Below are 57,165 nucleotides of genomic sequence, written 5' to 3' on the forward strand. Positions count from 1 at the left end.
GCGTCGGCCGGGCTCGTCGCCTCGACATGGCCCTGGTGCAGGGCGGCGCCGAGGTCGGCGAAGCCCTGTTCCGCGACGGCCGCCACGATGGCCGACTTGCCCGCGAAGTGGCTGTAGAGCACCGGCTGGCTGTATTCGATGCGCTCGGCCAACCGGCGCACGGTGACCGCCTCCCAGCCCTGTGACTCCGCCAGTTCGCGGGCGGTGTCGATGATCCGCTGCTGCCGTTCGGCTCGTTCCCGTTCCTTACGCGTCTGGGTGCCCATGGGCCAAATACTAGCAGCGCTAGACAATCTACCGGGGCTCAGTTAATGTCGCTCTAGAACCTAGCAATGCTAGGAATAAGAGCACTATCGAGGAGCAGCACCATGACCGTCTCGCGCATCGCCACCGCCCTGTCCCTGGTCGGCGCGGCCTTCATCCTCTACATCGGCATCAGCTACCTGGTCAGCCCGGAAACCATCGCCCCCGGTTTCGGCCTGCCCGCTTGGCCGGACGGCGACGCGGCCGCGTTCCTGCACCTCAAGGGCGTCCGCGACACCGTGTCCGGGCTGCTCATCCTGGCTCTGCTGGCCGCGAAGCAGCGCTCCGCCCTCGGCATCGCCACCCTGGTCATCGCGCTGGTCCCGGTCGGCGACATGCTGACGGTGCTCAGCTGGAACGGCTCGTCCGCCGCGGCTTTCGGCATCCATGGGCTGACCGCCGCACTGGTTTTCCTCACCGGCGGGCTGCTGCTGCGCGAGCAGCGGCTGACAAACCGGTCGAACCCGCGACGGGTCGTCGCGAACGCCTGATCCCGGACAGCGCGAAGGGCCCGCAGATCCTGCGGGCCCTTCGTGTTTCACAGAGCAGCTAGGCCGGAACCAGGTCCTTGGTTTCAGGCGTCTGCTGCGGCTGCTCGCCGTGGTCGTTGTCGACCATGGTTTGTTCGTCGAACGGCAGTTTGCGGTCGAGGACTTCCTTGACCCGCTCGTTGTCGATGGTCTTGGTCCAGGTACCGATGAGGACCGTGGCGATGGCGTTGCCGGAGAAGTTGGTGAGCGCGCGGGCCTCGGACATGAAGCGGTCGATGCCGACGATCAAGCCGACGCCGTCGAGCAGTTCGGGGCGGTGGCTCTGTAGCCCGCCGGCCAAGGTGGCCAAGCCCGCGCCGGTGACACCGGCCGCGCCCTTGGACGCCACGATCATGAACAGCAGCAAGCCGATCTGCTCGCCGATATTGAGCGGCTTGCCCATCGCCTCCGCGATGAACAACGACGCCATTGTCAGGTAAATTGCAGTGCCATCCAGATTGAATGAATACCCGGTCGGCACAACGACACCCACGGTCGTCCGCTGGACGCCCATGTGCTCCATCTTCGCGATCAGCCGAGGCAGCGCGGACTCGGAGGACGACGTCGCGACGATCAGCAGGTACTCGCGGGCCAGGTAGCGGACCAGTTTCAGGACCGACACCCGCGACACCGACCACAGCACCACCCCGAGCACGCCGAACACGAACACCAAGCAGGTCAGGTAGAACGCGATCATCAACGTGCCAAGCTTTACGACGGCGTCCAGCCCGGTCTTGCCGACCACATTCGCGATCGCGCCGAACGCGCCGATCGGCGCCAGCCACAGAATCATCACCAGCACCCGGAACACGAGCTTCTGCAGCAACGCGACGCCACGCAGGATCGGCTCGCCGGTCGTGCCCATGGCCTGCAGGGCGAAACCGACCAGCACCGCGACGAACAGCGCCTGCAACACACTGCCCGCGGTCAGCGAGGAGAACAGTGTCGTCGGCACGATGTCGGTGATGAATTTCCAAGTGTCGCCCGCTTTTTCCGCCGTATTCGCGAGATCGTGTCCGGCCTTGGCGGAACTGGTGACGTTCAACCCGGTACCCGGCGCGAGCAGGTTGCCGACGACGAGCCCGATCGCGAGCGCGAACGTCGACATGACCAGGAAGTATCCGATGGCCAGCCCGCCGACCCGGCCGACGGTGGCGGCCGTCCGGATCGACCCGATACCGAGCACGATGGTGCAGAAGATGACCGGCGCGATCATCATCTTGATCAGGTTGACGAAGATGGTGCCCAGCGGAGCAACGGACTGCCCGAACTCGGGCGTGAGCCAGCCGACGAGAACGCCCGCGATCACCGCCACGATGACGGCCAGATACAGCCAATGGGTGCGATCCCGCTTCTTGGGTGTGGCTTCAGGTGTTGCTTCGCTCATGCGAGTGATGTCCTCCGAGGTGGTGCCGGCGTGAGGTGCCTCACGACCCCCAGGCAGAATGATGGCGGTCCGGGTGACGCCGGTCACGGTTTGGTGCATTACGTTCAGCGGAGGAAAGCAGCTAGTGAGACGCGGTCGGCTATCCCTGGCCGGTCAGGCCTTCGCACTCCAGCTGATCGTGCTGATCCTGATCGTGGGTGTCGGCGCGGTGCTCGCGGTGATCGACGCCCGACGGCACAGCGACGTGACGACCACCCGCGAAGTCAGGGATGTCGCGGTGAGCGTCGCTGAGGCACCGTCCACCCTGGCCGCCGTCTACAGCACCGACCCGACGGCCGTGCTGCAACCGGTGACCGAGCGCACCCGCCACGCGACCGGCATGGACTTCATCGTCGTGATGGCGCCGGACCGCACCCGCTACACGCACACCAACCCGGCCATGATCGGCAAGCCGTTCAGCGGCAACATCGACCGTGCGCTGGCCGGGGAAACCTTCACCGAGACCTTCACCGGCACCCTCGGCCCGTCCATTCGGGCGGTGACCCCGGTCTACGACGGCGGACGAGTGGTCGCGCTGGTATCCGCCGGGGTGACCCGCGCCAAGATCGGCGACCAGGTCGCGGCGCAGCTGCCGTTGATCCTCGGCGTCGCCACGGCGGGCTTGGTGGTCGCGGGCAGCGGATCGTTCCTGCTGAGCCGTCGGCTGCGCAGACAGACGCACGGCCTCGCACCCGATGAACTGCGCGCGATGTACGAGCAGCACGACGCCGTACTGCATTCGATTCACGAGGGACTCGTGGTTTTCGGCATCACCGGCGAGCTCGCCGAGGTGGTCAACGACGAAGCGCGCAGGCTGCTCGAACTGCCCGAGGGCGAGGTGCACCGCAGCGACCTGCCGGTCTCCATGCAGCAGATGAGTTGGGGCGTGGTCCGGGACGAGATGCACGTGACCGGCGACCGGATCCTGCTCGTCAACCAGGACATCGTTACCTGGGAAGGACGGCCGATCGGCACCGTCATGACGATCCGCGACCACACCGAATTGCGGGCGGTGATGGGCGAACTCGACTCGGTGCGCAGTTTCGCCGAATCGCTGCACGCGCAGGCGCACGAATCGGCCAACCGGTTGCACACCGTGGTCACCATGGTGGAACTGGGCCGGTACCGGGAGGCGGTGGAGTTCGCCACCTCGGAACTCGAACTGTCCCAAGCACTCATCGATCGACTGCTGGCGGCCGTCGGGTCGCCCGCGCTGGCCGCGCTGCTGCTCGGCAAGGTGAACCAGGCCGCCGAGCGCAGCATCGAATTGACCATTACCGACGACACCGCGCTCGACTCGATCGAGCCGCTGTCGGCACAGGAGACGGTCACGCTGGTCGGCAATTTGATCGACAACGCCATCGACGCCGCCGCCGACAGCCCATCGGGCTGGGTCGAAGTCACCGTGCAACACCGCGACGAGCCGACCGCAGAACACGCCGAAAATGTTTCGGCAGAACAACATTCGACGTTGTATGTTCGCGTCGCCGACAGTGGGCCCGGGATGTCCGAGGAGACGTTCGCGCGGGCTTCGCAGCGCGGTTATTCGACCAAGGCCGACCATCACGGGCTCGGCCTCGCGCTGGTCCACCGGCTGGTGGCCCGGCACGGCGGCACCATTCGTACCGAACTAGATCCGGAAAGCGCGGTAACCGTGACGATTCCGCGAAAGGACGCACAGTGATCCGAGTGCTGATCGTCGAGGACGAACCACTCATCGCCGAGGCACACCGCGCCTATGTCGACCGCATCGAGGGTTTCACCCCGGTGGGGGTGACACACACCGGTCGCGACGCGATGCGTGCGGCCGCCGAAGCGGCGGCCGAGGGCACCCCGATCGACCTGGTGCTCATGGACATCGGGTTACCGGACGCGAGCGGTCTCGACGTCGCGGCGGCGCTGACCGGCCTCGCACCCCGGCCCGACGTCATCGCCATCACCTCGGCTCGTGACCTCGCCATGGTGCGCACCGCCGTCTCGCACGGCGTGGTGCTGTATCTGTTGAAGCCGTTCACCTTCGCGGCTTTTCGCGACAAGCTCGACCGCTACCGCGAATTCCGCAGCGCCCTCCCGGCAGGGGAAACCGCGGTCTCCCAGCACGACATCGACCGGGCCCTCAGCGCCCTGCGCACCCCCGACCAACGTGCCACCACCCCCAAAGGTGTCGCGCCGCAAACCCTCGACGAAATCTCCCGCACCGTCCGCGCCGCACCGGAGGGCATCACCGCCGCCGACACCGCGAGCACCATCGGCGTCTCCCGCATCACCGCGTGGCGCTACCTGGAAAAGCTGGCCGACGACGGATTGGTCACCCGCCGTTCGGATTACGGCCGCGCAGGCAGGCCGAAGACCCGCTACGTCTGGAAGACCAGAGCGTGACTGTCCCGCCGCTCCGCGTATTCAAGCCGGACTCAGGTGCGTGCGGGATGGCGTTGGCGGACCGGTATACGCACTCAGACGTCGGTGGAGAAGCGGATGCCGCCGTCGGGGATTTCGACGCCGGGCCAGACTCGGGCGCCCCGTAGTAGCTCGCAGCGGGCGCCGACCTGGGCGCCGTCGCCGATGACACCGTCGCGCACGAGGGCGCGGGGACCGATGCGGGCGCCGAAGCCGATGATGGAGCGTTCGACGGTGGCGCCGGCTTCGATGATGGCGCCGTCGAAGATGACCGCGCCGTCCAGGCGGGCACCCGCGCCGACCTCGGCCCCACGCCCGACGACCGTGCCGCCGATGAGGAGCGCGCCGGGCGCGACACCCGCGCCGGGGTGGACGAGGGATTCACCGCGCTGACCGGGCAGTGCGGGTGAGGGGGCGATGCCGCGGACCAGGTCCGCGGAACCACGGACGAAGTCCTCGGGGGTGCCCATGTCTCGCCAGTACGAAGTATCGACGTGCCCTTGGACGCGGGCGCCCTCGGCGAGCAACTGGGGGAACACCTCACGTTCGACCGAGACCGGCCGCCCGGCCGGGATCTTCTCGATGTATTCGCGACGGAAGACGTAGCAGCCCGCGTTGATCTGGTCGGTCGGCGGATCCTGGGTCTTCTCCAGGAACGCGGTGACCCGGCCGTTCTCGTCGGTGGGCACGCAGCCGAAGGCGCGCGGGTCGCTCACCCGCACCAGATGCAGCGTGACGTCGGCATTCGTCGACTCATGGGTGTCGAGCACCGCGCCGAGTTCGGTGCCGCCGAGCACGTCACCGTTGAACACCATCACGGTGTCGGCGCGCAGCTTGGGCAGCACATTGCGGATGCCGCCGCCGGTGCCGAGCGGCTCGGTTTCGGTGACGTACTCGAGCTCAAGGCCGAGGTCGGACCCGTCGCCGAAGTGCTCCTCGAAAACCTCCGCCTTGAAGGAGGTGCCCAGCACGACGTGGGTGATCCCGGCATCGGCGATGCGGGCGAGCAGATGCGTCAGGAACGGCAGCCCGGCCGTCGGCAGCATCGGCTTGGGGGCCGATAGCGTCAGCGGGCGTAGCCGCGTCCCTTGTCCGCCCACCAGGATCACGGCGTCGGTGCCTGCATTTCCTGCCATTCAAGGTCCCCTGTTCACAGTGGATCGGTTATTGCTCGCCCGGATCGGTATCCGGCCATGGCTCACCCACGCCGAAACGAACCGGTCGTGATTCGATTGTCTCTTACGCCGCATGCTTGTTCGCCCGCCGTTATCGACCCGCATCCTGGGTCGACGACTGGCTTACCGCGCCTGTTGACCCGATTCCCGCGCCTGTTGACGCAGCGCAGATCGAACCGCAATCCGGGAGCGCACCGCAAGTCCGGCCCGCAACGCGAGCCGTAACGGCAGCTGCCACCAGTGCGGATGCCGGTCGGCCTGGAAGCGGTACGCGCTCGCGTGGTGCGCGGGCAGCATCACCTCGGGGTGCCGTCCCGCGGCGTGTCCCTTGGCGTGGGTGACCTTTGCCGACGGTACGAACACGTTGTGCCAGCCCGCCTTGCCCATCCGGTCGCCGAAGTCGACGTCCTCCATGTACATGAAGTAGCGCGAGTCGAAGCCGTCGATCGAGTCGAAGGCCGCGCGCCGCACCAGCAGGCAGGAGCCGGACAGCCAGCCGACGGTCCGCTCGGCGATCTCCTCGTTCTCCTGGCGGTAGCGCCGGGTCCACGGGTTCGCCTTCCACACCGTGCCGAGAATCGCGTGGCCCGCGCCGTCGAGCAGTCCCGGCACGCTACGGGCCGAGGGGTAGACGCTGCCGTCCGGTTCCAGCACCAGCGGGCCGAGTGCGCCCGCCCGGGGCCAGCGCTTCGCGGCGGCGAGCAGCTGGTCGATGGAATCGGTGCCCCAGCGAATGTCCGGGTTGGCGATCAGCACGAACTCGATGTCCGGATCGATCTCGGCGACGGCGCGGTTGATCGCCCCGCCGTAGCCGATGTTGCCGCCGGTACGCAGCAGCCGCACGTGCGAGTTGGCCTCGGCGATCAGCTCCGGTACCCCGTCGGTCGACCCGTTGTCGGCGAGAATCACCTGTGGTTTCTCGGTGGTGGCGTCGGCCAGTGTGGTGATGAAGTGCTCGAGGTGCTCGCCCGGTGAATAGGTCACCGTGACGACGGCCAGCCCTTGAGAGGCGGAATCGGAATCTCTCACGGCCGCACAGCCTAGTCGGCCAACCGCGACAGCGCGTCCCCCAGCGCCACCCGCCACGGGCGCAGCGGCGTCAGCCCGGCATCGTCCCAGGCACGGTGGGACAACACCGAATACGCCGGGCGCCGTGCGGGTCTCGGAAACGCGGCAGAGTCACACGGCCGGACGCGCTGTGGATCGGCGCCGACGCCCTCGAACACCGCCCGTGCGAGGTCGAACCAGGTGCCTTGTCCGGCGTTGGTGGCGTGCAGCAGGCGCGGGGCGTCCGGGCGGTCCGCCAGTTCCAGCAGCGCGGCGGCGAGGTCGGCGGCGTAGGTGGGTGACCCGAGTTGGTCGTCGACCACGTCGATGGTGTCGCGTTCCCGTTCCAGGCGCAGCATGGTGGCGACGAAATCGCTTCCGCGCCCGGCATATACCCAGGCGGTGCGCACCACGTGCGCCTGCGGGGCGAGCTTCAGGACCGCCTGCTCCCCCGCCAGTTTGGATTGCCCGTAGACGCTGACCGGGGCGGTCGGGTCGGTGGTGTCGTAGGGGCGGTCGCCAGCACCCGCGAACACGTAATCGGTGGACAGGTGAATCAGCCGTGCACCGATCCGGGCGCACGCGGCGGCCAGGACGGCGGGCCCGGTCTCGTTCCCGGCGAAGGCCGCTTCGGGTTCGGACTCGGCGCGGTCGACCGCGGTGTAGGCGGCACAGTTGATCACCACGTCGCCCGGTTCGAGGACGGCGGCGACCGCGGCCTCGTCGGTGATATCGAGGTCGCGGCGTCCGAGGGCACGGGCCCCGGGGGCGAGCCGGACCAGTTCTCGGCCGAGCTGCCCGCCCGCCCCGGTCACGACGAGGCGGCCGGATCGGGGGCCGCCGGACGGTGTGGAAGCTGTCACGGGAGTCAAGTCTGGCACGCCGTCGCACCTGCGGATTGCCGGTCGCCGCGACGCCATTCGTTAGCCTTCAGTCAGTTGCCCTCGGCAGGTACCCGCCGCGAACCAGGGTTTGCCAAAAGGGTGCGGGGGCTACGGAAAGGTGGGGTGGTCGGTCAGACCGTGCTGTCGAATGTGGCCCCGAGCTTGTCGAAAGGATGTCGAGTTGTCGAAAGGACGCAGAGTAGCCACGGTAGAGGGGGTGTCCGGTGACCCGGCCGCGCGGCGCTGAATCGCTGTTGCCCGCAGGCGGTCCGCTGCGCGTCTCCGCCGCGGTCCTGGCCGCCGTGGTGCTCGTCATCACCGGCTTCGCCTGGCACAGCGTCGACAGCCTGATCTCCAATATCGAACGCATCGGCGGGCTCGGTCTCGGCGGTGGCCGTGACGGCGCCGTCGACATCTTGCTCGTCGGCGTCGACAGCCGCACCGACGCGCACGGCAACCCGCTGTCCGACCGGGAACGCGCGCTGCTGCACGCGGGCGACGAGGTCGGCACCAATACCGACACCATCGTGCTGGTCCGGGTGCCGAACGACGGGCGGTCCGCGACGGCCATCTCCATCCCCCGCGACTCCTACGTCGACATTCCCGACCTGGGCAAGGGCAAGATCAACTCGGCGTACGGCGCCACCAAGGAGACCCAACGCCTGAAGCTGATCAACCAGGGCGTCTCGGAGGCCGACGCGGACAAGCAGTCCACCCAGGCCGGACGCCAGGCGTTGATCAAGTCTGTCGGCAACCTGACCGGGATCAGTGTCGATCACTACGCCGAGGTGAGCCTGCTCGGTTTCGTGCTGCTCACCGACGCGGTCGGCGGGGTCGAGGTGTGCCTGAACAACCCGGTCGACGAGTGGATGTCCGGCGCCGACTTTCCGGCGGGCCGCCAACGCCTCGACGGCCCATCGGCTTTGAGCTTCGTGCGCCAGCGGCACAATCTGCCGCGCGGCGATCTCGATCGCATCGTGCGCCAGCAGGTGTTCATGGCGCAGCTGGTCGGGCAGGTGCTCAGTGCGAAGACGCTCAGCAATCCCGGGCGGATGAAGCAGCTCAGCGATGCGGTCGGGCGCACCGTCGTGCTCGACGAGGACTGGGACGTGCTCGCGTTTCTGCAACAGCTACAGGATCTTTCGGGCGGGCAGGTGAAGTTCGAAACCATCCCGGTCACCGACCTGAACTACATGACCAGCAGCGGCGAATCGGTGGTGCGGGTCGACCCGAAGGCGGTCAAGTCGTATGTGTCCGCGCTGGTCGACGGCAAGGAACCGGCGCAGGACGAGCCCGCTGTCGATCCGGCCACCGTGTCGGTCAGCGTGTACAACGCGAGCGGCATCAGTGGCCTGGCCGGTCAGGTCGCACAGGCGTTGAACGGTAAGGGTTTCCATGAGGGCTTGATCGGCAACTACCCGGGTTCCAGTGTGTCGAGCAGCCGGGTGCTGGCCGCGAACACCGCCGACGCCAAGGCCAAGGCGGTCGCCAAAGCGCTCGGTGGGCTGCCGGTACTCGCGGATACGACGCTGTCACCCGATTCGGTGAGCGTCGTGCTGGCGAGCGACTATTCTGGTCCGGGCTCGGCTGCAGGGGGGATGTTCGACTTCTCCGGTACGTCGAGCGGCACCGCGACACCAGTCCCGCCAGCCCCACCGATCGACGCAGGCCAGAACGGACCGAAATGCGTGAATTAGCTAATGCGTGACTTAGACAAGGCACTCACTCTCACCGAGAAAGTCCTCGATCCGATTCTCGCGCGCGAACCAGCGAGTCCGCGCGTCACCTACTACGACGACGCCACCGGCGCCCGGATCGAGCTGTCCGGACTGACCCTGGCGAACTGGGCGGCCAAGACCGCCAACCTGATTCGCGACGAGTTCGGCCTCAGCCCCGGTGCCCGGATCGCGGTGCTGCTGCCCGCGCACTGGCAGACCGCCGCGGTGCTGCTCGGCTGCTGGTGGGCGGGCACCGAGGTGGTGCTGCGCCCGGACGAGAACGCCGAACTGGCTCTGGTGACGCCCGACCGGTTGGCCGAAACACACGACGTCGCCGAGGTCGCGGCCCTGTCCCTGGATCCGATGGGCGCACCGGTACCCGACCTGCCGGTCGGTGTGACCGACTTCGCGACCTCCGTACGGGTGCACGGTGACCAATTCCTGCCGGCTGGCGCGGGCGCCGCGCTGGACGGGATGCCGGTCGCGGAGGTACTGGCCGAAGCGAAGAAATCGGCCATGCGGCAGGGCTTTTCCGAGGGCGATCGGGTGCTGTCGAGCACCCCGTGGGACACCCCCGCCGAACTGATCGACGGCTTCGTCGCGGTCCTCGCCGCGGGTGCCTCCCTGGTCCAGGTGGTCAACCCCGATCCCGAGCTGCGGGCGCGGCGCATCGAAACCGAAAGGGTCACTGCCCAGCGGATATGAACGTGCCTACCGCCAGTGGGTACTCCTACCACGGTATAGGCGGAAGTCCGACTAGAGGACGTTCCACAATCTGGCCGGGTTCCGTACGGTGGACATATCGCACAACGACGGAGTTGGTGAATGATGAAGCCGCAGTATTGGTTCCGCTGGTTGTCCGTCCAAGGCGCACCCCGTCTCGTGCTGCGTATGCAAGCACGGCGCGGTGACGCGTTCGCCGAGCTGATGGGCGGGCCCGCCGGGTTCGCCGATCCGTATCCGCTCATCGAACGGCTGCGCGGCGAGGGCCGGATGATTCGCACCTCGCTCTCCTGGGCGACCTTCGATCACGAGTTGTGCCGAACCATCCTGCGCGACAGCCGCTTCGGCGTGCGCACCACCGAAAGCTTCGACATCCCGGGTCCGATCCAGAAGCTGGCCAAATACTTTCCGCTGCCGCCGAACCCGGTGGAACCGCCGTCGATGCTGGTGATCGACCCGCCGGAGCACACCCAGATGCGCAAGCCGGTCGCCTCCGCGTTCACCCCGCGCGCCATCCGCAGGCTGAGCGACCGCGTCGAGACGGTTACCGCGGAACTGCTCGACGGGCTGCCCGCCGGTGGATCCGCCGATCTGGTCACCGCGTTCGCCGCCCAGGTGCCGATCGCGATCATCTCCGAAATGCTCGGCTTCCCCGACGCGGACAAGGAACTGTTCCTGCACTGGGGCGACCAGATGACGCCACTGCTCGACGTCGGTATCTCCTGGCGGGCTCACCGGCGCGCCCTGAACTCCATGGAGGTGATGAACGACTATCTCGACGAGCACATCGCGCGGCTGCGCCGCACCCCGGGCGACGACATTCTGAGCACCCTGGTGACCGCGGGCGAGCTGGATACGTTCGCGCTCAAGGCAACCGCGAGCCTGCTGATGGGCGCGGGCTTCGAGACCACGGTCAATCTGATCGGCAATGGTGTGGTCCAACTACTCACGCACCCGGAGCAGCTGGAGCGGTTGCGTGCCGAACCCGAACTCTGGCCGAATGCGATCGAAGAGGTGCTACGCATCGATTCCCCCGTGCAGACGACCGCCCGAACCGCGTTGTCCGACGTGGAAATCGACGGCGTGCCACTGCGCGCGGGCCAGACCGTCGTGCTGTCGCTGGCCGGGGCCAACCGCGATCCCGCGGTGTTCGCCGAGCCGGACCGGTTCGATGTCGGCCGGGCAAATGCCAAGGAGCACTTGTCGTTCAGCAGCGGCATCCACGTGTGCCTCGGCGCCAGTCTGGCCCGAATGGAAGGCGTCTACGCCTTGCAGGCCCTGTTCGATCGCTTCCCCGACCTGCAACTGGACGGCCAACCGCGGCGCCGAAAGTTGTTCACCTTGCACGGTTACGAGCAGCTGCCGGTTCGCCTGGGCCGTCGCGCACCGGCCCCCGAACCCACCACCGTCTGACCGGGCGCCGTCAGCCGAAGCCGACGGCTTGCGCGCCCCAGGCGGTGTGCAGGTCGCGGTCGGGGTTGTCGACCACCCGGTCGACGGTGTCGATCAGCAGCGTGGTGCGCGTCGACGGACGGTACGGCGGCCAGTGTTTCGAGCCGTCGAGCGCGGCGGGCACCCCGTGCGTGGCGAAGGCGAGCCAGCGCCGCATCATCCGCCCCGACACCTCCATGGCCACCTTGCGGCCGCCGAGCCAAAATGTCGGATCGTGGTTGAACGAGCCGAAATTGCCGAACACATAAGGCAATTCGGTGGCGTGCCCCGCGCCGACCCGGGCCGCGCGCAGCATCGGCGTGGCATGGTCGAAGCGGTACATCCAGGTCGGTGAGTGCTGCGCGTGCCCGTCTGCCACCCAGTGCGCGGGCATCCGGAACGCCGCGTCGCCGGACATGGCCAGCGCACCACGCGGCTTGTCCAGATCCGGGTACGCCGAGGTGATTTCGGCGATGCGCTCATGCGACAGCTCCGGGTGGCTGGCCGCTACATCGCGGAGCATCGCGTTCACCGCGTCCGGGGTCACCGGCATGATGGGCGAGCGGAACACCCGGAACAGCGACGCCTCGTCCTTGTTCGCGCCGATCATCAACGGCACCCGGTGCGACCGGCCGTGCTGGAACCGTTCGATCGGATAGGTCGGCAGCAGGTCGCCGTCCACCACCGGTGCCGCCGCCAACCGGCCCGGCTCCTTCAGTGGGATCTCGTCCAGCAGGATGCCCGCGACCTCGACGATCTTCTCGACCGGCCAGTCGAGCAGTTCGATGGCCCTGGCGGCGGGCAGTTCCAGCAGTTCCAGGAAGCGCCGAGCCACACTGGCGGCCCGCTCCTGGCCGAACACGGTGGTTGCGGGCGGGCTCTGTGCGATGGCTTTGTGGAAGAGTCCGGCCGCGCGCGGGGCGGTGAGCAGCGCGGTGACACAACCCGCGCCGGAGGATTCACCGAACAGCGTGACATTGCCCGGGTCGCCGCCGAACCCGGCGATGTTGTCGCGTACCCATTCCAGCGCGGCGATCTGATCGTGCAGCCCCAGATTCGGGGTGAACGGACCCGGCAGCGAGGACAGATCGAGGAAGCCGAGCGCACCGAGCCGGTAGTTCACCGTGACCACCACGACGTCACCGGTTTCCGCCAGCTTGCGCCCGTCGTAGATCCCCTGCGCCGCGGTACCGAGGCAGTAGGCGCCGCCGTGCAACCAGACCAGCACCGGGCGCGGTTCGCCCGAGTCGAACGGGTGCGCCGCCTCGTCCTGGTCGCGGCGCGGTGACCAGATGTTCAACCACAGGCAGTCCTCGCCCATCCGCAGGTCGGAATCGACGGGAACCATGTTGCCCATGGTCTGCGGGGCGATCTCGCCGAAGGTGGCGCAGTCGCGGATTCCGTCCCACTCGGGCGCAGGCCGCGGCGGCAGGAAACGATGGGGCCCGCTCGGAGCCGCTGCATAGGGAATGCTCCGCCAGACCGCCACCGGCCCGTCCCAGCGGCCGCGTACATCGCCCGAAATCGTGGTCGCGACTGGCTCGGCGCCACGCACTTCCCACCCCGGTTCCGTCTCGAACCCAGTGCTCATGGTTCGCACCTCCTGCCAATGACCCGTCGGTGTGCTGCCGGTTTGCTCCAGCGGGCCTCGCACCTCATGATCTCCTATTCGAGGGTACTTACCCGCTGGCGAGCCGGGTATGCGACGCACCAAGTCGGAGACCGCGACGGTACGCTTGACCGATGCCGAGTTACAGCTATCGGTGCCGCAGCTGCGGGGACACTTTCGAGGTGAACCGCCCGATGGCGGAGTCGTCGGATCCGGCGTCCTGCCCCAGCGGCCATGCCGACACAGTGAAGCTGCTGACCACGTTCGCGACGGTCAGCCGTGGTGGCACGCCCGCAGCACCGAGCAATGCGCCGGGTCCCGCCGCGGGCGGCTGCTGTGGTGGGGGCTGCTGCGGCTGAGTCTCGCCGACGTCACGTCCGGTCGGCGGGACGGTCGTTCAGTCGCGGCGGTCGGCGTGGCCGAGATCACGGTCCGGCGCGACCCGGTCGCGCACCCGCTGCTTCAACACCGCGATATCGGGAAAACCGCCGTCCGCCTTGCGTTCCCACACCTGCTCACCGTCCACGGTGATCCGGAAAACGCCGCCCGTGCCCGGAATCAGCGCCACCTCACCGAGTTCGGTGGCGAAGGTGCTCAACAGCTCCTGCGCCATCCAGCTCGCGCGCAACAGCCAGCGGCACTGGGTGCAGTACTCGATCGCGACACGGGGCATGGTGGCCAACGCTACTCAAGCTTCGATCTCGCCGTCGAGGTAGACCCAGGCGCCGTCGGCCCGCCGGAACCTGCTGACCTCGTGCAGGGAGCCGCGGGCGCCGTCCGCGCGGTAGTGCGCGACGAACTCGACCAGGCCGGTCTCGTCGAACAACCCACCGTCGGCGGTGCGCAGTATTTCCAGGAAAACCCACCGCTGGCCGGGATCGAGCTCCAATTGCTCGGGCCTGGTACGCGGATGCCACGATCGGCGCAGGTAGTCGGTGTCGCCCACCGCGAATGCGGTGTAGCGAGAACGCATCAGCGCCTCGGCGGTCGCCGCCGCCCGTTTCCCGCTCAGCACCGGTCCGCAGCAGTCGTCGAAGGCCTCGCCCCGGCCACACGGACACCTCCGCGTCCCACTCATGCCCCGATTCTTACGCGCCGTTCCGGTCGGAGGTCAGGCCGGGGTGGCCGGGATCCGCGGGGCGGGCCGGACACGATAACCCAGCGAGGGTGCGAAATCGGCTGAATTACGTTCGCTCACAGCAGAATTCGCTGACAGCGAATTCCGGTTCCGGTACGCTCGGCCCCCTCATACCCTCGGACTCATGGCAACCAGCGGACTCACCCTCGACGATTCGGTCCACGAACGGCTCCTGCGCGAGCGCGTCATCTTCCTCGGCCAGCAGGTCGACGACGACATCGCCAACCGGTTGTGCTCCCAGTTGCTGCTGCTGGCTGCCGAAGATCCCGAACGGGACATCCACTTCTACATCAACTCCCCCGGCGGCTCGGTCGACGCGGGCATGGCGATCTACGACACGATGAACTACGTCGCCTGCGATATCGCCACCTTCGGCATGGGCATGGCGGGATCGATGGGACAGTTCCTGCTGACCTGCGGCACTAAAGGCAAACGCCACGCACTGGCGCACACCCGGATCATCATGCACCAGCCCTCCGCCGGTCTCGGTGGCTCCGCGGCGGACATCGCGATCCTGGCCGAGCAGCACGCACACATGAAGCGACAGCTCGGCGAACTGATGGCACAGCACACCGGGCAGAGCTACGAGCAGATCCTCACCGACTGGGATCGCGACCGCTGGTTCACCGCCACCGAGGCCCGCGACTACGGGATGATCGACCACATCATCAGCGGCCCTCGGCAGCCGATTCCGGTGCCGCACTGAACATTCAACGCACCTCGACCGACGCCAGCGCGGCGGCGATCGCCACCGTCTGCTCGCGCCAGCGACGCAGATCGGTGACGCTCGGCGCGAGCTCGTAATCGTGGTGGTGCGCGGCCCGGGACAGCGCCGCCCACAGCGCGGCAACCTGGGCCGCCACCTCGGGGCCCGCGAAGGTGCGCAGCGCGATCAGTTGCGCGCGCATCGGGCAGCGCATCAGCGCGGGCGCCAGCCGCACCCACAGCTCGTCCACCGACTGTTCCAATGCGATGCGCAGAATCCACGCGGTAGCGCGCGACCACAGCCCGCCCGCGTCGGTCACCGATCCCGCCAGCAGCAGATCCACGGTATCGAGCCGCTCGGCCACCGACGGCCGTGGCCGCTTCGGTCCTTTCGCGGGGCCCCGCTTGGTCCCGCGCCCGCCACCGGACGGTCCGCGCCGCGGTCCACGCTGCCCGCTCATCGGCGGCCCCTGGTGCCCACCGGCACCCGCGCGGTCACTGCGCCAGCCATGCGACGAATCTTTCGGTCTCCGTTATCAATTCGCGCATGCTGCGACCGATCGGCACGTGCGCGCCCGCGGTGGCGTCGCGCAATGCCTCGACCACCCATTTCCCTTCGCGCGCGGCGAGATGCTTGTTCAGGTCGTCGACCTTGCCGCCGACTCCCATCACCGCGAGGGCCACCTTGGCCCTGGTGGATTGGGCGGCATCGATGCGGCGCTCGACCTCGCGGTGGTTCATGCCGTCGGCGAGCAGGGTGCGTCTGGCGCGGGCCAGGCTCGCGGCTTCGACGGCCGAACGGCAGCAGGTGGCGACGAGTTCGTCGGCGATGGCCTGCGGCAGCTGCGGCGTGCGCACCAGCGCGCGGGCGTCGTCGAGGTAGCGGCGGACCGGGTCGCTGGACACCCGGACCTCGACCACCGAGCGGTCGCGGCGCTGCACCTCGAGCACGGTGGCATCGAGTTGCATCCGGCGCACCGCCTCGGCGAGCCGCTCGTCGTGGGTGAAGACGATCACCTGCCGCGTCCAGGCCACCGCGGCGAGCACCCTGGCCAGGCCGTCCACCTTCGCCGGGTCCATCGCCTGCACCGGGTCGTCGATCATGACGAAGCGGAACGGGCTCTCCTCGACCGTGGCCCGCGGCAGGAACAGCGACAGCCCGAGTGCGTGCAGCTCGCCCTGGCTCATCACGCCGAGTGCGGCGCCGTCCACGTCGTCCACGGTGACGTCCAGCAGCACCCGGCGGGCGGTTCCGGCGTTGCCCTGCAAGCGAATCGCGCCGAGTTCGACGTTGCTCTGCTGGCGCAGCGTCTGCCACACCCAGCGCGCGGTGGTCTCCAGCGGCGTCATCCGTTCGCCGCGCAGGCCCGCGGTGGCGGACTTGAGCCAGTCTTCGGCCTTCTTGACGGTGCGTAGTTCGGCCGCGTGCGCGGCGACCTCGCGGGCGCCCTCCAGCCAGCGCACGATGCGCGGAACCAGCGGTGTCCACACCTCGTCGAGGCGGTCGAGTTCCTTGCGGGTGCCCTGCTGCACCAGATCGAGTTCGTCGACCAGCCGCGCGTGCGCGCCGCGCAACCGGTCCGGCAGGTCCGGGGTGTAGTCGGCGGAGGTGAGCGCGGCCCAGTCGGCCCAGGCCCGACGGACGGCGGAGGTGTCCACCGAGGGCGGGTTGCGCGGGTCGAACTCCAGTTCCGGCGGCACCAGGTCCGGCAGTGACCGCGCGGCCCGCAGGGCTTGGCCGAGTTCGGCGCGTGCGGTGGTGAGTGCGTCCACCCGGGCCGCGAGGGTCGCGATCGAGGCGTCCGCCGCGCGGGCCCAGGTGTCGTCCAGCTCGCCGCGGCCGCACACCGGGCACGGGCAGGTGCCGCTCGCCGCGTGGTGATCGCGGGCCCGGCGCAACAGCTCCAGCACGCGCAGGTCCGCCTCGGCATCCGCGGTGGTGCCGCGGGTCAGCGCGGTGCCGCATTCGGCCAGCCGCGCGGCCACCTCCGCCACCTCCGCGGCGGTGGGCAGCGTCAGCCGCACGATCGCCCGCAAACCCGCCGGGCCGCCTGGGTCGTCGAAGGTGCCGATCACCTCGCGTCCCACGGCGGCGAGGTCGGGTTGGGCCGGGCGCAGCAGACCGTGCACCCGGACGGCGCGGTCGTCGGCCACCGATTCGAGTGCGTCGAGCAGTTCGAGGCGTTCCTGACGGGAATCGCGCACGGCGCGTTCCAGTTCCAGGCGGCGCATCCGAATTCGTTCCTGCGCCACGGTCAATTCGTCGAGGCCGAGCAGTTGGTGCAGCGCGTCGAACAGGTCGCTCGGTTTGCCGTCGACCAGCGCGCCGAGCTCGCTGTAGGACAGGAACGGGCGGTAGAGCTCCAGTCTGCCCGCCCAGCGGTCCACGTCGAATTCCGTTGGCGCGGCGGGGGGATGCTGTTCGGTCCACTGCGCGTCCGGTAGGTCCGCGTCGGCGGCCCACTCCTTGGCGATGGTGAGCTGCGGCTTGCTGCCCGTGGTGAGCAACTCCACCTCGATGCGGGCGGTGCTGCCGTCGTGCAGGTTCCGCCAGCCCTCGCGCCAGGCCGCGGAGCGCCCATCCCAGCGGCGGTTTCCGCCGGTGAACACCAGTTCGGCGGCCTCGGCGAAGCTGGACTTGCCGCTGCCGTTGCGGCCGACGACCAGGGTGAGGCCGGGTCCGGGTGGGAGCTGTAGTTCGGCTTCGGGACCGATGCCACGGAAACCACGAACCCGGATGGCGCGCAGGAAGATGCCCGCGTCATCGAATTCGGCTGCCCGGTCGTCGTTCTCGCTGCCACCGAGGGCGCGCAGGACGGTGCGGGCAACCGAGGGCGTCACCGAGGGGTCCGCGGCGAGCCGACGGGTCACCACCTCGGTCAACCGCGGCACCGGGTCGGCGTCGGGACGCATTGGTCGGACCCCCTCCACCACCGAGCCGCTACACGCCTCCGATCCCGTGCGCGGCCTCGCGCCTACACGGCTCGCAAGCGCTTCCAGCGGCGCCACTGTCGAAGCTGTGCGAAACGCTACCCGATCGCGTCGGATTCGCCCACTGGAGGCAGACCTGGGTCCGCATGCGAATCTGCCCGCGCGGGGATGGATATGGCCATCGAAACGGCTGGGGCCGCGCTTCGATGTCCACCCCTCGCCAGCCCCGGCGGGCAGCTCGATGGTGTATCACCCGATTTGGATGGTTCGGTCGAGCCGAACAGGACAGAATGCCAGACAACACCACTGGGCGCAAGATGTTTTTGATTTCGAATCCATCGGGGGCGCAGTGATTTCCGTGCGAGACACACCGGCCGACGCGGCACTTGTCGGTGCTCCGGTGTAGAAATCCGGTCAACCGAGGAACGGGGGAAGAGATGACGCGCTGGAGCGAGGACCAGGTCACGGCGCTCGCGCCGGACGCGAGCTCGCTGTCGGCCGCGCGGAAACTCGCCGGCCGCTGGCGTGGCACCGGGCAGCACGACACCGCGCTGTGGGGGCTGTGCCAGGGGAGCGGCGCGAAGCCGTATCAGACGATCATCGATCTCTCCGGACCCGCGTACAAATGCTCCTGCCCGAGCCGCAAGTTTCCCTGCAAGCACGCGCTGTCGCTGTTGCTCGAGTGGGCGGCGTGCCGGGTCGAGGACGCACCGGCGACCGCCGATTTCGCGGCGACCTGGATCGGCGGCCGGGCCGCACGGGCCGCCGAGCCCGCGACGAAGACCACCACCCGCACCTCGAATCCGGCCACCGCGGAACAGCGGCGGGTGCGGGTCACCGCGGGCTTGGAGGAACTCGACGTCTGGCTCGGCGACCAGGTGCGCACCGGTCTGGCGCAGACCGACCGATCGTTTCGGGCGTTCGAGGCGATCGCCGCCAGGATGGTCGACGCGCAGGCCCCCGGCGTCGCCTCGGCGCTACGTCAGCTGCCGGTCACCGTGGTGACCAGGGCCGACTGGCCCCAGGTCGTACTGGGCGAATACGCGCGGCTGCACCTGCTGATCGCCGCGCATCGCCGGATAGACGAGTTGACTCCGGCGCTGCGCGCCAGCATCCGCACCCACGTCGGCTACCCGAATCCGGCCGAGGCGGTGCGCACCGAACCCGCGGTTCGGGATCGGTGGATGGTCCTCGGTGTCCGCATCACCGAGGACGAACGCCTCTATACCCGCCGAACGTGGTTGTACGGCCGGGCGACTCGGCGCTGGGCACTGGTGGTCGACCACTCGTTCGGGTCGCCGGGCTTCCCCGCGGACGTGCCGACCCTGGGTCTGCTCGCCGACGCGGAGTTGCACTACTACCCCGGCGCCGCGCCGCTGCGCGCGCTCTGGGGTGAACGTCACGGAACCGCAGAGCCTTTCACCTCGCTGCCGACCGATCCGGACCGGCCGGGCACGGTGGCCGCCGCACTCGCCGACCACGCCGCGGCGCTCGGCGCCGATCCGTGGCTGCGTAGCTGGCCGGTGCTGCTCGTCGACGTCGTGCCGGTACGTACCGAGAACGGCTGGTACATCGCCGAATCCGACGGGACCGCGCTACCGGTGGCGGCCACCGAGCAGCCGTGGCGGCTACTCGGTGTGTCCGGCGGCCACCCGGTGACGGTGACCGCCGAATGGACCAGCGAAGGCCTGACCCCGATCTCGGTGTTCACCGCCGGAGAAGTGATCGATCTGGCCAGGCTCGATCCGGCGGGCCGAGGCGTGCCCGAACCCCGGACGGCGCGGGTGAATGCCGCCGAGCTGACCTCCGTGGCGCTACTCGGCACCGCCCGGCGGGCACCGGAGCTGACCCACCTGGCTCCGCCGGTGGTGAACGCCGCCGAGCGCCTATCCGCCGATCCGGCGCTGCGCCTGCTCGAATCCGCCGCGCTGCACGATGTTTTCGCGCGCGGTGGGGTACGCGCGGCCGCCGCGACCGCACCGGAACCCGCCGAGGACGACGCCCGACCGCTGCTGCCGCGCCCCGCCGCCGCCCGCCTCGCGCGAATGCTGCAGGAGCGGTCCCCCTTCTTGACCGAATGGTTCGACGCGGCAGCGCCGTACGACTACCGCGCGCCGGACGCGCTCTGCGGACAACTGCTCGATCAGGCCAAGAGCAACGCCGAACTGCGGGAACCGCTGCTACGCCTGGCGGGCACGCGTGGGCGCTGGCTGGCCGGCCAACATCCGGAGTGGCGAAAGCTGGTGCGGCAGCAACCCGCCGCGGTACCTACCGAGGACGTATGGCACTTCGGGCAGCCACCCGAGCGCCGTGCCTGGCTGGCCGATTTGCGTGGGCGCGACGCCGACGCCGCGCGCGAAACGCTCGCCGCGGCGTGGCCGAAGGAGTCGGGACCCGGGAAAGCTGACTTACTCGCCGTACTCGCCGAGGGGATTTCGCGAGCCGACGAACCGCTGCTGGAAGCCGGGCTGGACGATCGGCGCGCCGATGTCCGACGGACGGCCGCCGGACTGCTGACCCTGCTGCGCGATTCGGCGTTCGCCCAGCGGATGACCCGGCGCGCGAGCCACTGGGTACGCATCGAACATCGACTTCGGCACACCGAACTCGTTGTCGCCCTGCCCGATGCGCTCGATCCGGCCGCTCAGCGCGACGGCATCACCGACCGCGGCGTCGAGTTCACCTACCGGTGGGGCGGCGCACCCGACCTCGCCGCGGGCCGCCTTCGCCAGCTGGTCGCCGCCACCCCGCTCAGCCACTGGGCGACCGTGCTCGGCGCGCCGGACAAGGCGGTCAAGACGACGATCGACGACCGCTTCCGCCAGCCGGTCTTCGACGGCTGGGTGGATGCCGCACTGGCGCAGCATGATTCGGCATGGGCACGGGCGCTGTTCGATGCGGGGGTGCCGACCGACCTCGCCATGCTGCGCAGACGCGAACTGTTCGCGCTGCTGCCGCTGGCCGACCGGACCCGCCACCTGCTCGAACTGGACGGCTCCTGGCTCTCCGAGATCGAGGCGCTGCTGCCCGCCATGGGGCACCCGTGGCCGGAACCGCTGGCGCAGCACCTGATCCTGCTGCTGCTCGAGCGGGCCCGCGCGGCGGCACGCCGTCCGGAGGCCCACGGCAACACCCCGAACGCGCACCGGTCGCTGTTGTCCGCGGCGTCGGTGCACCTACCCGTGGTCGCCGCGGGCGCCGTCACCGTGGTGGCGCGCCGCTGCGGCGATCCCACCTGGGAGCGAGCCTTCGATCAGCTCGCACACGACCTCAACCACCGCTCGATGATGCTCGAGGAGTTGCAGTGACCACTACCGACGTGACGCCCGACCTGCTGCGTCCGCACGCCGAACAGGCCTACGCCGATGAACTGCGCGCCCTCGCGGCCGCCGACGAACGCCCCCGTCCGCCGTCTTGGCGGCTCTCCCCATGGGCGGTGGTCACCTACCTGCTCGGCGGCACCCTCGACGACGGCACCGTGATCAGCCCGAAGTACGTGGGGCCGCGCAGGCTGATGGAGGTGGCGGTCGCGACACTGGCCACCGACCGGGCGTTACTGCTGCTCGGCGTGCCGGGTACCGCCAAAACCTGGGTTTCGGAACATCTCTCGGCCGCCATCAGCGGGGCATCGACGCTGCTCGTGCAGGGCACGTCCGGAACGGCGGAGGAGGCGATCCGATACGGCTGGAACTACGCGCGGCTGCTGGCCGAAGGCCCGAGCGAGGGCGCGCTGGTGCCGTCGCCGGTGTTGACCGCCATGCGCGCGGGCTCGATCGCCAGGATCGAGGAACTCACCCGCATTCCGTCCGATGTGCAGGACGCGCTCATCACCGTGCTGTCCGAGAAGACCCTGCCGGTGCCGGAGCTCGGCATGGAGGTGCAGGCCGCCAAGGGTTTCAACGTCATCGCCACCGCCAATGACCGCGACCGCGGCGTGAACGAGCTGTCCTCCGCGCTGCGCCGCAGGTTCAACACCGTCGTGTTGCCGCTGCCCGCCAGCGAGGACGAAGAGGTCGCCATCGTCAGCCGCCGCGTCGAACAACTCGGCACCGCACTGGAACTGCCCAAGGTGCCCGCCGCGGCCGAGGAGGTGCGCCGGGTGGTGCGCGTCTTCCGTGAACTGCGCTCCGGGATCACCGCGGACGGCCGCACCAAGCTCAAATCGCCCTCCGGCACCCTGTCCACCGCCGAGGCGATCTCGGTGATCACCAATGGGATCGCTCTGTCGGTCCACTTCGGCGACGGCATCCTGCGCGCCTCCGACATCGCGGGCGCCGTCCTCGGATCGGTGATCAAGGACCCGGTCGCCGACGCTGTGGTGTGGACCGAATACCTGGAAGCCGTTGTCCGCGAACGCCCGGAATGGTCGGACTTCTACCGGGCCTGCCGGGAGGTCTCCGGGTGAGCGGCATCGTCCAAGGGGTGAGACCATGACGCACAACGGCTGGACGACCTCGGTGTCGGGTGCGGCGACGACCCGGGTATTCGGCATCCGCCATCACGGGCCGGGTTCCGCCCGGTCGCTGCGGTTGGCGCTGGAAGCGTTTCGTCCCGACACCATTTTGATCGAGGGGCCCGCGGACGCCGATCCGCTGGTCGGATATGTCGCGGCCGAAGGAATGGCTCCGCCGGTCGCGCTGCTGGCCTATCTGCCGGCCGCGCCGGCGAAGGCGGCGTTCTGGCCGTACGCGGTGTTCTCGCCGGAATGGCAGGCGTTGCGATACGCCGCGGAACACGATGTGCCCGTGCGGTTCTGCGATCTGCCCGCCACCATGGTGCTGGCCGCCGACGACGAGCCGGGCGACCGATTCGACCCACTGACCGAGCTCGCGGCGGCGGGCGGCTACGACGACGCGGAACGCTGGTGGGACGCGGTAGTCGAATCCGCCCCCGACGCAGCCGCTTTCGACGCGATCACCGAGGCGATGGCCGCACTGCGCGAATCGGCCGAGCAGGTGTCGGCCGAAAGCAATGCGGTCGGCGCCGCACCGGGCGACCACCCCGCCGCGGCAGAACAGGCCACTGACGCGACGATCGACCTCCGACCGCCCGATGACGTGCGTGCCGACGGCACCGACTCGGTCGTCGAAGCCACCTCCGATGTCCTCGACCTGGAACCGATCCGGCTGGAAACCGTCAGCATCGATGCGCACACGCTGCGGCGCGAGGCGTACATGCGGCTGACGATGCGCAAGGCGTTGAAAGACGGGGCGACACGACTGGCGGTGGTGTGCGGGGCATGGCATGCGCCCGCCCTCACCGGCAAGCTCGGGCCCGCGGCGGCGGATACCCGGCTGCTGAACGGACTTCCGAAGACGAAAGCCACGCTCACCTGGGTGCCGTGGACGCATTCGCGGCTGTCCACGATGTCCGGATACGGCGCGGGAATCACCTCGCCCGGCTGGTATCACCATCTGTTCACCGAGACCGAACGGCCGATCGTCCGCTGGCTCACCAAAGTGGCCGGGGTGTTGCGTGCCCACGATCTACCGGTGTCGAGCGCGCACATCATCGAAGCCGTCCGCCTCGCCGATACGCTCGCCGCCTTGCGTGGCCGCCCGTTGGCCGGATTGTCCGAGGTCACCGAGGCCACCCGGGCGGTGATGTGCGCGGGCGACGAGACGATGCTGCGATTGGTCGTCAATGAGCTCGTCGTGGGCGAAGCGTTGGGCACCGTGCCCGAGGGCACGCCGACCGTCCCCCTCGATGCCGACCTGCGCGCCAGGATCCGATCGCTGCGGATGAAGCAGGAGGCGCTGTCGCGGACCGTCGATCTCGACCTGCGCAAGGAACGCGAGGTCGAACGTTCCCGCCTGCTGCACCGGCTGCGGGTGCTCGACATCCCCTGGGGCACGCTGACCACCAGCGAGGTACGCAGTACCGGCACCTTCCAGGAGACCTGGACGCTGGAATGGCGGCCGGAGTACGCCATCTCGATCATCGAGGCGTCCCGCTGGGGCACCACCATCCGCACCGCCGCCGAGGCGAAGATCCTCGACACCGCGAGCCGTGCGGACAGCACCGTCGGCGACCTCACCGCCGCGCTGGAGGTCGCCTTGCTCGCCGACCTCGGTGGCGCCACCGACGGATTGATCATTCGGCTGGAATCCGCCGCCGCGCTCGACCACGACATCACCCACCTGCTCGCCGCGCTGCCGGGCCTGATCAGGACGTTGCGCTACGGCGATGTGCGGGGCACCGACACCAAGGCCCTCGCGCACGTCGCCGACGGTCTGCTCGTGCGCATCTGCGCGGGCCTGCCCGGTGCCGTCACCGGCCTCGACACCGACGCGGCCACCGAGTTCCGCACCCTGCTCGACGCGGCGCATACCGCCATCCACACCCGCGACGACGGCTGGGCCACCGGCGAATGGCTCGGCGCGTTGCGCAAGCTCGCCGACCGTGACGACGTGCACGGCGCCCTCGTCGGCCGGGCGGTCCGGCTGCTCTGCGATGCGGGCATCATCGACGACAGCGACGCTGCCCGCAGGCTTTCCGCCGCCCTGTCCGTCGGCCACACCGCCGCGGTGAAGGCGGCCTGGGTCGACGGCTTCCTCGGCGGCCGCGGCCTCCTGCTGGTGCACGACCGGGAGTTGTTGCGGCTCATCGACGATTGGCTGCGCGCACTGCGCGAAGACCAGTTCGTCGAGACACTGCCCTTGCTGCGCCGAACATTCGGCGCCTTCGAATCGGGCGAGCGGCGCGCGATCGGCCGCGCGGTACGCGACGGTGCCGCCATCGCCACCAGTGTCGGCGATGCCGCCGGCTTCGACATGGAACGGGGCAGCATCGCAATGCGCACCGCGGCAGACATTTTGGGGGTTCCGGTATGAGTGCGATGAACGCTGGCGACGAAACTCAGGCGCGGCGTTGGCGTTTGGTGCTCGGCACCGCCGCCGAAGAAGGGCTCGGTGGGCTCGGCTCCGCGGATGATGTCGCGATGGATCGGGCACTGTCCGCGCTGTACAACGATGATGAGCAGGCTTCGGGCAAGCGCTCGGGTGGACTTCAGGGCTCCGCGCCGCGGGTGGCCCGCTGGCTCGGCGACATTCGCAACTACTTTCCCGCCACCGTGGTCGAGGTGATGCAGCGCGACGCGGTGCAACGACTGAACCTCACCCAGTTGCTGCTGGAGCCGGAGTTGCTGGAGGCGGTGGAGCCCGACGTGCATCTGGTCGGGACTCTGCTGAGCCTGAACCGGGTAATGCCCGAAACCACCAAGGCCACCGCGCGGCTGGTGGTCGAGAAGGTGGTGCGCGAGATCGAACAGCGCATCGCCGCGCACACCGTCGCCGCCGTCTCCGGTGCGTTGAACCGGGCCGCTCGCGTCGCTCGCCCGCGCCTGCGCGATATCGACTGGGACCGCACGATCCGCAAGAACCTGGCCAACTACTTGCCCGAGCATCGCACGGTCGTACCGGAACGGCTGGTCGGTTACGGCCGCAAAGCCCAAGCGATACAACGCGATGTCGTGCTCGCCATCGACCAATCCGGTTCGATGGCCGCCAGCGTTGTCTACGCTTCTGTTTTCGGCGCCGTCCTCGCGTCGATGCGCTCCCTGAAGACGTCCCTCGTCGTCTTCGACACCGAAGTCGTCGATCTCACCGACAAACTCGACGACCCCGTCGACGTCCTGTTCGGCACCCAACTCGGTGGCGGCACCGACATCAACCGCGCCATCGCGTACTCGCAGACCCTCATCACCCGCCCCACCGATACCCTCTTCGTCCTCATCTCCGACCTCTACGAGGGCGGCATCCGCGATGAAATGCTGCGCCGGGTCAACTCGATGAAGGAATCCGGCGTCCAGGTGGTCGTCCTGCTAGCTCTCTCCGACGAAGGCGCTCCCGCCTTCGACCACGACAACGCCGCGGCCCTCGCCGCCCTCGGCATCCCCGCCTTCGCCTGCACCCCGGACAAATTTCCCGCCCTGCTCGCGGTGGCCCTGGACCGCGGCGACCTCCAAGCCTGGGCCAACGCCAACACAAGCCACAGCTGAGGTATCGGCTCAGCCCGAGAGGCTGGATATGGCCCGCGCCAGACGCGCGCAACAGACCGCCCCTGCCATGCCAGGCGCGACTGAAGCGGGGGGTGTCTCATCACCACAAGCGTTGTGCGGCAGAGAGAAACCGGCGGATGCGGTCTCTGGAGGCGTGCGGAAGGAGCGGACAGGGTGGCGTGCACCGGGTTCGGGGCCCGGCGGGGTCAGAGGTCCGCGATTGCGGCCAGGGGTGGGGTGCGGGCGGCGCGGACCGCGGGCCAGAGGGCGGCCAGGACGCCGACTACGGCCGAGCTCACCAGGACGAGTATCAGTTGGTTCCAGGGGATTGCGATCTGGTCCAAGCCCAGGTCGCGCAGTGTTCGGAGGAACCCGACGCCCAATCCGAGGCCGAGGAGCATGCCGATGATGGCGCCGAACACGGCTATCAGCATGGATTCCAGATAGATGGTTCGGCGGACTTGGGCGCGCTGCATGCCGACCGCGCGCAGCATGCCGATCTCGCGGCGGCGCTCCACCACCGACAGCGCCAGTGTGTTGACGATGCCGAGGATGGCGATCACCACCGCAAGGGCGAGCAGGCCGTACAGGATGGCGAGCAGGGTGTTGATCTGTTTGCCTTGCGCGCCTTTGAATTCCTCCCGGTCCTGCACTTGGACCACGGGAAACGGCTCGACCGCCTTTTCCAGATCCCCGCGCATCTCGGTCAGGTTCGCGCCGGGCTGGGCGGTGACCAGCACAACGACATTGCTCTGGAAGTTCACCGGCACGACCTGCTTGTACACGACCGGCGACACCACCAGCGCGCCGAGCAGCGGGGTCTTGCGATAGATGCCCGCGACGGTGAGCGGAACCTTCTTGCCGTCGAAGCTGGTCGGCGAAACCTCCTGGCCGACCCGCCAGCCCCGTTTGTCGGCTTCGTCTTCGGAGACCAGCACGTCGCGATCGCCGAGAGTGGCGGTGCCGCGCAGTATTTCGTAGTTGAGGGCGCGATCGAGTTGCCCGTCCGGCGAGGTGCCGCCGACCTGATCGTCGCCGATCCTGAACCCGACGGCCCGAATCCCGACCGTATCGGCCACGCCGGGCACCGACTTGCGGACCGCGTCGGCGGCGCCGAACGGCACGCCGACGAACTGCTGCCCGGCCAGCACGTACTCGGACTTCACTCCCTTGTCGACCAGAACGCCGACACTCGCCTTCGCCGATGCGCCGAGCATGCCGATCGCGGTCACCAGCATCAGCCCGAGGGTGAGGGCGAAAGCCGTTGCGGCAGTGCGGCGCGGGTTGCGCGCGGCATTGTTGCGCGCCATCCGGCCGATCGGCCCGAACGGGCGGGTCAGCACGCCGAGCCCGCCCACCACCGGCCGGGACAGGGCGGGCGCGGCCAGCAGGACCGCCAGAATCAGGGCCAGCGCACCGATGCCGACGGTCAACGCGGCATCGCCGCCGGTGGACTGCGCACCCACGGCGACAAGCACGGCACCCGCCACCGCGAGCACCACCCCGACCACCGTCCGCACCCGCAAAGACTCACCGGCCGAAGCGAATTCCTCGCGCATCGCCTGGACGGGTGGAATCCGCGCGGCCCGGCGAGCGGGCGCGTAGGCGCTGAGCATCGTCACGGCGAGGCCGACGACCAAGCCGACCACGATGGTGCGCGGCAACACCGCCATCGAACCGGTGGGCAACCCCAGATCGAACGCGTTGAGCACCGCCGACAACCCGAATGCCAGACCCACACCACCGGCCAAACCCAGTGCGCTGCCGACCAATCCGATGACGAACGCCTCCGCGACCACGGACCGGCCGACCTGCTGTCTGCTCGCGCCGACGGCTCGGAGCAACGCGAGTTCGCGCAACCGCTGCGCCACGATCATCGAGAAGGTGTTGTAGATGATGAACGTCCCGACGATCAGTGCGATCGCGCCGAACGCGAGCAGGAAGTAATTGATGAAGTTGAGCGCGTTGGAGACTTCCTTCTTCAGGTCCGCGCGCACCTGATCGCCGTTCTGCACCTTGTAGTTCGGCAGCGCCTTGGCGAGTTCGTCGCGCAACTGGTCGCCGGGGACGCCGGTCGCCGCGATGTCGACATAGGCCACGTACAAGCCATCGGTGAACAGCTTGCGCGCTTGGGCGTCGTCGAACAGCACGGCGATCAAACCGCCGGTGTCCGAGGGCATCTGGTAGATGCCGGTCAGCGTCACGTCGACGGGATTGGGCTGCGACGGGATCATCACCTTGGTGCGATCACCGACCTTCAACCCGGCCCGTTCGGCGCCACCGGTATTCAGCGCGATCTCACCCGGTTTGGTGGGCGGCCCGCCCTCGATGAACTTGTTCGGCTCGGCGACCGCCTTCTCCGGCGGCAGATACGACTGCCCGAAGGTGGGCGCGCCACCGGTCTGGATCGCCTTCTTGCCGTCCGGCGTCAGCAACACCACGACGCCGTTCACGCTCGGCGCGACCGTCCGCACCCCGGGATACTTCCGCAGTTCGTCGACGATATTGTTCGGAACCCCTTGCCCCTGGCGCTCTTTGGGGCCGACCCTGACGTCGACACCCTTCGCCTGATCGGCGAAGATGCCATCGAACGTGCGTTGCAGCGTGTCGGTGAAGACGAACGAGCCCGCGATGAACGCGGTACCCAGTACAACGGACAACAGCGTGAGCGCGAGACGCACCTTATGGGCGGCAAGGTTGCGCAGCGCAACCTTGCGCATCGGACTGGCGTTCACGCTTGCTCCAGCGCCTTCATCCGATCGAGGACGGTATCCGAGGTCGGATCACGCATCTCGTCGACGATCCGGCCGTCGGCGAGGAACACCACCCGGTCGGCGAACCCGGCGGCGTGCGGTTCGTGTGTGACGATTACCACGGTCTGCCGGAACTCGTCCACTGCGGCGCGCAGGATGGACAACACCTCCTCGGAGGCTTTCGAGTCCAGGTTGCCGGTCGGCTCGTCGCCGAAGATGATCTCCGGCTTGCCCGCGAGCGCCCGCGCGCAGGCCACCCGCTGCTGCTGGCCGCCGGACAACTCGCTGGGCCGATGGGTGAGCCGGTCGGTCAGCCCGAGCCGCCCGAGCACGGTGTCCAGCCACGCCTGGTCCGGCTTACGTCCGGCAATGTCGAGCGGCAGCGTGATGTTCTCCAGCGCCGTCAGCGTCGGTACCAGGTTGAACGCCTGGAAGACGAAGCCGATCCGGTCCCGGCGCAGCCGCGTCATCTGCTTGTCCGAGAGCCCGGCCAGGTCGGTGTCGCCGATCCGGACGGTGCCGGTGCTGGCGCTGTCGAGCCCGGCCAGGCAGTGCATCAAGGTCGACTTGCCGGACCCGGAGGGACCCATGATCGCCGTGAACTCCCCCTTCGCGAACTCGGTCGACACCCCATCCAGCGCCCGGACCTGCGTATCTCCCGACCCGTAAGTCTTCACCAGGTCGATAGCGCGGGCCGCGACGTCGGTCCGAACCGCCACATCAGCGGTGTCGGCGCCCAAAGCTTGCGAAGTCATGCACACCAGTCTTACCGCGTTCGCGCCCGCGCGCCATCAGGGAATTCCCCGACTGTCCCGGTATCGATGCGATATTGCTGCGCGGAAGCCGATCAAGTGGTAGCGGGTTCGGCGTGCAATTGGTCGACCATGGTGGCGAGCGCTCTGGCCAATCGCCCGTTACTTGTGCCGAGCTCATCGAGACCGCTCTCGCTGATGGCCCGATTCATCCCCTGGTAGGCGAGCAAGCCGCGGCGGGTCGGGAAAACCAGCACCCGGCGGCGATCGGTGTCGTCGACTTTGCGGTGCACCAGGTTGTCGGAAATCATCCCGTCGATCAACCGGGTGAGATTGGCACCGGTGAGCAGAGTCGCCTCGGCGAGGTGCGACATCGGGTGGCCGACGCCGTCGACCACCGCCGCGAGGACGTGCCAGCGCGCGACGGAGCTTTCGCCGAGGCAGGTCGCGATGGCCCGGTCGAGTTCCTGTGACGCCCTGCGCACAAGGCGCGCCAACTCCTCCAGCGCGCCGGGGGCGGTGCTATCGTCCACAGCAGCACTATATCCAACCCCGTATGGTAAATATTCAACTGGAAATATACGGTGGTGATTCCGTTGTCGCTCTCCGGTTTTCGTCGCTCCACGGTTGACATCGCCTTGGTGGTGCCGATGAGCGGGCCCGCGGGCATGTTCGGCCCCTCCTGCGAGGCCTGCGCCTCCTTTGCCGTGGGAGATATCAACGCCACGGGCGGCATCCTCGATCGGCCGGTACGACTGCACCCGGTCGACGCGGGCGCGCCACTGCCCGTCCTCGCCGCGACGATCGACCGGATGGTCGGCGCGGGCATGGTCGACGGGGTCGTGGGTTGGCATTTGTCCAACGCGCGCAAGGTGATCACGCCGCAGACCGCGGGCCGGGTGCCCTACGTGTACACGACGTTCTACGAGGGCGGCGAGGACTCCGACGGCGTCTACATGGTGGGCGAGACACCGGAGCAGCAATTGTTTCCGGCGCTGCGCTGGCTGCGCGCCGAACACGGCATCCGCCGCTGGTGCGTTGTCGGTAACGATTATGTGTGGCCCCGGGAAACCGCAAGGGTCACCAGGGAATTCGCGGATACCGCGGCCGATATCGACATTGTCGGGCAAACCTTCGTCCCGCTCGGCGGGCGCGATTTCCGGCAGGCACTCGAGCTGGTCCGCCGCTCACCGGCGCAGGGCGTGCTGTTGTTCATGGTCGGCGCGGACTGCGCCGCGTTCAACCGGGCTTTCGCCGAGGCCGGGCTCGACGACGGGCGGCTGCGCCTGAGCATGATGATCGGTGAGGATGTGCTGTACGCGGGCGGTGCCGACAGCACCCGCGGATTGTTCACCGCCAGCGGTTATTTCGAGAGCGTCGTATCGTCGGCGGGAATGGATTTCGGCGCGCGCTATCTGCGGGAGTTCGGCCCGGCCGCGCCCGCACTGAACAATATCGGCGAATCCTGTTACGAGGGATTGCTGTTGTTCGCCTCGTTGGCCGAGTCCGCCCGCAGCCTCGACCTGCGCGCTATCGAACGCAACGCGTCGCGGGTCAGCTACGGCGGGCCGCGCGGGGAGGTGCGGGTGCGTGGCGCGCACACGACCCAGCCGGTCTATCTGGCCGATGCCGACGCCCTCGAATTCAGTGTGCTCGCCGAACTGAGCTCCTGAATCTCGTAACCCGAACTTCACCTGCCGGTTTCGCTGCGGCGACCGGGAGGGCTTTGTATCGTCTCCAGACGAAACATATTCATATGAAAATAATGAGGTCCCGTGCCCCTCTACTGGTTCCACTGCCGCGCCTGCGGCGGCTTCGATCTCGCCTTCGCGATGGCCGACGTGCCTGCCGTCGCGCCGTGCCCGGAATGCGCGTCGAGCAGCAAACGGCAGTTCGGCGTCGCCGCGTTGATCCGGCCGGGGTCGGCCGCCACTCGACTGATCGACGCGACGAAGCGCACGGCGAGCGAGCCCGCGGTCGTTTCCGCGCCGCCGCCGCGCCGATCTGTACCGGTGACCCGAAATCCATTGCACCGCAAGCTTCCCCGCCCCTGATACCAAAGGAAGTCATCATGCCCGAGTTGCTGTTTCCGCTCGATTCCAGCAAGCGGTTCACCGAGCAGAAGTTCGTCGGCCACAACCGCTGGCATCCCGACATTCCCGCGGCGGTGACCGTCAAGCCGGGCGACGAGTTCCGGGTGCACGTGCGCGAGTGGTTCGACGGCGCCATCCACAACGACGATTCCGCCGAGGATGTGCTGAACGCGCCGCTCAGCACCGTGCACTGCCTGTCGGGTCCGTTCGCGATCGAGGGCGCGCGGCCCGGCGACCTGCTCATCGTCGACATTCTCGACATCGGCCCCATCCCGGAGGAGGATTCCGGCCCGCTGGCCGGTCAGGGCTGGGGCTACACCGGCATCTTCGCCACCGACAACGGCGGCGGCTTCCTGACCGAGCACTTTCCCGACGCCTACAAGGCAATCTGGGACTTCAGCGGACAAACCACCACCTCGCGGCACATTCCCGGGGTGAAGTTCACCGGGATGACGCACCCCGGCCTGATGGGTACCGCGCCCTCCGCGGCACTGCTGTCCAAGTGGAACGCCCGCGAGGCGGCGCTGATCGCGACCGACCCGCACCGGGTTCCGCCGCTCGCCCTGCCACCCGAACCGCGCGACGCCATCCTCGGCGGCCTCTCCGGTGCCGAGTTCGACCGGGTCGCCGCCGATGCCGCACGCACCGCGCCGCCGCGCGAGAACGGTGGTAATCAGGACATCAAGAACTTCACCCGCGGCAGCCGGGTCTTCTATCCGGTCTTCGTCGACGGCGCGCACCTCTCGGTCGGCGATCTGCACTTCTCCCAGGGCGACGGCGAGATCACCTTCTGCGGCGCCATCGAGATGGGCGGATTCATCGACTTGCGGGTGGATCTCATCGAGAACGGCATGGAGCTGTACGGCGTCAGCGAGAACGCCATCTTCGTGCCCGGCAACTCCGGCCCCAATTACGCTGAGTACCTCGCCTTTTCCGGCACCTCGGTCACCCTGGACGGCGAACAGCGCTACCTCGACTCGCAACTGTCCTTCGAACGCGCCTGTTTGCACGCCATCGACTACCTCACCAAGTTCGGCTACACCCCCGAGCAGGCTTACCTCCTGCTCGGCGCCGCGCCCATCGAGGGCCGCTTCTCCGGCGTGGTAGACATCCCCAATTCCTGTGCCACGGTGTACATCCCCACCGCGATCTTCGACTTCCCGGTCCTGCCGACCGCATCCGGTCCCGTCCAGATCGACCCCGATCCAGGCGCACCCCGCGCCACCCGCTGACTGTCGCCGGGCCGGTTGGGCCGGTATATCTCGCGCAACCGGCCCGCGCGTAGCACCCTGGGTTCGGCAATTGCTGAAACATTGCGGTCACTCGCTACCGAACGGCAGCAATACGCGAAGCGAGATCCTCGACCTGAGAAATAGTGGTCATCCGTCAAGTTGTCCATTATGACCCCGACCCGATCCGGCAGTGGTTCAATCGTCCCGTGTGTGCTCTGAAGTAGCTATCGTTAGCGAAAGGAGTTCCATGGGCCCGACTGTCGCCGAACGGATCCGCCTGCGCGTCGAGAGATTTCATTCGGACAGACTTGCCGGGCAATGGGGCGGGCGGCACATCCTGCACGGCCGCACGCCCGGCTACGGCGACATCGTTCTCAACGGTAGCGACTACTTGGCACTGGCCGCGGACCCGCGGATCACCCATGCGATCAAGACCGCGCTGCGGTCGACACAAGTCGGCCGGTTCGCGTCGTGCGCGTTTCTCCCCGACGACCATCCGCAGGTCGTGCTGGAACGAGCCCTCGCCGAGCACCTGCGGGTGCCCGCCGGAGTGCTCTGCCAATCGGGGTGGGAAGCGAAGGTCGGTCTGCTCCAGTCGATCGCGGACCCCGAAATCCCGGTCTATATCGATCAATTCGCGCATATGTCGCTCTGGCACGGCGCGAAGGTCAGCCGAGCGCCGATATATTCGTTCCGACACAACTTTCCCGGCCACCTCCGCGAGCAGATTCGGGCACACGGGCCGGGAATCATCGCGGTGGACGCCATCTATGGCACCAATGGCAGCCGGTGCCCGCTGACCCAGATCTGCGATATCGCCGACGAAACCGACAGCGTGCTCGTCGTGGACGAATCACACGCGCTCGGCACCGACGGGCCCGCCGGCGCCGGGATGGTGGCGGCGCTCGGCCTCACCGAACGGGTGCCGTACCGAATTGCCAGCCTGTCCAAGGCCTTCGGCGGCCGGGCCGGGTTCGTCGGCGCGAACACCACCGATTTCGTCGACTACTTCAAAATGGAGTCGCACCCCGCGGTCTTCTCCTCGACACTGCTGCCGTACGAAATCGCGGGCCTGGCCGCGACACTCGAGGTGATCCGGCTCGACAACTGGCGGCGGCAACGTCTCCGGGAGTTGTCGACCATGGTGCGACGGGCACTGACCGCGCTCGAATTCGACCTCGAAGGCTCGGCCAGCCACATCGTCGCGCTACAGGCCGGACCCGACCTGCGCGCCATGGCCATCCGGGATTTCCTGGAAGCGCGCGGCATCTTCGGTTCGCTCCTGTGCCCGCCCACCACCGCGCGCAACCACACCCTTATTCGCTTCGGCCTGCATGCCGCCCTCACCGATCACAACATCGACCGAATCATCGGCGCGTGCACCGAGATCCGCGCGCGCTTCGGTGCCACCCCACCCCTCGAGCCCCTGCCCAGGGCGCCCGCCGACCGACCCGGCAAACACCACGCCACCGCCGGTGGCTTGTCGAGTGGCACCTGATGGCGGCGAACGCCGAGACGACACCACCGTGTGCTGTCACTCGTCAGTCGACACCTCCCGGAGTCGGGGCCGCGGAAGTTTCCGCGGCCCCGACTGCTAGGCGGTGGCGAGCACCGTTCCGGCGCCGACGGTGCGGCCGCCTTCGCGGATGGCGAAGCCGAGGCCCGGTTCCACCGGGACCGGGCGGCCGAGGACGACGGTCAGTTCGACCGTGTCGCCGGGCATCGCCATGGCGGCGTCGCCGGGGAGCGTCACATCGCCGACGACGTCGCCGGTGCGGATGTAGAACTGCGGGCGGTAACCGGTGGTGATGGGCGTCCGGCGGCCGCCCTCCGCGGTGCCGAGCAGGTAGACGCGGGCGGTGAACCTGGTGTGCACGGCCACGCTGCCGGGTTCGGCGACGACCTGGCCGCGGCGGACCTGGCCGCGTTGGATGCCGCGCAGGAGCAGCGCGACATTGTCGCCTGCCTCCGCGAATTCCATGGTGCGGCCGAAGGTTTCGACACCGGTGACGACCGAGCCGAGTTCGTCGCCGAGGCCGAGCAGGGCCACCCGGTCGCCGACCCGGACCCGGCCGCGCTCCACCGCTCCGGTGACTACGGTGCCTCGACCCGTGATGGTGAGGACGTTCTCCACCGGCAGCAGGAACGGCGCGTCGGTGTAGCGCACCGGTATCGGCACGTGGGTGTCGATGGCGTCGAGCAAATCGATCAAGGCCGCGGTCCAGTGCTCGTCGCCCTCCAGCGCCCGCAAGCCCGAGACCCGGACAACCGGGAGTTCGGACCCAGGGTAGCCCTGGTCGGTGAGCAGCTCGCGCACCTCCAGCTCGATCAGGTCGAGCAGTTCGGGGTCACCCGCGTCGGCCTTGTTGAGGGCGACCACGATGTGCTCTACGCCGACCTGGCGGGCCAGCAGCACGTGCTCGGCGGTCTGCGGCATCACCCCATCCTGCGCGGAGACCACCAGGATGGCGCCGTCCAGCTGAGACGCACCGGTGATCATGTTCTTCACGAAGTCGGCGTGACCCGGCATGTCGATGTGCGCGTAGTGCCTTGTCGCCGTCTCGTATTCGACGTGCGCGATATTGATGGTGATGCCGCGCTGCGCCTCTTCGGGCGCCCGGTCGATCCGATCGAACGGCACGAAACTACCGCCGCCACGCTCGGCGAGCACCTTGGTGATCGCCGCGGTGAGGGTGGTCTTGCCGTGGTCGACGTGGCCCATGGTGCCGATGTTCAGGTGCGGCTTGGTGCGGACATAGGTCTTCTTGGACATGGTTTTTCCTGGCTTGCCGGGCGGGCACGAGCGACGTGCCCGACGGTGTCGAGCGGGACCTCAGCGACGGGGCGACCTTCCCCGTCCGAGGTCCCGGGACATCCCGGGGAAGGTCAGCTTCGGGCTCCGTCGAGCTGCCCGGCAACTGCTGCCGAGGCGGCCAGGACAGCGGCCATCGCGCCCGCGACTGCGGACGATGCGGCGATGGCGTAGCTGAACATGCTGGGAATGGTAAGGGTCGAGACTCGGTGGGCGCGACGGATTTTTCGTGCGTCGTCGCCTGCGCTCGGACCTCGGTGGTGGTCCGGCAGTCCCCAGAAACGGCGAATCCGACCCCGCGGCTGATCGGGATCGGACAATGTATCGGCGGTTCGGCCGAGGCGCTCGGGGTCCGCGGACCCCGAGCGCCTCGATTCTCGGACTACTTCCCGGCGCTGCTACCGGTGAGCAGGCCCTTGAGGAGGGCATCGATCGCCGCACCGGAACCTTCCGCGGAACCGGTGCCGGAACCGGTCAGCGGGGGCTTGTCGGCGGCCATCGCGAGGCCCGAGCCGGCCACCACGATGGAGGCCGCGGTGACGAACACGAAACCGAACGTACGAATCTTCTTCAAAGACTTTCCCTTCAGAGAACAGCAGCCGACACTCCCTCGGTGTCGGCTCGATAGAGATATCACGGAGGAGCAACGCCCGAGTGCATTTCCTGGACGCATGACCACCAATGGGGTAGCTGAGTATTTGCACTGGTAGCGACTGCCACGCAGGGCAAAGGGCCCGAACCTTTACCCTGCAACCCCTTCCGTTCAACGCCTGTTTCTCGGAAGGCCACTCACTTTCGCCCATGGCGAATCGATGGCTACTACGAGATATAGATCACATATTCATCCCACCACTGGCTCAATGCCTGGTAATCGCGGTCCAGTACACCGGCGCGCTCGATGGTGCTGCCGCACAACGGCATCCCGGATACTCGAGGTACGCCGCGCATTTGCCAGCCCACCGAATTGTTCCATCTCCCCCTCGACGGACCGCTGCTGATTATTTACCCAGCAGCCCGCGCGTTAACCCATTCGAACGCATCGGCTTTGGAGCGCGTGCCCTCCGCCGTGCGAGATCGATTCGGTTCGCCGAGTTCCGCGAGTAAGCCCTCGGACAGATCGACCAAGCCCGCGAGGGTGGCCGGGGTGAACCACTCGGGACGGGTCGCGAACAGAATGTCCTCGGTGGAGGTGTTACCGCTGGCGCCGGGCGCGAACGGGCAACCACCGAGACCACCGAGGGAACCGTCGACCATCGCGGCACCCGACTGGATGGCGGCCAACGTGTTGGCGACACCCATCCCCCAGGTGTCGTGGCCGTGGAAGACTATGCGGCGCTGCGGGGTTCGCGCCCGAACGGCGGCGACCAACGAACCGACCTCGGCGGGGTTGGCTTGGCCGAGGGTGTCGGCGAGGACGATGTCGGCGGCACCTTCGGTGCGCGGGTCGCCGGCGATGGCGAGGACCCGCTCCGGATCGACCGGGCCGTCGAACGGGCAGGTGAAGCTGGTGGCCAGGCACAGCTGGATCGATCCGCCCGCCGCCTCGGCGAGCCGCACCGCATCGGGCATGGCGGCGACGCTGTCCTCGGTGCTGCGGCCGATATTGGCCTTGTTGTGCGCATCCGAGACCGAGAAGCAGTACTGGAAGTTGCGCACCCCTGCCGCGGCTGCCTTCTCGACGTGCCGCGGCGTGGCGACCCACACCCAACAACGTTGCAGTTCTTCGGGACTCAGCGCGGCGACGAGTTCCATGGTGTTCGCCATCGGCGGCACCAGATCCGGCCGCGCCATGGAACCGATCTCCAACGCGGGCACACCGAGCGCGAGCAGCCGCCGGACGATGTCGACCTTGCGCTCTACCGGCAGCACCTTTCCGGTGAGCTGCAACCCATCTCGCAAGGTCACGTCGCGCAGGACCGGCGCGGTCATCGCTCGTCTCGTTCCTGCCTCGGCGCGCACATCACGCCGCCCCACGGCTTTTCGTGCACGCCCGCCGGGTTCGGATGCACCGTCGGGCGGGTGAAGCCCGGCGAACGCAGATCACGTGGACCGCGTCCCGGAGGTCGCCGCCGGTCTTGCCTCATGATGTCTCCTGAATTCGGCGGTCGCTCCCGGTTCCCGGCAGCGGCATGAGTGCTGCGCGGTTTTCGCTCATGTCGCCGCCAAGGCGTCGATCTCGGTATCGCTCATGCCGAGTAGTCCGGACAGCACCTCGCGGGTGTGCTCGCCCAGGTCGGGGCCGATGTTGCGAATGGGCAGGGACTGCTCGCCGATCACCGGGACGATGCCGGGAAAGCCGACCGTCTTCGGTTCCGCCGCACCGACATCCACCGAGAAGGGCTGAATCATGTTGCGCGCCTTGTATTGTTCGTCGGCGACGATGTCGGCCGCGGTGTAGATCGGTCCGCACGGTATCCCGGCGGCCTCGAGAATCTTCAGGGCCTCGGCGCGGGTGTGCTGGATAGTCCATTCGGTGATCGCCTGGTCGAGACGCTCGTGGTGGCGCCAGCGGCCCGCGTTGTCGTGCAGCTCCGGGTCGGCGGCCAGGTCGGGGCGGCCGATCACCTGCATGTAGCGCTGAAAGATGGCGTCGCCGTTACCGCCGATGATGATGCTGAAGCCGTCGCTGCACGGGTAGGCGTTGCTCGGGGCGATGCCCTCGACGAGGCCGCCGACCCGCCCCCGATTGATACCGTAGGCGAGATAGTCGGGGACGAGGGATTCCATCACCGAGAGGATCGTCTCGTTGAGGGCGACGTCGATGATGCGCTCGCGCAACGGAATCGGCGTTTCGTCCGGTTTGCGTTCGCGCTGGAACAGCGCCATCACCGTGCCGAAGGCGGCGTAGACGCCCGCTATCGAATCACCGATGGACACGCCGGTTCGCACCGGCGGCCGGTCCGGCTCGCCCATCAGTTCGCGCAGACCGCCGACCGCCTCGGCGACGGCGGCGAAACCGGGCCGCGAGGCGTGCGGGCCGGTTTGGCCGTAGCCGGAGATCCTGGTGATCACCAGGTCGGGGTTCGCCTCGTTGAGCACCTCCGGGCCGAGCCCCCATTTCTCCAGCATGCCGGGGCGGAAGTTCTCCAGCAGCACGTCACATCGGCGGATCAGGTCGAGCACGACGGCGCGGCCCGCTTCGGTGCGTAGGTCCAGGGTGATCGACTTCTTGTTCCGGTTGACGGTGCGGTACAGCATGGAGGTGTCGCCGCCGTAGAGCCGCCAGTTGCGCAACTCGTCGCCGGCCTTCGGCCGCTCCACCTTGATCACCTCGGCGCCGAAGTCGCCGAGGATCCGCCCCGCGGTCGGCGCGGCAATGTAATTGCCCAGCTCCAGGACGCGTACACCGTCCAACGGCCGAATACTCATCGCAACAGTGTCTCAGGGTCGTCAGGAGCGGTGTACGACGACACCTCGCTGCGACCGAACAAGATCACGCGCCCCCGCCGCCGCGCATGATCGGTGCCGGTAACCCGGACCCAGCCGTCGGACGGGGCGTCGGCGCTGTACCGGCAGGTCGGGCAGGCCCGCGGCGACACTTCCTAGCCGACGTGTTCGCGGAGGTAGGCCAGGTCGTCGGCGACGCCTTCGGCGGGGGTTTCCAGGATGACCGGGGCGTCGGCGGTCTTGCAGACCTCGGCGAGGAGTTGGGGGTCGATGGTGCCGTCGGAGAAATTGGCGTGCCGGTCGGCGCCGGAGTTGAAATCGTCGCGCGAGGAGTTCAGGTGCACCAGGTCGATGCGGCCGGTGATCGCCTTGATGCGGTCGACGACGCCGACCAGTTCCTCACCGCCCGCCCAGGCGTGGCAGGTGTCGAGGCAGAAGCCCGCGCCGAAATCGCCGACGGCGTCCCACAGCCGGGCGATCGAGTCGAAATGCCGGGCCATCGCGTGGTTGCCACCCGCGGTGTTCTCGATCAGGATCGGCACGGCGAAGCCGCCCTTGTCCTGCTGACGCTCGAACAGTTTGCGCCAGTTGTCGATCCCGGTCGCCAACTCGGCGTCGGAGCGCACGTGCCCGCCGTGCACGACCAAGCCGAACGCGCCGAGATCGGCGGCGGCCTTCGCCTGCTGGGCGACCGCGTTGCGCGAGGGCATCCGCAGCCGGTTGTTCAGGCTGGCCACATTGATCTGATAGGACGAGTGCACCACCACCTCGATCGGGCTCGCCACGATCTCCTCGGTCCGCGGGTGCGGGGTGGGCTTGTCCCAGCTCTGCGGGTCGACGACGAACATCTGGATGACATCGGCGCCGAGTTTCTCGCCGAAGCCGATCGGATCGCCGTCGAGCCGAACGTGTGCTCCTATGCGCATAGGGGCCAGCTTAACGACCACCACCGACAGCGTTCGAAGGATGCCGAGGGGTCGTGTTGCATCCCCTGGGCGGCGCGAGATACATCGGTAGTGTCCGCGCGCTCGACCCGACGACGGGGGTGAATACGGTGCATGTCAATAGCTGTCCGCTATCGAATGTCACTGGCGTTACCCGGATTTCGATGGCGGCTGCCGGTCCTGCGACTACTGCTATGGTTTCGATGTTTTCCGTGGTCCGGCCCGTGCCTGATCGCGCGTTCTTATGCTGTGCGCCTGTTCGTCGGTGGGTCCCGACGGGCGGCGGGAAGTGGAGCAGACATGCTGGCCAGCGGTGACGTTTTCGCCGGTTATGTCATCGAGCGGCAACTGGGTCGCGGTGGCATGGGTTCGGTCTACCTGGCGAAACACCCTCGGCTGCCGCGGCTGACCGCGTTGAAGCTGCTGAACCGGGAGATGTTCTTCGACAAGGAGGTGCGGGCGCGGTTCGAGCGGGAGGCGGATCTGGTCGCCCAACTCGATCACCCGAACATCGTCACGGTCTACGACCGCGGCCTCGAGGACGACCAGCTGTGGATCTCGATGCAGTACATCGACGGCATCGACGCCGCATCGGTGCAACCGCAGGCGCTGCCGCCCGAGCGCGCCGTGCAGATCATCGCCGAAACCGCGGACGCCCTCGACTACGCGCACGGCATCGGCGTGCTGCACCGCGACGTGAAACCCGCGAACATCATGCTGGCCCGCTCCGGCAGCGGCCGCGGCGAGCGGGTGTACCTCACCGACTTCGGCATCGCCCGGTTCCGCGACGACACCGGCCACCTGACGCAGACCGGAACCTTCACCGCCACCCTGGCCTACGCCTCACCCGAACAGCTGAGCGGCTCATCCCTCGATCACCGCTCGGATCAGTACTCGCTGGCGTGCTCGCTGTTCTGGCTGTTCACCGGAACCGGTCCGTTCTCCGCGACCAATCCCGCGGCGGTGATCCAGGGCCATCTACAGGGTGCCCCACCCGCGCTGAGCAGCCACCGTCCCGGGCTGCCCTACGCGCTGGACAGCGTGCTGGCCAGGGCGATGGCGAAGCGACCGGACGACAGATATCCGAGCTGCGCCGATTTCGCCGCGGCCGCCAAGCACGCGCTCACCAACCCCAGCGTGCCCTCGATGCCGGTGGTCGGTGGACCGCGTCCGTTCACCGCGCCGCCGGTGAACGGCCCGCGGCCGACCACCGGTCCACGACCGACCACCGGACCGCGGCCGACCACCGGCGCGCCCTACCCGATGACGCACGGCCATGGACCGCCGGCCAGCGGGCCGAATCACCTTGCGGCATCGGGATTCTCGATGACGCCACCGGCCACGACGGTGGCCCCGCCGCACGGGACCGGCCCGACACACCAGCCGACCTCCCCCTACCCGGGGCAGCAGTCCGGGTACAACTTCGCGTCGCCGCCCATGTCACCGGGCGGCGCCCATGGACGCCCGCCGAAAAAGTCGAACGTCGGCCTCATCATCGGCATCTGTGTGGCGGTGCTGGTGCTCATCGTGGTGACCCTCGGCATCATCGGCGCGATCAGCGATTCCGGCTCGGCCGCGGGCAGCACGACCACCAGCTCGCCCGCGACCGGCGCCGTCGTGGACGCGACGGCGGACTCGATCAGTGCCGAGTTCCCGCGCATGGTGCCCGCGACCAAGTCCGAGCAGATCGGCTACAACGGCGCCAAATGCTGGGAGACCGACCCCGGCTATCAGCCGTCACCGAGCGACGGTGATCCGGACTTCGGCGACTGGGCCTGGCAGTGGCGCTGCTACGGCGGCGGCGACAGCTCGGATCCGCTCTATCGCATCTACGTCTACAAGTCCGCGGCCGACGCGCAGGCGGTACTGCGGCAGTTGCCCGCCAACACCAAGTCGACGGACTCCAACGGCGGAAAGTCCTATACCAACTACAAATTCGATACCGGCGGACCCAAAATCGTCACGGCCTTCACCGGCGATCCGGACCGCGCCCAGTACCTGATGTTCACCGACGGCTCCGGCTCCATCGATGAGACCTTGCGCTGGTGGCGCTCGGCGCCGTTGAACTGACCCACGCGCACCGCCGTCGGCCCGAGCGGCAGCGGATCAGCTAGGTCCAGATCTGGCGCTGGCGCACGAAGGGGTCGGATTCGATATGGCCGTGGTCAGACCAGATCATGGTTTGCCGTTTCTCCAGCGTGTAGCGGGGCCAGTGCGCGCCGGGGTCGTTGTCCGCGACGAAGGCGACCCACGACGCGTGCACGGCGTCGGCCAGCGCTTGCGGCGGTTCACCCTCGACCTCGGTGACACCTGGCGCGCGCAACAGGTCGAAGGCGAACGGTAGGTCCAGGCAGTGCGCCGCCAGCCCGCGATACCCGGGAGCCGTCGAGGTCCAGTCGAATTCGTAGAGCCAAGTGGGCAGGCCCCGACCGGCACGGGCCTCGGCGATCCGGTAGGACGGTCCGCGAATGATCGTGTCGCTGATGGCTTGTCCGGCGAGTTCGGTCGGGTCGGCGCCGGGATAGGCGACGCGGTAGGCGGCCATATCGGCGCCCCGAGCGGCGGACGCGAGTGGGCTGGCGGCCGCCGCATCGGGGTGCTGCGCCGACATCGTGGCCGCCATGTTGAACTCGTGTCCGGTGAAACCGAGCAACAGCGGAATATTGCCGCCCGCACCGTTTTTCAGCAGCGCGGGCGTCGCTTCGGGGATCAGCTCGCCGTCGGCGAAGGGAGCCAGACCCAGCGTCGGCACGGTCTCGCTACCCGGCCCGGGTGCTTGCAGCGCGTCTTGCAGATCGAGCACCGTGTCCTCGGGGAGAGCGCGTAGCGCGGCGGCGGTCGCGGGCACCCCGGTGCGCCTGGTGAACAGGTCGGCCACGGCACGTCCCGCGGCGAGCTCGTTCGGTTGCGTCACCGCACCGGAAGCACAGATTCCGGCGCGGAACAGCCCACGCGCGGACGGTGCGGCCATCAGCGCCCAGACCGCCCCGCCACCCACGGACTGACCGGCGACGGTGACCTTGGCCGGATCGCCACCGAACGACTCGATATTGTCGCGGACCCATCGCAGGGCCGCGATCCAGTCCAGGACGCCCCGGTTATCAGGGGCGCCGTCCAAGTGCAGGAACCCGTCGATGCCGAGCCGGTAGCCGACCGATACCAGCACCACTCCGTCACGATTGAACGCGGCACCGTCGTACCAGGGGCTGGCCGGACTACCTGCCACGAAGCCGCCGCCGTGAATCCACACCAGCACCGGTAGTCCGCGCGCGGATGGGGCGGGGGTGAAGACGTTCAGGCTGAGGATGGCCTCGCCGGGGATGCTCGGCTCGGGGATGGTGGTCACCTCGCCCATCGACCTGCGCTGGGCGGTCGGCCCGTACGCGGTGCAGGCCAGCGTTTCGGTCCACGGCGCGGGCGGCACCGGGGCGGCGAACCGCAGCTCACCGACCGGCGGCCGGGCGAACGGTACGCCGAGGAAGGCGAGGCCGGTGTCGCGGCGCACGCCACGGACCGGACCGTAGGTCGTCTGGACGGTGTCCGAGGCGGCTCGCTCGGTCGAGCACGCGGCGGCCAACGCCACTGCGCCCGCGCCGAGCAGGGCCGTCCGACGGGTGATGTGCGCAGCGGGCATCGCGACCTCGATTCGATTCGTGCAGGGACCATCGGTATGTTCGCGATTCGGCATTAAATAAGTCAATGGTTGAAAAAATTCATGACCTGCATAGTCTCGGGTGTGTGGCGAAGAACCAGGCACACGATTCGGTGGCGGTTCGGCGCGGCAACCTGGGTCTGGTGCTGCGCCACATCGCCGCGCACGGCCCGTGCGCGCGCACCGAAGTCGCCGCGGCCACCGGGTTATCGCACGCCTCGGTCACCACCCTGGTGGCCGACCTCACGGTCCGCGGGCTGGTATGCGAGGACGGAGTGCTGAATCGCGGCGGCCGGGGTAGGCCCCGACGGCTGCTCCGGATGGTCCCCCGGCGCGCGTCGACCATCGCGGTGCAGATCAGTGCCGACGAACTGCGCGTCGCGGTAGCCGATCTCGCGGGCACGATCGGGTGGCGCGATGCCGTACCGCACGACAGCACCGCGGGCGTGCCCGCGTCGATGGCGGACGCGGTCGCAGCCGCGGTGCGACGGGCCGAAACCGCGGTGCCCGCAGACGCGGAATTGGTGCACGTCGCGGTCGCGATGGCGGGACCGGTAGGTGACGACGATGCCCACACCGTGCTCGTCGCACCGGATTTCGGCTGGCTGCGGCCGGTCCGGTTGCGCGCGTTGATCGCCGCCCGGCTCCCGGGGGTGACCTGTCCGATCGCCGTGATCAACGACGCGAACGCCGCCGCGCTGGCCGAATACCATGCTCATCCGCGGCGTCCACGCGGCGTGGTCTACATCGCGGCGGGCACCGGGATCGGCGGCGGCGTGGTGCTGGACGGACGCATCCACACCGGCAGCCACGGCATCGCGGGCGAGCCGGGCCACATGCCCATCGCCATCGACGGGCCGACCTGCAGGTGCGGGGCCCGCGGCTGCCTGGTGTGCTACACCGGGCCCGAGGCGGTACTCACCGCTGCGGGATTCGGCGACCTGCTGCGGCGCGACGGACTCGGCCCCGCCGCCGACCGACTGGTCCGGGCACTCGACCGCCGCGACGAGCGAGCGCTCGCCGCAATGGATGTCGCCGGGCAGGCATTGGGCACCGCGATACTGTCGATCACCTCTCTGCTCGACGTCGACGAAGTGATCCTGGGTGGCGTTCTGGCGCCATGGTTCCCCTGGCTGGAACCGGTGATCCGACATCATCTCTCGGGCCGCCGGGCCCTGGTGCCCGCGGTAGAGCCTGCGGTCACTTCCGCGCTCCTCGGCACAGATGCGACTTTGCTGGGCGCCATCGAATTCGCCCGCCACGCGGCACTATCGGACCCCGCGACCGTCCCCTACCGGCATCGCCCATAGGGCACAACGCCTTCCGGAAGCCGAATCAACCGAAGGCGTGGTGCACGAATTCATGGGTCGGGTGGAAACCGATGGCCTGGTAGATCTTGCTGGACGTGCGGTTGGCGGTGTCGGCGAAGAGGCAGACGTCCAAGCCGTCCGCACGCAGCAACTGCGCGATGTGAGCGGTGACGGCGCTGGCGTAGCCGTGGCCGCGCTCCTCGGGTGGGGTGTAGACCAGGCCGACGCGGGACCAGCCGTGCACGGGGATCTGGTGGGCGGCAAAGCTTGTCGGACGGCCGTCGCGCTCCCAGAACCACATCAGTCCGGCCGCGACCCGGTTGCGAATGGCCGCCTTGTCGAGTCCAGGCGGCGAGATGCCCGCCTCGATGCGCATGGCTTCGGCAAATTCGGTGCACAGCGCGACATCGGATTCGGTTGCCCGGCGCGGACTTCCGGGGACGTCCGGAATGCGCAGCGCGCCGAGACGGTACAGCCGGGTGGTGTAGGACCGCCGGAAGCCGATGCCGAGCCGCTCGGTCCAGCGCTCGGCGAATGCGGTGGCGTCGGCGATGAGTCCTTCTACGCCAGTGCTTTCCGGGGCCACTTCGGCCAGTGCGTCGGCCACCAGGCCGACGCTGCCCTCGGGGAGTTCGCCGAGGTACATGTCCCGGTCGGTCACCCGCATGGCGACGCCGACCACGGACGCGTCGTCGGCGTGTACCGAGAGGAACCGGGATGCCCCATTGCCTGCTTGAATGCCCGCGATGTGATTGGCGACACTCGTGAGGATCACGGTGTGCCGCAGCGGATCACGCAGCAGGAACGACTGGGTGCGCGAGCGGAACTCGGCGGCGTCCGTGGTGATCTCGATCCTCATGATCACCACGGTAGGCGGCTGAAGCGTTGCGCGCCCGAAGTTTTCGGCCGGATCGGAGTCAGTTGGGTTCGGCGTCAATCCGTTTCGTTGCCGCCACTGCCACCTGTGCGGAGTTTGAGCAGGACCAACCCCGCAGTGCACGCGAGAATCAGTCCGGCGACGGTGATTTCGACGTGTAGGCCGGCGATGCCGAGGGCCGCCCCGGCGATGCCGCCGACGAAGATAAGCCAGGCGAGTATCCGCGAAAGAATCGTGGACAGCGAGCGCGCTGACCTGTTCGACACGACCTGCTGCGAAGAAGCCGACACCGCATCCTTGGCGGCTGCGGACGACCCCCGCTGCGACGTTGTCGAGTAAGCTCCCATCATCTACTCCTCGATGACGCCGATCAGAGAACCAATGCCGCGTTCATCACACAACGCTTCTCTCATCTGGGTACAGGCGTCTCACGCGTAACTTTGCTCACACGCTACGACCATCCGGGCCGTATGACAGCGACACGTGCCCACGACACGCCGAAGAGACCAATTCGATATGTGGATTACATGTGTTTAAAACGCATCCGCGACGCACCGGCGGCGACCGCTTCGTCTGGCCCGGCCGATCGTGCTCGAGTAAGGTGAGGCCCACTCGAACAGCAGCAGGAGTGTCACCGATGGAGAGCAGCAGGACCAAGATCGCGGGTCCGGCGATCGCCGCGGGCGCGGTCTCCCTCGGGCTCGTCCTCATCGGCGCCTGCGGACTCGACAAGCAGGACACCTACGTCGCGCCCCCGCCGTTGCAATCGGACCCCTACGTCGCGCCCGCGGCGCATCAGGGACCCAGCGGCACCGTGCCGAAGGTATCGATTCCGCCCTCGCCGACCTGGCAGATCGCGCCCTACCAGGCACCGCACGCGACGCCGTTCACCGGATTCAGCACCACGACGTCCGGTGAGCCGCCCGCGGACGAGCCGCACGGAAGTCTGCCGCACGAGAACCCGTCCGAGGACGAGCACCCGCGGGCCACCACCACCGAGTCGGCCACGCCGACCGAGTCGCCCACCACGCGGCCGACCACCAGGCCGCGCCCCCGGCCGACCACCACGGCACCGGACGAGCCGCCGACCACGCGCCCGCCCGCGGGTTTGTCCAACGACCACGACGAGTGACCGGCGGTGGTGCGCGGATCACGCACCACCGCGGGGTTTTACAGCTCGGGCAGCGCGTACTCGCCGACCCGGGCACTGAGCACCCGAAGATGCTCCAGCCCGCCGCCGAGCGTGCGCTCGATCGCGGTCAGCCTGGCCACATAGTGGCCGACCGGATACTCCGCGGTGACGCCGATGCCGCCGTGCATCTGGATGGCCTCTTGGCCGATGTGCCGCGCCGAGCGACCGACCTGGAGCCGGGCCCGCGAGGCGATCAGCGGATCGGTCTCGCCGTCGGCCACCGCCGCGGTGACGTAGAGGCTCATGCTGCGCGCCAGTTCCAGCGAGACATACATATCGGCCGCCCGTTGGGTGAGCGTCTGGAACTTCGACAGGGTGACCCCGAACTGCTTGCGCTGCTTCAGGTAATCGGTGGTCAGCCGCAGCGCCTCTTCCATCGCACCGACGGATTCCGCACACAGGCTCGCCTGCGCCTGCGCCAGCGCCGACCGGATCGCTTCGGCCGCATCGACATCACCGCCCAGCAGTTCGGCGGCGGCCTTGTCGAATTCGAGCTGCGCGCCACGCTGCCCGTCCACCGTGCGGTAGGCCTTGCGGGTGACGCCCGTCGCATCGGCGCCGATCAAGAACAGCCCCGTCCCGCCGCCCGGCAGCTCCGCGCTGACCACCAGGTCATCGGCGCAGTCGCCGTGCGCGACCGGGTTCTTGATGCCGGTCAGCACGTACGAATCACCTTGCGGCACAGCCGTGGTGGTGAGCCCGGTGGACGGCCAGCGCGCCCCGGGCTCGGCATGCGCGAAGGCGAGCAACTTGTTACCGGCGGCGGCCTCGGGAAGCACCCGCTGGCGCTGTTCGGTGGTACCGGCGAGAGCGATCAGCGCCCCGGGTACCAGCACCGCGTCCACTAGGGGTTCCGGCGCGAGCCTGCGCCCCACCTCCGCCAGCACGACCATCGTCTCCACCGGCCCGGCGCCGACGCCGCCGTCCTCCTCGGTGAAGGTCAGTCCGAGCACGCCGAGTTCGGCGAGCTGACGCCACACATCGCGACTCCAACCGAGTTCGGTGTCGGTCACTTTCAGCCGGGTTTCCGGGTCGTAGTTGCGCGCCAGCAGGTCACGGACGGTGTCCCGCAGCATTTCCTGTTCATCGGTGAGATCGAAATCCATGGCGGCGCCTCACAATCCGAGGATCGTGGAGGCGATGATGGTGCGCTGCACCTCGCTGGAGCCTCCGTAGATGGTTGTCTTGCGGTAGTTCAGGTAGGCGGGGCCGCTGCGCTGCGCCCAACCGGGCGAAGCGATCTCGTCGGCGCCGACCGGTAGCGCGTCCGGGCCCGCGATATCCACCAGTAGTTCGGTGGCGGCCTGCTGCAACTCCGAGCCGCGCAGCTTGAGCACCGAGGACGCCGGATTCGGCTTGCCGTCCGAGGAATTCGAGACCACCCGCAGCTGGGTCAGTTCCAGCGCGAGCAGCTCGTTCTCCAGCTCGGCGATCCGCGCCGCGAACAGCGGATCCTCCAGCAGCGTGCCGGTACCCGACTTGGTCTGCGCCGCATATTCTTTCGCGACGCCGAGCTTCACCTTGGTGCGACCGACACCGGTGATGCCGGTGCGCTCGTTGCCGAGCAGGAACTTGGCGTAGGTCCAGCCCATGTTCTCCTCGCCGACCAGCTGATCGGCCGGCACCCGGACGTTCTCGAAGAACACCTCGTTCACCTCGTAGCCGCCGTCGATCAGCTTGATCGGGCGGATGGTCACACCGGGCGACTTCACGTCGAACAGCAGGAACGAGATGCCCGCCTGCTTCTTCGCCGCACTCGGATCGGTGCGCACCAGACAGAAGATCCAGTCCGCGTACTGCGCGAGCGTGGTCCAGATCTTCTGGCCGTTGACGATGTAGGAATCGCCGTCGCGCACCGCGGTGGTGCGCAGCGAGGCGAGGTCGGAACCGGCGTCGGGCTCGGAAAAGCCCTGGCACCACCAGATGTCCAAGGCGGCGGTGGGCGGCAGGAAGCGCTGCTTGAGCTCCTCGGAGCCGAACTGCGCGATTACCGGCCCGACCATCTGCGCGTTGAACGTCAGCGGCTCGGGTACCGAGGCCAGCTGCATCTCGTCCTGCCAGATATGGCGCTGCATCGGGGTCCAGTCCTTGCCACCCCACTCGACCGGCCAGTGCGGCACCGCGATGCCGTGCTCGTTGAGGGTCTGGTGCGAACGGACGATGTCCTCGCGGGACAGCTCGTGGCCGTATTTGAAGCGCTCCCGGATGTCGGCGGGGATCTCGGTCCGATAGAAGTTCCGCAGTTCGTCGCGGAAGGCGACTTCGTCGGGGGACAGACTTATTTTCATACGCAGCTCCGTCTGTGTCTCGTACGTCCGAGTCCAACCTACCCTCCGGTAATCTCCCACTGTCGGTTGGCTCACATCGGCAGGACACGCTCGCGCGCTCTGAACAGCACGGCTACCCGGGCGGTATTTCCGACGAACTGGTACGTTGCTGCACGTGGGTTGGGGACCCCGAGACTTTGCGTATCGAGGAGTTCGAGTGAACGGCAGGACCATCGCACGCGCCACCACGGCCGTGACAGCTCTCGGCATCGGCGCGGCGCTGACCCTGGCCGGTCCGGCAGCCGCCGATCCGGAACCGTCACCACTCGACTCCGGGCTCGCCCACCTCACCGAGACCGCGGGGCCCGACCCGGCCGTGCAGGCGGGTGTCGGCGCGCTGACGCAGTACACCGAGCTCGCCGACGTGGCCGCACTGCGCCACGTCACCAGCGCCTTCACCCCGTTCGCCTATGCCGCACCCACTTTCGGCTGCGGCAGCATCGGCCCGATCACCACGATCATCGCGGCCGCCACCACCGACGGGGTCGGTGGCAGCCAGGACCTCAATGTCGAGCCGGGCACCCTGCGGTTCAGCGCGACCCCGGCGCACACCGGCACGCCGCTGGCTTCCGGCCTCGTCGTGGCGTGGGTGAATATCAACAACGGTGCCAGCGGCATCAATTCGCTGGATGACATCACCGAGTACGGACTTCCGTCGCTGTCGAAGACGGTGCACAGCGGACCCGGCACGGTCATCGCCTCGATGTGGGGCATCATCGACTACCCCTTCGCGCACTGCGTGATGACGCCGACCGTCGGCACGTTCATGGTTCCGGACCAGCCCGCGGGTCAGCCGGTGAAGCCGCCGACGACGACTGCCCCCGATCTGGGGGCGCCGGGCCCCAACGGTACGGAGATCGGACCGGCGCCGACGGGCGCACCGTCCACCTCGCCGAAGCCCGCTCCCGCGCCCGCCCCGGCCCCTGCGGCTCCCCCGGCACCCGAGCCGGCTCTGGCCCCCGCCCCGGCACCCCCGGCTCCGCCGACCACTCCTAGCGTGCCCGCCGGTGCCGCGGTGCACGGCGAATTCACCGAGCCCGCCGGGTAACTGCGCGGCACCGCCACGGATAACGGTGCCGCACAGTCTGGTTCAGCGAATCTTGGCGAAGAACGTACGGATGTCGGCCGCGTGCTCAGCCGGAAGTTCCATCGCGACGAAGTGATTGCCGGTATTGCCCTCCGGCCAGTACGCAATGTCGTTGTCTCGCTGGGCAAGTCGCAGCATCAATGCCGACCCGCCGCCGTAGACACCGGTCGGAACCAGCTTTTGGCCCCTGGGCCAGACGAATCCGCCGTCGCCGAGGCCGTTGTACATCGGCCAAGATGACGTCGCCGCCGTGTTGGTGAACCAGTAGATACTGATATTGGTCAGCAGGTGGTCCCGGTCGATGGCATCCTCGGCCTGATCGACCGTGGGGGCAAATTCGTTGAACTTGTGCATCAGCCAACCCAGCAGCCCGACCGGCGAATCGGTCCACGCATGGGCGAAGGTCTGCGGGGCGGCGCGCAGCAAGGTGTGATGGTCCACCCCGGTCATCCACTTCTGCATGAGGTCCCACTCGGCGCGCTCGTCCGGCGTCATGGTCGGCACGTCGGCCTCGGTCGGCATGCCGACGCCGCCGTCGAGATGCACGCCGATCACCCGGTCCGGTGCCGCGATCGCCAATTCCGGCGTGACGTAGGCGCCGAGATCGCCGCCCTGCGCGCCGAAACGCTGGTAGCCGAGCCGGTCCATCAACACGAGCCACATCTCGGCCACCCGGCGCGGGGTCATCCCCACCTCCCGCGGCGCCGCCGAGAAACCGAAACCGGGGACCGACGGCACCACGACGTGGAAGGCCTGCGCCGGGTCGAGGCCGTGCTTGCGCGGATCGGCGAGCAGGTCGATGGTTTTGCTGAATTCGACGAAGGTGTTGGGCCAGCCGTGGGTCAGGATCAGCGGCACGGCATCCGGCTCGGGCGAGCGCACGTGCACGAAATGCACGTCGAGGCCGTCGATTTCGGTGATGAACTGTGGGAACTCGTTCAGCGCCGCTTCCTGTGCGCGCCAGTCGAATTCGGTCCGCCAGTATTCGGCGAGCTCCTTCAGATAAGCGACCGGCACGCCACGCTCGCGACCCGACCCGGGCAGCTGCGGCGACCAGCGGGTGCGGCTCAGCCGATCGTGCAGATCGTCCAGGTCGGCCTGCGCGATGTCGATGCGGAACGGGCGGACGGCGGTGCGGTTGTCGGTCATCAGTACAGCTCCTTGCGGGTTGTTCTCGCGATCTGGGCACTACGTTAGAAGCCATGTAGGACCATTTATGTCCTAGTTATCTGGAATTCTGAAATTCATGAACGACACCCCCGCACGGCTGCTGCGCCTGCTCTCCTTACTGCAGACCCCGCGCGACTGGCCGGGCAGCGAACTGGCCGAACGACTCGGTGTCACCGACCGCACGGTGCGCCGCGATATCGACCGGCTGCGCGAACTCGGCTACCCGGTCGAGGCGACGATGGGGGCCGCGGGCGGCTATCGCCTGGTGGCCGGGTCCGCGCTGCCGCCACTGCTGGTCGAGGACGACGAGGCGGTTGCCATCGCGGTCGGGTTGCGGGCCGCGGCGGGGTACGCCGTCACCGGTATCGAGGAGGCGTCGGTTCGCGCCCTCACCAAGCTGGAGCAGGTGCTGCCCGCGAAACTGCGCCGCCGGGTCCGGGTGCTCGGCACCGCGCTCGCGCTGCCCACCGATACCGGCCCGACGGTGGATCCGGAGGTGTTGACGGTGCTCGCGGCCGCCGTAACCAACCGGGAGCGAGTGCGTTTCACGTACCGCGACGGGGCGGGGGCCGAGACCCGGCGGCACACCGAACCTGTCGGACTGGCACCGTCGCGGCACCGCTGGTATCTCGTCGGCTACGACATCGAGCGCGACGACTGGCGCATTTATCGTGCCGACCGGATCGAACGTCCGCAGCCCACGGCCGCCCGATTCACGCCGCGAGAACTACCCGCCGCCGATCCCGCCGCATACGTGGCCGGACGCCGAACCGACTGGGGCACACCGGCTTTTCGCCTCTCGGTCACCATTCACGCGCCCGCGAGACGGGTTGCCGGTCGACTCGGCGACGAACCAGGTGACCTCGTCGCGGTCGACGAGAACACCTGCCGCCTGGATGGCCGCCGCGACGACTCCCCGGAGTGGTTGGCGCACCGGCTGATCAGTCTCGGCGCCGACTTCGAGGTGCACCAGCCGCCGGAGCTGATCCGGCAACTGCGCGCGGTGTCCGCCCGCCTCGATCGCGCTGTCGGCAACTCGGCGGGCGCGCAAGCTCAGCGCGGCAACTGAATTCGCAGGACCGCGCCGCTCTCGGTGCCCGCCATCAGCTGACCGGACTGGCCGGGGATGGCGACCACCGAGGTCAACGGCTCCCCGTTCAGCACGGCGCAGGCGGCGCCGGTGGCCGGGTCGACGCGGACGAGTTGGCCGAAGACGGTGGTCACGTAGAGAATCCCGGCCGGATCGATCAGCAGGTCGTCGACGAAATCCGGCACACCGGGCACCGGCGAGGACAGATCAGCGACCGTGGACGGGTTGCCGGGAGTATCGATCGGGATGCGCAGGATGCGGCCGAGCGGGCCGCCATTGGAGGTCACATAGAGCACGCGGTCGTGCACGACAACGCCGTTCGCGCTCGTCTCGGGGGCCCGCCCGGTCCATTCGGTATCGATGGAACCATCGGGGCGGACCCGGATCACGCCGGACAGTGACGCGCCCAGGTACAGGTAGCCATCCGCGTCGAACGCGGCGCCGTTGGGCATGGTGGCCAAGCCGGAGACGAAGACCTCGGGCTTGGGGTCCGCGGCCGTCGGATCGAAACGGACCACCCCGCCGGGACGGAACACGCTGGTCGGGGTGTCCCCATAGACGACATAGAGCAAGCCGTCCGGGCCACTGCGCACCGCGCCCGGGAATTCCACCGGGACGGTCGCGGTCAGCGCACCGGAGCGGTCATAGCGTTGCACCACATTGCGATACACGCGGGAGACCCACACGTTGCCCTGCGCGTCGTAGCCGATGTTCTCCGCCCAGTCGAGCACCGGTATCGACGCGGGCACCGCGGTCGCGGCGAGCGCGGGTGCACACGAGGCGATCGGCTCCGCCGGGGCGACCGGTTTCGCGACGGCAACCGGTGCGGTGCACGCCAGCGCGACCAGCGCGGCGGTCCAGAGCAGCGGGCCTCGGCTACGAAGTCTTCTCAACGCATCCCCAGATCTCTCCACGCGGACAGCAATCGGCTGGCAGTCTAACCGCCTTGACAACCCTGCCGGCCGACGTCCTTCCGCACCCGTCGGATACCTCGTGAAGTCCACTGAGCGGCAGGATCTTTGGCAAGATCTGAGCATGCCCTTTTTCGACGGCGCGCGTGGCCGGATGCACTATCGGCGATGGCCCACGGAAAGCAGCGTGGCGACGGTGCTGCTGCTGCCCGGGCTGGGCCAGCACAGTGGTCACTACCACCGATTCGCGCGAACGTTGCAGGCCGCCGGTATCGCGATGTGGGCGCTGGACACCTCGGGGCATGGACTGAGCGAGGGCGATCCGCGTAAGCCGGGCACCTTGGCGGAGCTGGTCGCGGACGCGCTGATGCTGTTCGACATCGTCCGCGCGACCTCACCGGAGTCGCCGTTGCTGCTGATGGGTCATTCGCTCGGGGCGGTGACGGCGCTCGGATTGTTCGGGTCGGCGGTGCCGGATGCGGACGCGGCGACGACGGATTCGACGGTTGTCGAACGCGCCTATCCGCTGCGGCCCGCCATCCCCGCGGCCGCCGTGCGTGGCATGGTGCTGTCCGGCGTACCGAAGCGGGCACTCGGCGGCGGCACCCCGGGTGCGCCGGGAACGCCGCTGCCACCTGGGCTTCCGGTGCTCGCGGTGCACGGCGTGGAGGATCGCCGCGCGCCGATTGATGCGGTAAGGGTATGGACTCGGCGCCACGAATCGGTAGATTTACGCGAGTACGCCGACGCCGGGCACGATCTACTGCACGAGCCGGTGCACGCGCGAGTCGCTGCCGACATCGCGGACTGGATGCAGGGTGTCGTCGTGGGGTTGGCACGGCGCCCGTGACCTGAGCATCGCTCAGAGATGAGGAAGGGGGTCGGCGAGGTGCCATCGAACGAGAACGGCAATGGTGTCGGCAGTCCGGAACGATCGGATTTCCCGGCACCCGGCGTCACTGCCGCCGGACTGCACAGAGCGGTCGACGAAGGTGAGCTGTGGATCGACAGCATGCTCGTGGCCGACGGTGTGCACGAACGCTGCGCGCGCCGCTACGAGCAACTCGCCAATCAGATCGAAGAGCAGATGCGGATCCTCAGCGCCGCCTCGTCGCTGCCGGGCTTCGGCGGGTTCGAATCCGGCGACGCACTGCGCGCGGGCTTCGAGAAGAAGGCGCACGGCGCGCTGACCCGGCTGTGGGAATACGCCGAAGCCGCCAGGGAACTCGCGTTGACCTTCCGGGCTGCCGCAGCCGCCTACCAAGGCGCCGACCACGCACTCGCGGTGACCGTCGACCGGATCGACGCGGCAGGAGCGACGCATGCGTAAATTGCCCAGGACAGCCGAGGGAACCGCCCCGCGCCGCACCGATCCCGCGTACGCGCCGACCGTCGAAATCTTCGACACCATGAGCCACCAGGAGATCTACACGAAGGTGCAGCTGCTCAAGCCCGACGTGCTCGCGGGCGGGCAGCAGGCCTGGGGCGAGTCGGCGGCCGGGCTGGCCGAGGCGGTCGCCCAGGCGCATACCGAGATTCGAGCGGCCATCGCCGACGGCTGGCGTGGCAGCGGCGCGCGGAACGCGGCCGAGGCGGTGCACGCGTTCGAGCAGACCGGGCAGGACCTCGCGGACGTGCTCGCGGTCGTCTCGCAACGGCTCGGGCAGGCGAGCGACGCGGCGGAGGCGCTGCGGGCCGCGGTGTCCGCGCCCACCGGGAAGGCGCCCGATCTCGGTGCCGCCCTGTTGGATCCGACGCAGGCGACCAGCAATGTCGCCGACCAGAAGGCGACCGAGCACAGTCGCCAGGACATCGTGCGCGCGATGAACGACATCTACACCGGTGTGTTCATCCCGACCGGCACCGACGTGCCCGCGTTCCTGGACGAACAGTCCGGTGCCGCGCCGAGCGCGCCGGGTGGCGCCGCGGCCAGCAAGCTGACCGGAACCAGCCTCGGCGCGGAAACTTCGGTGCCGCAACCGATTCCATCAGAGCCTGCGGCGGCTGCTGCCCAACCCGGCAACGCGGTGACAAACGATGCGCAGGTACCTGCCGACGAGCAAACCGCTCCCGACGAGCAGGCCACCACCGATGAGCAGAGTGTCGAGGCCGCACCGTCGACACTCGCGGCGACGAACGGTTCAGCCGATCCGGCCAACGGTGGTCTCCTCACATCGACACCACCCCAAGTCACCGCGGCGGCGGCGACAGCCGCACCATCGGACATGGCACCGGCCGCGGCCCCATCGAGCGCGGCCACGGCATCGACCACCACCCCCGCGGCAGCCCAGCCGATCGTCGTACCGACCACGCCGGGCACCGCCGGTCCGACCACCGACGACCAGCGCAGGCGCGACGAGCGGCGCCGGGACACCAGCAGCGACGCGGTCACCGGCCTCGGCGCGGGTGCGATGGGTGGACTGATGGGTGGCGCGCTGGCCATGGGCGACTCCTCGCCACGGCACGGCGCCAGCGTCGCCGCCAACGCGGCCAACGCCCGCCCCACCCGGTTCGACGACGAGGACGACGACTTCCACTTCGACGACCTGCCGACCTTCCTCGAACCCGCCGACGACAACGGCGAACTGATCGGCGCCATCGACCCGACCACGCCGCCGGTGCTCGGCGAGTGGACCGAGCTGGAGTGAACTGGACGCTGACGCCGGACCAGTTCGCGTTGGCGTGGGCGCGCACCGACGGCGATCGGATCCCCTATCCGCTGGCCGTCCGGTTGTCCGCCCGCGACACCGCCGAGCGGGACGCGCAGTTGCCCGAGTTGCGGCGCTGGTGCGATCGGGTGCTCGACGCCGACCTGGAGGCCGCGCTGCGGGTGCTCGGCGCGCCACAGCTGCGGATCGAGGTGTTCGGCGAGCGCGCCGCACCAGGTTCAGATGTGGTGGCGAACAACGAGTCTGTGCGGCCGGTGCGGGTGCTCGGCGCCGCGGCGGGCAATGTCGCGGTGGTCGCCGCGCAGCGACCCGGCGCGCACCCGGACCGCGGCGGTGACATCCGACTGTTCGTCGGCAGCGTGAAAAGCCTGACCGCACGGGTCGTTTCGATGCTGCCGGAGAACACCCCCGGCGGCACGCCCCGGCTGACCGCACCACTGGCTCGCGTCGGCGAAGACAGCCGCGACCTGGTCACCATGCCGGTCGCCGGGCCGACCGTGCCCACCCGCATCCGCAAACTGTTGCGGCAGCCGCGCAATGGCATCGGCCAGATCGTGGTGTCCGCCCGCCGCGACGACGGCGAACTGCACCCGTTCGGGGTGCTCTGCTGGATCGATGTGGTCGATGACGGTCGCTACTCGGTGCGCACCGGCAATGATGTCGACGTCGTCCCGGTGACCGCGCACGGCTTCATCGCGCAGCTGCGGCCGATGGTCACCGCGGCCGAACGCACCATCGCCTACGTCGACCGCTGGTGAAGCCGGACAGCGGAATTCAGGCGAGCAGAGCGGTGACTTCCTCGTCCGCCAACTGATGGAAGTCCTGGTAGGCGGTGCCGACGCCACCAAGGGTATGCGGCACCAAGGGGCAGACCACCTGATCGGCTTCGGC

Annotated in this window: 52 protein-coding genes (2 of these 52 only partly in view); 25 read left to right on the top strand and 27 right to left on the bottom strand. The window is 68.6% G+C overall.

What is annotated here, in order from left to right; genetic code table 11:
• Positions 1-266, bottom strand: partial view of a TetR/AcrR family transcriptional regulator gene (locus ACFK0J_RS32730; protein WP_378733567.1) — the 5' portion only. It extends 319 nt beyond the left edge of the window; 266 of the gene's 585 nt are visible here — the first part of the coding sequence; its start codon is at positions 264-266; its stop codon lies off the left edge, out of view.
• Positions 267-368: 102 nt separating this feature from the next.
• Here ACFK0J_RS32730 and ACFK0J_RS32735 point away from each other — a divergent pair, with 102 nt between their 5' ends.
• A complete protein-coding gene (locus tag ACFK0J_RS32735) occupies positions 369-794 on the top strand; it encodes a DUF4267 domain-containing protein (RefSeq protein ID WP_378733568.1) in 426 nt (141 codons plus the stop codon).
• 58 nt (positions 795-852) lie between these two features.
• On the opposite strand, the gene ACFK0J_RS32740 is transcribed toward ACFK0J_RS32735, so the two are convergent.
• Positions 853-2,220: a cation:dicarboxylate symporter family transporter gene (locus tag ACFK0J_RS32740; RefSeq protein ID WP_378733569.1), complete on the bottom strand. Its 1,368-nt coding sequence runs from the start codon at positions 2,218-2,220 to the stop codon at positions 853-855.
• 124 nt (positions 2,221-2,344) lie between these two features.
• On the opposite strand from ACFK0J_RS32740, the gene ACFK0J_RS32745 reads away from it, so the two are divergent.
• Positions 2,345-3,943 (top strand): ATP-binding protein, encoded by a 1,599-nt coding sequence (locus ACFK0J_RS32745; RefSeq protein WP_378733570.1) that lies wholly within the window; start codon positions 2,345-2,347, stop codon positions 3,941-3,943.
• Positions 3,940-4,638: a response regulator gene (locus ACFK0J_RS32750; RefSeq protein ID WP_218471289.1), complete on the top strand. Its 699-nt coding sequence runs from the start codon at positions 3,940-3,942 to the stop codon at positions 4,636-4,638. Before ACFK0J_RS32745 ends, ACFK0J_RS32750 begins: the two co-directional genes overlap by 4 nt.
• Before the next feature lie 74 nt (positions 4,639-4,712).
• Here the strand turns inward: ACFK0J_RS32750 and ACFK0J_RS32755 are convergent, their stop codons facing one another.
• From ACFK0J_RS32755 to rfbD, 3 genes are all read right to left on the bottom strand, one after another.
• Complete coding sequence (locus ACFK0J_RS32755) at positions 4,713-5,792, bottom strand: sugar phosphate nucleotidyltransferase (protein WP_218471290.1); 1,080 nt, start codon at positions 5,790-5,792, stop codon at positions 4,713-4,715.
• A gap of 162 nt (positions 5,793-5,954) precedes the next feature.
• Positions 5,955-6,860, bottom strand: a complete 906-nt coding sequence (locus ACFK0J_RS32760) for a glycosyltransferase family 2 protein (protein ID WP_378733571.1) — start codon at positions 6,858-6,860, stop codon at positions 5,955-5,957.
• A gap of 11 nt (positions 6,861-6,871) precedes the next feature.
• Positions 6,872-7,741 (bottom strand): dTDP-4-dehydrorhamnose reductase, encoded by an 870-nt coding sequence (rfbD, locus tag ACFK0J_RS32765; protein ID WP_378733572.1) that lies wholly within the window; start codon positions 7,739-7,741, stop codon positions 6,872-6,874.
• A 293-nt stretch (positions 7,742-8,034) separates the two neighbouring features.
• Between rfbD and ACFK0J_RS32770 the strand changes: the two genes are divergently transcribed.
• From ACFK0J_RS32770 to ACFK0J_RS32780, 3 genes are all read left to right on the top strand, one after another.
• A complete protein-coding gene (locus ACFK0J_RS32770) occupies positions 8,035-9,459 on the top strand; it encodes an LCP family protein (protein ID WP_378743206.1) in 1,425 nt (474 codons plus the stop codon).
• Between the two features lie 3 nt (positions 9,460-9,462).
• A complete protein-coding gene (locus ACFK0J_RS32775; RefSeq protein WP_378733573.1) occupies positions 9,463-10,185 on the top strand; it encodes a TIGR03089 family protein in 723 nt (240 codons plus the stop codon).
• Between the two features lie 123 nt (positions 10,186-10,308).
• Positions 10,309-11,616 (top strand): cytochrome P450, encoded by a 1,308-nt coding sequence (locus tag ACFK0J_RS32780; RefSeq protein ID WP_378743208.1) that lies wholly within the window; start codon positions 10,309-10,311, stop codon positions 11,614-11,616.
• 10 nt (positions 11,617-11,626) lie between these two features.
• Here the strand turns inward: ACFK0J_RS32780 and ACFK0J_RS32785 are convergent, their stop codons facing one another.
• Positions 11,627-13,225 carry a carboxylesterase/lipase family protein gene (locus ACFK0J_RS32785; protein ID WP_378733574.1) on the bottom strand — a complete coding sequence of 533 codons (1,599 nt, stop codon included), beginning with the start codon at positions 13,223-13,225 and terminating at the stop codon, positions 11,627-11,629.
• A gap of 152 nt (positions 13,226-13,377) precedes the next feature.
• On the opposite strand from ACFK0J_RS32785, the gene ACFK0J_RS32790 reads away from it, so the two are divergent.
• Positions 13,378-13,602: a zinc ribbon domain-containing protein gene (locus ACFK0J_RS32790; protein WP_378733575.1), complete on the top strand. Its 225-nt coding sequence runs from the start codon at positions 13,378-13,380 to the stop codon at positions 13,600-13,602.
• A gap of 38 nt (positions 13,603-13,640) precedes the next feature.
• Here the strand turns inward: ACFK0J_RS32790 and ACFK0J_RS32795 are convergent, their stop codons facing one another.
• The gene (locus tag ACFK0J_RS32795; RefSeq protein ID WP_218471294.1) at positions 13,641-13,916 is read right to left on the bottom strand and encodes a SelT/SelW/SelH family protein; all 276 of its coding nucleotides are present in this window, start codon (positions 13,914-13,916) and stop codon (positions 13,641-13,643) included.
• A 15-nt stretch (positions 13,917-13,931) separates the two neighbouring features.
• Entirely contained in the window at positions 13,932-14,321 is a 390-nt protein-coding gene (locus tag ACFK0J_RS32800) for a YchJ family protein (protein ID WP_378733576.1), read from the bottom strand.
• Positions 14,322-14,505: 184 nt separating this feature from the next.
• Here ACFK0J_RS32800 and ACFK0J_RS32805 point away from each other — a divergent pair, with 184 nt between their 5' ends.
• Positions 14,506-15,087 carry an ATP-dependent Clp protease proteolytic subunit gene (locus ACFK0J_RS32805; protein ID WP_378733577.1) on the top strand — a complete coding sequence of 194 codons (582 nt, stop codon included), beginning with the start codon at positions 14,506-14,508 and terminating at the stop codon, positions 15,085-15,087.
• A 4-nt stretch (positions 15,088-15,091) separates the two neighbouring features.
• Here ACFK0J_RS32805 and ACFK0J_RS32810 read toward each other — a convergent pair whose 3' ends face one another.
• Together ACFK0J_RS32810 and ACFK0J_RS32815 are read right to left on the bottom strand one after the other, a co-directional pair.
• Positions 15,092-15,547 (bottom strand): hypothetical protein, encoded by a 456-nt coding sequence (locus ACFK0J_RS32810; RefSeq protein ID WP_218471296.1) that lies wholly within the window; start codon positions 15,545-15,547, stop codon positions 15,092-15,094.
• A gap of 34 nt (positions 15,548-15,581) precedes the next feature.
• Entirely contained in the window at positions 15,582-17,999 is a 2,418-nt protein-coding gene (locus ACFK0J_RS32815; protein ID WP_378733578.1) for an AAA family ATPase, read from the bottom strand.
• A 455-nt stretch (positions 18,000-18,454) separates the two neighbouring features.
• On the opposite strand from ACFK0J_RS32815, the gene ACFK0J_RS32820 reads away from it, so the two are divergent.
• The 4 genes from ACFK0J_RS32820 to ACFK0J_RS32835 are packed head-to-tail and all read left to right on the top strand — an operon-like array spanning position 18,455 to position 26,016.
• Complete coding sequence (locus ACFK0J_RS32820; RefSeq protein ID WP_378733579.1) at positions 18,455-21,325, top strand: SWIM zinc finger family protein; 2,871 nt, start codon at positions 18,455-18,457, stop codon at positions 21,323-21,325.
• Positions 21,322-22,422, top strand: a complete 1,101-nt coding sequence (locus ACFK0J_RS32825; protein ID WP_378733580.1) for an AAA family ATPase — start codon at positions 21,322-21,324, stop codon at positions 22,420-22,422. The genes ACFK0J_RS32820 and ACFK0J_RS32825 overlap by 4 nt, the downstream gene beginning before the upstream one ends.
• Before the next feature lie 25 nt (positions 22,423-22,447).
• A complete protein-coding gene (locus ACFK0J_RS32830) occupies positions 22,448-24,850 on the top strand; it encodes a DUF5682 family protein (protein WP_378733581.1) in 2,403 nt (800 codons plus the stop codon).
• A 5-nt stretch (positions 24,851-24,855) separates the two neighbouring features.
• Positions 24,856-26,016 (top strand): VWA domain-containing protein, encoded by a 1,161-nt coding sequence (locus ACFK0J_RS32835; RefSeq protein ID WP_378743210.1) that lies wholly within the window; start codon positions 24,856-24,858, stop codon positions 26,014-26,016.
• Positions 26,017-26,222: 206 nt separating this feature from the next.
• Here the strand turns inward: ACFK0J_RS32835 and ACFK0J_RS32840 are convergent, their stop codons facing one another.
• The 3 genes from ACFK0J_RS32840 to ACFK0J_RS32850 all read right to left on the bottom strand — a co-directional run bounded on the left by ACFK0J_RS32840 (position 26,223) and on the right by ACFK0J_RS32850 (position 30,054).
• Positions 26,223-28,736: an ABC transporter permease gene (locus ACFK0J_RS32840; protein WP_378743212.1), complete on the bottom strand. Its 2,514-nt coding sequence runs from the start codon at positions 28,734-28,736 to the stop codon at positions 26,223-26,225.
• An 11-nt stretch (positions 28,737-28,747) separates the two neighbouring features.
• Positions 28,748-29,524: an ABC transporter ATP-binding protein gene (locus ACFK0J_RS32845; protein ID WP_218471302.1), complete on the bottom strand. Its 777-nt coding sequence runs from the start codon at positions 29,522-29,524 to the stop codon at positions 28,748-28,750.
• Between the two features lie 92 nt (positions 29,525-29,616).
• Positions 29,617-30,054 (bottom strand): MarR family winged helix-turn-helix transcriptional regulator, encoded by a 438-nt coding sequence (locus ACFK0J_RS32850; RefSeq protein WP_378733582.1) that lies wholly within the window; start codon positions 30,052-30,054, stop codon positions 29,617-29,619.
• 54 nt (positions 30,055-30,108) lie between these two features.
• On the opposite strand from ACFK0J_RS32850, the gene ACFK0J_RS32855 reads away from it, so the two are divergent.
• The 4 genes from ACFK0J_RS32855 to cqsA all read left to right on the top strand — a co-directional run bounded on the left by ACFK0J_RS32855 (position 30,109) and on the right by cqsA (position 34,344).
• Positions 30,109-31,194, top strand: a complete 1,086-nt coding sequence (locus ACFK0J_RS32855; protein ID WP_378733583.1) for a substrate-binding domain-containing protein — start codon at positions 30,109-30,111, stop codon at positions 31,192-31,194.
• Positions 31,195-31,296: 102 nt separating this feature from the next.
• Positions 31,297-31,575 carry an FmdB family zinc ribbon protein gene (locus ACFK0J_RS32860; RefSeq protein ID WP_378733585.1) on the top strand — a complete coding sequence of 93 codons (279 nt, stop codon included), beginning with the start codon at positions 31,297-31,299 and terminating at the stop codon, positions 31,573-31,575.
• A 17-nt stretch (positions 31,576-31,592) separates the two neighbouring features.
• On the top strand, positions 31,593-32,846 hold the full coding sequence (gene fmdA / locus ACFK0J_RS32865; RefSeq protein ID WP_378733586.1) for a formamidase: 1,254 nt from the start codon (positions 31,593-31,595) through the stop codon (positions 32,844-32,846).
• A gap of 247 nt (positions 32,847-33,093) precedes the next feature.
• Positions 33,094-34,344 (top strand): alpha-hydroxyketone-type quorum-sensing autoinducer synthase, encoded by a 1,251-nt coding sequence (gene cqsA, locus ACFK0J_RS32870; RefSeq protein WP_378733587.1) that lies wholly within the window; start codon positions 33,094-33,096, stop codon positions 34,342-34,344.
• A gap of 96 nt (positions 34,345-34,440) precedes the next feature.
• On the opposite strand, the gene tuf is transcribed toward cqsA, so the two are convergent.
• The 6 genes from tuf to ACFK0J_RS32900 all read right to left on the bottom strand — a co-directional run bounded on the left by tuf (position 34,441) and on the right by ACFK0J_RS32900 (position 39,971).
• Complete coding sequence (gene tuf / locus ACFK0J_RS32875; protein WP_378733588.1) at positions 34,441-35,619, bottom strand: elongation factor Tu; 1,179 nt, start codon at positions 35,617-35,619, stop codon at positions 34,441-34,443.
• Between the two features lie 421 nt (positions 35,620-36,040).
• On the bottom strand, positions 36,041-36,232 hold the full coding sequence (locus ACFK0J_RS32880) for a hypothetical protein (RefSeq protein WP_378733589.1): 192 nt from the start codon (positions 36,230-36,232) through the stop codon (positions 36,041-36,043).
• A 245-nt stretch (positions 36,233-36,477) separates the two neighbouring features.
• Positions 36,478-36,618, bottom strand: a complete 141-nt coding sequence (locus tag ACFK0J_RS32885) for a hypothetical protein (protein ID WP_378733590.1) — start codon at positions 36,616-36,618, stop codon at positions 36,478-36,480.
• Between the two features lie 42 nt (positions 36,619-36,660).
• The gene (locus ACFK0J_RS32890; RefSeq protein ID WP_378733591.1) at positions 36,661-37,587 is read right to left on the bottom strand and encodes a hydroxymethylglutaryl-CoA lyase; all 927 of its coding nucleotides are present in this window, start codon (positions 37,585-37,587) and stop codon (positions 36,661-36,663) included.
• A 222-nt stretch (positions 37,588-37,809) separates the two neighbouring features.
• Positions 37,810-39,027, bottom strand: coding sequence for a CaiB/BaiF CoA transferase family protein (locus tag ACFK0J_RS32895; protein ID WP_378733593.1), 1,218 nt, complete (start codon positions 39,025-39,027; stop codon positions 37,810-37,812).
• A 173-nt stretch (positions 39,028-39,200) separates the two neighbouring features.
• A complete protein-coding gene (locus ACFK0J_RS32900) occupies positions 39,201-39,971 on the bottom strand; it encodes a deoxyribonuclease IV (protein ID WP_378733594.1) in 771 nt (256 codons plus the stop codon).
• A 318-nt stretch (positions 39,972-40,289) separates the two neighbouring features.
• On the opposite strand from ACFK0J_RS32900, the gene ACFK0J_RS32905 reads away from it, so the two are divergent.
• Positions 40,290-42,059, top strand: coding sequence for a protein kinase (locus ACFK0J_RS32905; RefSeq protein WP_378733595.1), 1,770 nt, complete (start codon positions 40,290-40,292; stop codon positions 42,057-42,059).
• A 40-nt stretch (positions 42,060-42,099) separates the two neighbouring features.
• Here ACFK0J_RS32905 and ACFK0J_RS32910 read toward each other — a convergent pair whose 3' ends face one another.
• Positions 42,100-43,623 carry a carboxylesterase/lipase family protein gene (locus tag ACFK0J_RS32910; protein WP_378733596.1) on the bottom strand — a complete coding sequence of 508 codons (1,524 nt, stop codon included), beginning with the start codon at positions 43,621-43,623 and terminating at the stop codon, positions 42,100-42,102.
• A 104-nt stretch (positions 43,624-43,727) separates the two neighbouring features.
• Between ACFK0J_RS32910 and ACFK0J_RS32915 the strand changes: the two genes are divergently transcribed.
• The gene (locus ACFK0J_RS32915) at positions 43,728-44,951 is read left to right on the top strand and encodes an ROK family protein (protein ID WP_378733597.1); all 1,224 of its coding nucleotides are present in this window, start codon (positions 43,728-43,730) and stop codon (positions 44,949-44,951) included.
• A 25-nt stretch (positions 44,952-44,976) separates the two neighbouring features.
• Here the strand turns inward: ACFK0J_RS32915 and ACFK0J_RS32920 are convergent, their stop codons facing one another.
• The gene (locus ACFK0J_RS32920; protein ID WP_378733598.1) at positions 44,977-45,810 is read right to left on the bottom strand and encodes a GNAT family N-acetyltransferase; all 834 of its coding nucleotides are present in this window, start codon (positions 45,808-45,810) and stop codon (positions 44,977-44,979) included.
• Between the two features lie 74 nt (positions 45,811-45,884).
• Positions 45,885-46,118 carry a hypothetical protein gene (locus ACFK0J_RS32925; protein ID WP_378733599.1) on the bottom strand — a complete coding sequence of 78 codons (234 nt, stop codon included), beginning with the start codon at positions 46,116-46,118 and terminating at the stop codon, positions 45,885-45,887.
• Between the two features lie 347 nt (positions 46,119-46,465).
• Here ACFK0J_RS32925 and ACFK0J_RS32930 point away from each other — a divergent pair, with 347 nt between their 5' ends.
• The gene (locus ACFK0J_RS32930) at positions 46,466-46,960 is read left to right on the top strand and encodes a hypothetical protein (protein WP_378733600.1); all 495 of its coding nucleotides are present in this window, start codon (positions 46,466-46,468) and stop codon (positions 46,958-46,960) included.
• A 38-nt stretch (positions 46,961-46,998) separates the two neighbouring features.
• On the opposite strand, the gene ACFK0J_RS32935 is transcribed toward ACFK0J_RS32930, so the two are convergent.
• Complete coding sequence (locus tag ACFK0J_RS32935; protein WP_378733601.1) at positions 46,999-48,126, bottom strand: acyl-CoA dehydrogenase family protein; 1,128 nt, start codon at positions 48,124-48,126, stop codon at positions 46,999-47,001.
• Between the two features lie 9 nt (positions 48,127-48,135).
• Positions 48,136-49,308, bottom strand: a complete 1,173-nt coding sequence (locus tag ACFK0J_RS32940) for an acyl-CoA dehydrogenase family protein (RefSeq protein ID WP_378733602.1) — start codon at positions 49,306-49,308, stop codon at positions 48,136-48,138.
• A gap of 196 nt (positions 49,309-49,504) precedes the next feature.
• Between ACFK0J_RS32940 and ACFK0J_RS32945 the strand changes: the two genes are divergently transcribed.
• Positions 49,505-50,395 carry a hypothetical protein gene (locus tag ACFK0J_RS32945; protein ID WP_378733603.1) on the top strand — a complete coding sequence of 297 codons (891 nt, stop codon included), beginning with the start codon at positions 49,505-49,507 and terminating at the stop codon, positions 50,393-50,395.
• Between the two features lie 42 nt (positions 50,396-50,437).
• Here the strand turns inward: ACFK0J_RS32945 and ACFK0J_RS32950 are convergent, their stop codons facing one another.
• Entirely contained in the window at positions 50,438-51,583 is a 1,146-nt protein-coding gene (locus ACFK0J_RS32950; RefSeq protein ID WP_378733604.1) for an epoxide hydrolase family protein, read from the bottom strand.
• Between the two features lie 97 nt (positions 51,584-51,680).
• On the opposite strand from ACFK0J_RS32950, the gene ACFK0J_RS32955 reads away from it, so the two are divergent.
• On the top strand, positions 51,681-52,673 hold the full coding sequence (locus ACFK0J_RS32955) for a helix-turn-helix transcriptional regulator (protein WP_378733605.1): 993 nt from the start codon (positions 51,681-51,683) through the stop codon (positions 52,671-52,673).
• Here the strand turns inward: ACFK0J_RS32955 and ACFK0J_RS32960 are convergent.
• Positions 52,658-53,587: an SMP-30/gluconolactonase/LRE family protein gene (locus ACFK0J_RS32960; protein WP_378733606.1), complete on the bottom strand. Its 930-nt coding sequence runs from the start codon at positions 53,585-53,587 to the stop codon at positions 52,658-52,660. The genes ACFK0J_RS32955 and ACFK0J_RS32960 overlap by 16 nt on opposite strands.
• Before the next feature lie 142 nt (positions 53,588-53,729).
• Here ACFK0J_RS32960 and ACFK0J_RS32965 point away from each other — a divergent pair, with 142 nt between their 5' ends.
• From ACFK0J_RS32965 to ACFK0J_RS32980, 4 genes are read left to right on the top strand one after another with little or no spacing between them, the layout of a single operon-like run.
• On the top strand, positions 53,730-54,455 hold the full coding sequence (locus ACFK0J_RS32965; protein WP_378733608.1) for an alpha/beta hydrolase: 726 nt from the start codon (positions 53,730-53,732) through the stop codon (positions 54,453-54,455).
• 18 nt (positions 54,456-54,473) lie between these two features.
• Positions 54,474-54,935 (top strand): hypothetical protein, encoded by a 462-nt coding sequence (locus ACFK0J_RS32970; RefSeq protein WP_378733609.1) that lies wholly within the window; start codon positions 54,474-54,476, stop codon positions 54,933-54,935.
• A complete protein-coding gene (locus ACFK0J_RS32975; RefSeq protein ID WP_378733610.1) occupies positions 54,928-56,253 on the top strand; it encodes a WXG100 family type VII secretion target in 1,326 nt (441 codons plus the stop codon). Before ACFK0J_RS32970 ends, ACFK0J_RS32975 begins: the two co-directional genes overlap by 8 nt.
• Positions 56,250-57,032: an ESX secretion-associated protein EspG gene (locus ACFK0J_RS32980; protein ID WP_378733612.1), complete on the top strand. Its 783-nt coding sequence runs from the start codon at positions 56,250-56,252 to the stop codon at positions 57,030-57,032. The genes ACFK0J_RS32975 and ACFK0J_RS32980 overlap by 4 nt, the downstream gene beginning before the upstream one ends.
• 16 nt (positions 57,033-57,048) lie before the next feature.
• On the opposite strand, the gene ACFK0J_RS32985 is transcribed toward ACFK0J_RS32980, so the two are convergent.
• Positions 57,049-57,165: the end of a phosphoribosyltransferase gene (locus ACFK0J_RS32985; protein ID WP_378733613.1), read on the bottom strand. Its footprint extends 507 nt past the window's final position; the window shows 117 of its 624 coding nt (coding positions 508-624); its start codon lies beyond the right edge, outside the window; it ends in the stop codon at positions 57,049-57,051.

The organism is Nocardia brasiliensis (genome assembly GCF_042691675.1).
GTDB classification, from domain to species: Bacteria; Actinomycetota; Actinomycetes; order Mycobacteriales; family Mycobacteriaceae; genus Nocardia; species Nocardia brasiliensis_D.

What these genes read in the sequence shown, in the direction of transcription:
- ACFK0J_RS32735 (WP_378733568.1), top strand. Translation starts at nt 369, where the DNA reads ATGACCGTCTCGCGCATCGCCACCGCCCTGTCCCTGGTCGGCGCGGCC.
- ACFK0J_RS32740 (WP_378733569.1), bottom strand. Translation starts at nt 2,220, where the DNA reads ATGAGCGAAGCAACACCTGAAGCCACACCCAAGAAGCGGGATCGCACC.
- ACFK0J_RS32755 (WP_218471290.1), bottom strand. Translation starts at nt 5,792, where the DNA reads ATGGCAGGAAATGCAGGCACCGACGCCGTGATCCTGGTGGGCGGACAA.
- ACFK0J_RS32775 (WP_378733573.1), top strand. Translation starts at nt 9,463, where the DNA reads ATGCGTGACTTAGACAAGGCACTCACTCTCACCGAGAAAGTCCTCGAT.
- ACFK0J_RS32780 (WP_378743208.1), top strand. Translation starts at nt 10,309, where the DNA reads ATGAAGCCGCAGTATTGGTTCCGCTGGTTGTCCGTCCAAGGCGCACCC.
- ACFK0J_RS32785 (WP_378733574.1), bottom strand. Translation starts at nt 13,225, where the DNA reads ATGAGCACTGGGTTCGAGACGGAACCGGGGTGGGAAGTGCGTGGCGCC.
- ACFK0J_RS32790 (WP_378733575.1), top strand. Translation starts at nt 13,378, where the DNA reads ATGCCGAGTTACAGCTATCGGTGCCGCAGCTGCGGGGACACTTTCGAG.
- ACFK0J_RS32795 (WP_218471294.1), bottom strand. Translation starts at nt 13,916, where the DNA reads ATGCCCCGTGTCGCGATCGAGTACTGCACCCAGTGCCGCTGGCTGTTG.
- ACFK0J_RS32800 (WP_378733576.1), bottom strand. Translation starts at nt 14,321, where the DNA reads ATGAGTGGGACGCGGAGGTGTCCGTGTGGCCGGGGCGAGGCCTTCGAC.
- ACFK0J_RS32805 (WP_378733577.1), top strand. Translation starts at nt 14,506, where the DNA reads ATGGCAACCAGCGGACTCACCCTCGACGATTCGGTCCACGAACGGCTC.
- ACFK0J_RS32810 (WP_218471296.1), bottom strand. Translation starts at nt 15,547, where the DNA reads ATGAGCGGGCAGCGTGGACCGCGGCGCGGACCGTCCGGTGGCGGGCGC.
- ACFK0J_RS32815 (WP_378733578.1), bottom strand. Translation starts at nt 17,999, where the DNA reads ATGCGTCCCGACGCCGACCCGGTGCCGCGGTTGACCGAGGTGGTGACC.
- ACFK0J_RS32820 (WP_378733579.1), top strand. Translation starts at nt 18,455, where the DNA reads ATGACGCGCTGGAGCGAGGACCAGGTCACGGCGCTCGCGCCGGACGCG.
- ACFK0J_RS32830 (WP_378733581.1), top strand. Translation starts at nt 22,448, where the DNA reads ATGACGCACAACGGCTGGACGACCTCGGTGTCGGGTGCGGCGACGACC.
- ACFK0J_RS32835 (WP_378743210.1), top strand. Translation starts at nt 24,856, where the DNA reads ATGAACGCTGGCGACGAAACTCAGGCGCGGCGTTGGCGTTTGGTGCTC.
- ACFK0J_RS32840 (WP_378743212.1), bottom strand. Translation starts at nt 28,736, where the DNA reads ATGCGCAAGGTTGCGCTGCGCAACCTTGCCGCCCATAAGGTGCGTCTC.
- ACFK0J_RS32845 (WP_218471302.1), bottom strand. Translation starts at nt 29,524, where the DNA reads ATGACTTCGCAAGCTTTGGGCGCCGACACCGCTGATGTGGCGGTTCGG.
- fmdA (WP_378733586.1), top strand. Translation starts at nt 31,593, where the DNA reads ATGCCCGAGTTGCTGTTTCCGCTCGATTCCAGCAAGCGGTTCACCGAG.
- cqsA (WP_378733587.1), top strand. Translation starts at nt 33,094, where the DNA reads ATGGGCCCGACTGTCGCCGAACGGATCCGCCTGCGCGTCGAGAGATTT.
- tuf (WP_378733588.1), bottom strand. Translation starts at nt 35,619, where the DNA reads ATGTCCAAGAAGACCTATGTCCGCACCAAGCCGCACCTGAACATCGGC.
- ACFK0J_RS32890 (WP_378733591.1), bottom strand. Translation starts at nt 37,587, where the DNA reads ATGACCGCGCCGGTCCTGCGCGACGTGACCTTGCGAGATGGGTTGCAG.
- ACFK0J_RS32895 (WP_378733593.1), bottom strand. Translation starts at nt 39,027, where the DNA reads ATGAGTATTCGGCCGTTGGACGGTGTACGCGTCCTGGAGCTGGGCAAT.
- ACFK0J_RS32900 (WP_378733594.1), bottom strand. Translation starts at nt 39,971, where the DNA reads ATGCGCATAGGAGCACACGTTCGGCTCGACGGCGATCCGATCGGCTTC.
- ACFK0J_RS32905 (WP_378733595.1), top strand. Translation starts at nt 40,290, where the DNA reads ATGCTGGCCAGCGGTGACGTTTTCGCCGGTTATGTCATCGAGCGGCAA.
- ACFK0J_RS32910 (WP_378733596.1), bottom strand. Translation starts at nt 43,623, where the DNA reads ATGCCCGCTGCGCACATCACCCGTCGGACGGCCCTGCTCGGCGCGGGC.
- ACFK0J_RS32920 (WP_378733598.1), bottom strand. Translation starts at nt 45,810, where the DNA reads ATGAGGATCGAGATCACCACGGACGCCGCCGAGTTCCGCTCGCGCACC.
- ACFK0J_RS32930 (WP_378733600.1), top strand. Translation starts at nt 46,466, where the DNA reads ATGGAGAGCAGCAGGACCAAGATCGCGGGTCCGGCGATCGCCGCGGGC.
- ACFK0J_RS32935 (WP_378733601.1), bottom strand. Translation starts at nt 48,126, where the DNA reads ATGGATTTCGATCTCACCGATGAACAGGAAATGCTGCGGGACACCGTC.
- ACFK0J_RS32940 (WP_378733602.1), bottom strand. Translation starts at nt 49,308, where the DNA reads ATGAAAATAAGTCTGTCCCCCGACGAAGTCGCCTTCCGCGACGAACTG.
- ACFK0J_RS32950 (WP_378733604.1), bottom strand. Translation starts at nt 51,583, where the DNA reads ATGACCGACAACCGCACCGCCGTCCGCCCGTTCCGCATCGACATCGCG.
- ACFK0J_RS32955 (WP_378733605.1), top strand. Translation starts at nt 51,681, where the DNA reads ATGAACGACACCCCCGCACGGCTGCTGCGCCTGCTCTCCTTACTGCAG.
- ACFK0J_RS32965 (WP_378733608.1), top strand. Translation starts at nt 53,730, where the DNA reads ATGCCCTTTTTCGACGGCGCGCGTGGCCGGATGCACTATCGGCGATGG.
- ACFK0J_RS32970 (WP_378733609.1), top strand. Translation starts at nt 54,474, where the DNA reads ATGAGGAAGGGGGTCGGCGAGGTGCCATCGAACGAGAACGGCAATGGT.
- ACFK0J_RS32975 (WP_378733610.1), top strand. Translation starts at nt 54,928, where the DNA reads ATGCGTAAATTGCCCAGGACAGCCGAGGGAACCGCCCCGCGCCGCACC.